Source organism: Vibrio sp. MOR3 (genome assembly GCF_001557775.1).
Lineage (GTDB): Bacteria > Pseudomonadota > Gammaproteobacteria > Enterobacterales > Vibrionaceae > Vibrio > Vibrio jasicida.
Map to the genome: position 1 here is coordinate 57,672 of NZ_LNRD01000015.1, position 42,220 is coordinate 99,891.

Sequence of the window (42,220 nt, forward strand, 5' to 3'; positions counted from 1 at the left end):
TCCTTGTTTGATCATCAAAAGGAAATGCGTATGTCAGGTTTTCCCGCTGCTCACTTTTGTCAGCGATGCAATAAAGAAACACCACACTCTGAAGTGCTGGTCCGCAAGCCAAGTCGTTATGATACGGATAAATCGATTCTTGGAACGTTAAAACTTTGGGCTCATACCTTGCTAAATGGCGGTCACTATTACGATATGGATCGCTATGTCACTTGTAAGGAATGTGGGCACAAGGAGAGAGACAACTGGGGAAAAGAATTTGAATAGGCACAAAAAAACCGAGCATTAACGCTCGGTTTTTCATTTATAACGTGAAATTACGCTAGCAATTCTTGTGCTGTGTTCACTACGTTTTCTACAGTGAAACCAAACATTTCAAACAGCTGGTCAGCCGGCGCAGACTCACCGAAGGTTGTCATACCTATGATGCGGCCGTCGAAACCAACGTACTTGTACCAGAAGTCAGCAATGCCCGCTTCTACCGCGATACGTGCCGTTACGTCTGATGGTAGTACAGATTCACGGTAAGCAGCGTCTTGCTTGTCGAATGCATCTGTTGATGGCATTGAAACAACGCGTACTTTCTTACCTTCAGCCGTTAGTTGCTCAGCAGCTTTCACTACTAGCTCAACTTCAGAACCTGTCGCGATTAGGATTAGCTCAGGCTTACCATCGCTGTCTTTCAGGATGTAAGCACCTTTTGCGATGTTCGCAACTTGCGCAGCATCACGATCTTGTTGCGCTAGGTTTTGACGAGAGAAGATAAGTGCAGTTGGCGCATCTTTACGCTCAATCGCCAGTTTCCATGCTACTGCAGATTCAACTTGGTCACATGGACGCCATGTACTCATGTTTGGAGTCAGACGTAGTGAAGCCATTTGCTCAACCGGTTGGTGAGTTGGGCCATCTTCGCCAAGGCCGATAGAGTCGTGCGTGTAAACTTGGATGTTCTGAACTTTCATCAGAGCAGCCATACGCATAGCGTTACGAGCGTATTCCATAAACATTAGGAATGTTGCGCCGTAAGGAACGAAACCACCGTGTAGAGCGATACCGTTCATGATCGCAGTCATACCGAATTCACGTACACCGTAGTGGATGTAGTTACCAGAGAAGTCGTTCGCTTCTAGAGACTTAGAACCTGACCACATGGTTAGGTTAGAAGGCGCTAGGTCAGCAGAGCCGCCCATGAATTCTGGAAGCATTTGACCAAACGCTTCTAGAGCATTTTGAGATGCTTTACGTGATGCAATGTTCGCTGGATTAGATTGAAGATCCGCAATAATTTGGCTCGCTTTTTCTTCCCACTCTGCAGGAAGTTCGCCGTTTAAACGACGTTTAAGCTCTGCCGCTTCTGCTGGGTAAGCCGCTGCGTATGCTTCAAACTTCGCATTCCAAGCTGCTTCTTTCTCAGAACCTGCTGGTTTTGCATCCCACTCAGCGTATACGTCTGCTGGAATTTCAAATGCTGGGTGTTCCCAACCTAGGAACTCACGTGCTGCTGCGATTTCGTCTGCACCTAGTGGCGCACCGTGACAGTCGTGTGAACCTGATTTGTTTGGAGAACCAAAACCGATGATGGTTTTAGTACAGATCAACGTAGGACGAGGGTCTGCTTTTGCCGCTTCAATAGCAGCATTGATCGCTTCAGAATCGTGACCATCTACAGCAGGGATAACGTGCCAACCGTAAGATTCAAAACGCTTAGGAGTGTCATCAGAGAACCAACCTTCTACGTGACCGTCGATAGAAATGCCGTTGTCATCCCAGAATGCGATCAGTTTGCCAAGGCCTAGTGTACCAGCAAGAGAACAAGCCTCGTGCGAGATACCTTCCATTAGACAGCCATCGCCCATGAACACGTAAGTAAAGTGGTCAACGATGTCGTGACCTTCTTTATTGAACTGTGCCGCTAGCGCTTTCTCAGCCATTGCCATACCAACCGCGTTGGTGATGCCTTGACCTAGAGGACCAGTCGTTGTTTCGATACCTGGTGCGTAGCCGTACTCTGGGTGACCAGGAGTCTTAGAGTGAAGCTGACGGAAGTTTTTAAGATCGTCGATAGACAGCTCGTAACCGCTCAGGTGCAGTAGAGAGTAAATAAGCATAGAGCCGTGGCCGTTAGACAGCACGAAACGGTCGCGGTCTGCCCACTCTGGGTTAGCTGGGTTGTGGTTTAGGTGAGAACGCCAAAGAACTTCAGCGATATCAGCCATACCCATAGGTGCGCCTGGGTGGCCAGAGTTAGCTTGTTGAACACCATCCATGCTAAGAGCGCGGATTGCATTTGCCAGATGTTTACGAGAAGACATGTCTGCTCCTGAGTGCATTAAGCGAATTGATAAAGGAATGTGGGCGCTTTTATCTTACTAAGAAGGGATAAAAGCGCCGCAATATTCTCTCAGAGCCAAATTCTGACTGCAAACGTTTTACTCACCATTTTTGAGGTTTTAACTCAATCTTTTCGCTGATTGTCTGCATTTTTCTATAAATTCATCATCCTTCAAGCAAACGATTGGGTAATAAGTCAGATGAATTGGATTGGAAAAAGAACTTGTAATTCGAACACGGCAATTTAAAATAGACGTCTAGATGTAGAAACACCTACAAACTGTATTGTATTTTTCGTGGCAAGCTTGCGTTAGTTAGCCATGAGTAAACCTTAAGATTGGAGCTATCATGGCTAAGCACCTGTTCACTTCTGAGTCGGTATCAGAAGGTCATCCAGATAAAATCGCAGACCAAATCTCTGACGCAGTTCTTGATGCAATTCTTGAGCAAGACCCAAAAGCGCGTGTTGCTTGTGAGACTTACGTTAAAACCGGCATGGTTATGGTTGGCGGCGAAGTAACAACGTCAGCATGGGTTGATATTGAAGAAATCACTCGTGAAACTGTTCGTGAAATTGGTTACGTTCACTCTGATATGGGCTTCGACGCGAACTCGTGTGCGGTTCTAAACACCATCGGTAAGCAGTCTCCAGACATCAACCAAGGTGTTGATAAAGCAGACCCTAAAGAGCAAGGCGCCGGCGACCAAGGCATCATGTTCGGTTACGCAACAAACGAAACTGAAATCCTAATGCCAGCTCCAATTACTTACTCTCACCTACTTGTTAAGAAGCAAGCTGAAGTTCGTAAGAGCGGTAAACTAGACTTCCTTCGTCCAGATGCGAAATCTCAAGTAACGTTCCAATACGACCAAGGTAAGATTGTTGGTATTGATGCGGTTGTTCTTTCGACTCAGCACTGTGATTCAGTAACAACACCAGACCTACGTGAAGCAGTAATGGAAGAGATCATCAAGCCAGTATTGCCTTCAGAGTGGATCACTAAAGACACTAACTTCTTCATCAACCCAACCGGTCGTTTCGTTATCGGTGGTCCAATGGGTGACTGTGGTCTAACTGGTCGTAAAATCATCGTAGATACTTACGGCGGTGCAGCTCGTCACGGTGGTGGTGCATTCTCAGGTAAAGATCCATCGAAAGTAGACCGCTCAGCAGCTTACGCGGCACGTTACGTAGCGAAAAACATCGTAGCAGCTGGCATGGCTGACCGTTGTGAAATCCAACTTTCATACGCTATCGGTGTTGCTGATCCAACGTCTATCATGGTTGAAACGTTCGGTACTGAGAAAGTATCACACGACATTATCATTGAAGCGGTTCGTCAAAACTTCGACCTACGTCCATACGGCCTACAAGAAATGCTTAACCTGCTTCAACCTATCTACAAGCAGACAGCAGCATACGGTCACTTCGGTCGCGAAGAGTTCCCATGGGAAGCTACAGATAAAGCAGCTATCCTACGCGATTTCGCTGGCATCAAGTAATCGAGCCACACAAGAATCGATAAAGCCCTCGCCTTTGGCGGGGGCTTTTTGTTCCCTCCTCCCTTTTTCTTTCCTATCTCTTTCTTGAACAAAAATTCAGCATTTATTTGTAAATTGCCCTAACTCCGCCAATAGTTAACATAATGTTAAATGCACTTTCCGATGCATATAACGTATAGAGATAAGGTGCGGACTCACGTGATGAAAAAAGTAATGAAAACGTCAGTCAGGCATCCTTTATGGCCTAGGTGCCACCGTGGGAATAAATCAAGGAGGAGTTATGCCTCGTACCGTGAATCCGTCTGACTTCCAAAATAAACGAAAGGAAGTCCCAGATAACGAATATGCCAGAACCATTCCGTGCAATACCGTGAATCTTTCGGCCCCATTCCATTGGCTCTCACTGGGTCTGCACGACTTCGTTCGCATGCCAGTCATTAGTGCCTTTTACGGCATCTGCTTTATGGCCGCCGCTATTGGTATCGTGCTTCTGGTTCAATGGCAAGGCACACACTTAGTGGTGATGCCGAGTCTAATTGTCTACATGCTAATCGGCCCATTCCTAGCACTAGGCTTATATGACGCCAGTTGGGAGAGAGAGCGTGGACACAAACCAAGCTTGTTCCATTCAATGAAAGCCATTGGACGAAATTCGACTTCTCAATGGGCATTCGCTGTAATGCTCGCGGTATGTATGATTTTCTGGATGCGAATTGCCGCTCTGCTTCATGCACTTTATCCGTCCGTTCAAGGCGCGCCACTGACTGACTTCTTGCCTTTCTTAGTGATTGGCTCTCTAGTTGGCTTGGTATTAGCGTGCATCGTGTTCAGTATTTCTGCTTTTTCTATTCCTTTAATGATGGAAAGGCGTGTAGACATGATGACCGCCGTCTTTACCAGCTTTAACGCTGTGAAGTCGAACATTCCTGCGATGATCGTATGGGCAGCCATCATTTGTGGCGGTATCTTAATTGGATTTGCAACGTACGGCATAGGTATGCTCTTCACCATGCCAATCCTCGGTTATGGTACTTGGCATGCTTACCATGCAACGATCAAGAAAAAACACACGCCTTAGAAAACTGATGTTATGATCCTGCCCTCGCAAACGCGGGGGCTTTTTATTAAGTATAATGAGGTAAGTGTGGATATAGAGCTGAGCTACAAAGCCAAACAAGTGATGGCAGGTTGCATCACGAAGGCAGAGCAAGCATTCAAACGTTCTTTTCCGATGCCCGCAGTCACATTTAATGTTCGTGGTAAAGCTGCAGGCAAAGCTTACCTACAATTGAATGAAGTTCGTCTAAATCCAAAGCTTTTTAAAGAAAACCCGCAAGCTTTTCTAAAAGAAGTGATACCACATGAAGTAGCACATCTCATTACGTACCAAGTATACGGTCGTGTTCGCCCTCACGGAAAAGAATGGCAAGGTGTGATGGAAGCCATTTTTAACGTGCCAGCTAAAACAACTCACAGCTTCGATATCGCCTCTGTGCAAGGTAAGACCTTTGAGTACCGCTGCGCTTGCACCGCCTATCCGCTCTCAATTCGACGCCACAATAAAGTCATGCGTAAAGAGGCCGTCTATTCCTGCCAAAAGTGTCGAAAACCATTAAGCTTCACTGGTACTCAACTCTCTTAACTCTCCTCAATAGAAATATTCAGATTCCTAAAACAGAGATTGTCGTTCTCAAACGGCCTCTTTTTGCCCATTATTGTTAACACACTCATCACTAAAGCTAATTTCTGCATGTTAGAATGAATAAAGTCATACTTTATAAAGACTTTAATCATGAAATACCTGTTCTCTTTATTCCTGTTTGCGCTTTCTAATGCCGTAATTGCTGCGCCACCGACCTCTTTCTCTGCGGCAAAACGTGAAGCGGTTAAAATATACAAAGATCATCCAACCAGTTTCTACTGTGGCTGTGATATCAACTGGCAAGGTAAGAAAGGTGTACCGGACCTTGCTTCTTGTGGCTACCAAGTGCGTAAACAAGAAAAACGTGCTTCTCGCATCGAGTGGGAACACGTGGTCCCAGCTTGGCAATTCGGCCACCAGCGTCAGTGCTGGCAAGATGGCGGACGCAAAAACTGCACAAGAAACGACAAAGTCTTCAAATCTATGGAAGCCGATCTCCACAACCTAACGCCAGCTATCGGAGAGGTAAACGGTGACCGCTCTAACTACAATTTCAGTCAGTGGAATGGTATGGACGGTGTCAGCTATGGCCGCTGTGAAATGCAGGTTAACTTCAAGCAACGTAAAGTCATGCCACCAGACCGCGCTCGTGGCTCGATTGCTCGCACCTACCTATACATGAGCAAAGAGTACGGCTTCAAACTGTCTAAGCAACAAACTCAGTTAATGAGTGCGTGGAACAAAACCTACCCTGTCGACAAGTGGGAATGTGAGCGTGACGAGCGCATTTCAAAGGTTCAAGGCAACCATAACCCATTTGTACAAGAGGCTTGTCGAGCACTGTAATTCCCCTCAAAAATACAGCGGCAAACTTGTGCTAATTGAGGCGTAACTATTTACTGCAAATGGAAACGCCTCTTGCCCCTTGTTTTTTCGGTGGAAAGCATCCATGTTAGTGTCTAAACACTCGCGTATGCAGGAAATCGAAACACGATGCGTATCCCTCGAATTTATCATCCAGAAACCATTCAACAACTTGGCGCACTCGCTTTAAGTGAAGATGCAGCAGGCCACATTGGCCGAGTCCTTCGCATGAAAGAGGGACAAGAAGTCCTCCTTTTCGATGGCAGTGGCGCAGAATTTCCAGCCGTGATTAGTGAAGTCACGAAAAAGAATGTGATGGTTGAATTAACCGAGCGTGTAGAAAGCAACATTGAGTCACCTTTAGATCTGCATCTTGGTCAGGTTATTTCTCGCGGCGATAAGATGGAATTCACGATCCAAAAGTCTGTTGAGCTTGGTGTTAATACAATCACACCTCTTATCTCTGAACGTTGTGGCGTAAAGCTAGATCAAAAACGCTTCGAGAAGAAACTCGCTCAATGGCAAAAAATCGCAGTGAGCGCTTGTGAACAATGTGGTCGCAATGTCGTGCCTGAGATCCGTCCAATCATGAGTTTGGAAGAATGGTGTCAAGAAGCGTACGACGGTTTAAAACTGAACCTTCACCCACGAGCGAAGTACTCAATCAATACCCTGCCAACGCCTGTCGAAAAAGTACGGCTATTGATTGGCCCTGAAGGCGGTCTATCTTCAGAAGAAATCGGCATGACACGCGAACATCAATTTGAAGAAACGCTACTCGGTCCTCGCGTACTGCGCACCGAGACTGCGGCTCTTACCGCAATTACAGCCTTACAAGTTCGTTTCGGCGATCTTGGTTAAAACGGAGAAAAACAATGATCAAACTCGGTATTGTTATGGACCCAATCTCGTCCATTAACATCAAGAAAGACTCTAGCTTTGCCATGATGCTTGAAGCGCAGCGCCGCGGTTACGAAATCCACTACATGGAAATGAATGATCTTCATCTAGACCAAGGTAAAGCAATTGCGGATACCAAAGTGGTTGAATTAAAAGAAGATCCAACTGGCTGGTACGAATTCAAATCAGAGCAAACTATCGAGCTTTCTGAGTTAGATGCGGTTCTGATGCGTAAAGATCCTCCATTCGACACTGAGTACATCTACGCGACTTACATCCTTGAACGTGCTGAAGAACAAGGTGCACTAATCGTTAACAAACCACAAAGCCTACGCGACTGTAACGAGAAACTGTTCACGGCTTGGTTCCCTGAACTCACACCAACTACTATCGTGACGCGAAAAGCAGAGAAGATTAAAGCTTTTCGTGAAGAGCATGGTGATGTGATCCTAAAACCACTTGATGGCATGGGTGGTGCATCTATCTTCCGCGTAAAAGAGAACGATCCAAACGTATCTGTGATCATCGAAACGCTGACTAACCACGGCCAAAACTACGCAATGGCGCAAACCTTCGTACCTGACATCAGCAATGGTGACAAGCGTATTCTTGTGGTTGATGGTGAACCAATGCCTTACTGCCTAGCTCGTATCCCTGCAAAAGGCGAAACGCGCGGCAACTTGGCTGCTGGTGGTACCGGTGAAGCTCGTCCACTGAGTGAAACTGACATGAAAATCGCACAAGCCGTCGCACCAACATTGAAAGAGAAAGGTCTTATCTTTGTTGGCCTTGACGTGATTGGCGACAAGCTAACGGAAATCAACGTCACCAGCCCAACGTGTATTCGTGAAATTGAAGCAGCATTTGATATTTCTATCACTGGTAAGCTCATGGATGCGATCGAACGTCGTATCAAAGGCGAATAACTCAAACTGTAGTACAGTTAATAGAGAGCGTTGAACATTAACTTAAGCAAACTCATGCACATATCAGTGCGTGACGTTTGCTTAAGTACCTACTGAAAGGTCGAAATGAGAATGAACCTCACAAACTATTTCTTAGTTGCTATGCCGGGAATGAAAGACCCCTACTTTCAGAATAGTGTTATCTATGTCTGTGAGCACAATGAAGAAGGTGCGATGGGGCTAATGATCAATGCTCCGGTTGATATTACAGTAGGTAGCATGCTCAAGCAGGTCGAAGTACAACCTGTTCACCCGCGCCTGTTTGAAGCGAGTTTGGACAGGCCTGTTTATAATGGCGGCCCTGTTTCTGAAGATCGTGGTTTTATTTTGCATAAACCAAAAGATTATTACGAATCGAGCATTCAAATGACTGACGAGCTGGCTGTCACCACTTCCAAAGACATCCTGTCGGTACTCGGCACAGAGGCAGAACCAAGTGACTATCTTGTTGCGTTAGGTTATTCAGGTTGGAGTGCTGGTCAGTTAGAAACCGAACTGGCTGAAAACTCATGGCTGACGATTGAAGCCACACCAGAGATCATCTTCGATACTCCTATTATCGATCGTTGGAAAAAAGCCGTCGAAAAGCTAGGTATCGATCCGAGCCAGTTATCTTCTGACGCCGGACATGCATAACCCACTTGCGTAATACGTTAAGTTTTCCACCCAATTGAGATTCGAGACACATTATGTCACGCACTGTTATGGCCTTTGATTTTGGCACCAAGAGTATTGGTAGCGCGATTGGCCAAGAAATTACTGGCACCGCTTCACCATTAAAAGCGTTTAAAGCCAATGATGGCATTCCAAACTGGGATGATATCGAAAAACAAATCAAAGAATGGCAACCAGACTTATTGGTTGTTGGCTTACCGACAGACCTGCACGGGAAAGATCTAGAAACCATTACGCCACGAGCGAAAAAGTTCGCCAACCGCCTTCAAGGCCGATATGGCTTACCTGTTGAGTTGCATGACGAACGTCTGTCGACAGCAGAGGCTCGTGCTGATTTATTCAGTATGGGTGGCTACAAAGCGTTATCGAAGGGTAACATCGACTGTCAGTCAGCGGTGGTGATTCTTGAAAGTTGGTTTGAAAACCTTTGGGGTGAGTAGGCATTCAAGCACAAAGAAAAAAGGTTGGCTTCTGCCAACCTTCTTCATTTCTGGAGTAGATTATACCAATCACAGTAAATAAGTGATCAGAAATAGCGTAGGGAAAATGCTTGAGAACAAGGCGCAATTTTTCGATAAGTAGTTATTCTACAATCAAAAATTGCAACGCAGTTATCGAGTATTTTAACAAGCTAGAATGACCAGTTATTTACTACGATTGGTATTAATCCATATCGATCTTAACGTTCGCCAGCGTGCCTGTAGAGAAAGCTTCACCGCGTTGCGTCTTCAACATCAAACGCAGATCGTTAGCTGAATCCGCACTGTGCAATGCATCTTCTTCACTGATCTTGCCTTGCATCACCAATTTATAGAGCGACTGATCAAACGTCAGCATCCCGAACTCATTAGAGCGTGCCATGGTGGTTTTTAACTCATGCAGATCACCGCGACGGATCAGATCAGAAACTCGTGGACTATTTAGCAGAATCTCAAACACGCCATGACGTCCTTGACCGTTTTTATCACGGATCAGCTGTTGACCTACTACGCCTTTTAAGTTCATCGACAGATCAAACAGGAACTGATCTTTCTGATCTTTTGGCACTAGGTGCAAAATACGCTCAAGTGCTTGGTTTGCGTTATTCGCGTGCAATGTAGCCATACACAAGTGACCAGTCTCGGCAAAGGTCATCGCGTATTCCATCGTTTCGCGGCTACGGATCTCACCAATCAAAATCATGTCAGGCGCTTGGCGTAATGAGTTCTTTAACGCTACTTCATAGCTGTCGGTATCCAATCCCACTTCACGCTGAGTCACGATACAACGCTTGTGCTCGTGCACAAATTCGATTGGGTCTTCAACTGTCAGAATGTGACCTGTTTTATTGCTGTTACGGTAACCCGTCATCGCCGCCATAGTGGTCGACTTACCGGAACCTGTAGCACCAACCACCAGCACTAAGCCACGTTTCGCTATCGCAAGATCTTGCAACACTAAAGGCAGCTTAAGCTGTTCAAACGTAGGAATGTTGGTTTCGATACGACGAATCACCGCACCAGGTAATTCTCGCTGAAAGAAAGCACTAACACGGAAGCGGCCACAATCTCGGACAATCGCAAAGTTTGATTCTCGACTTTTACGAAACTCCTGACGTCGCTCTGGATCCATTGCACTATCGAGCAGCATGGCTACGTCATTTTCACTCAACTTATCCCCTTGCGGACGCAGTTCGCCATCCACACGAAATAAGATCGGCGCACCAACCGTGATATAAAGATCCGACGCTTTTAACGCCAGCATGCCTTCGAGAAATTTATTCAAATCCATCTTCCGGGTTCGCTATTACCTATGTGATCGTTACGAGAATTGCTGCGCTTCGATTTCGACTTTCTTGTCGACTTCTTCACGCGATACCATACCTTGAGCCATCAACTGACGGGCATTTTGTTCCATGGTTTGCATGCCATGTGCCGCACCGGTTTGAATGATCGAGTACATCTGCGCCACTTTATCTTCGCGGATCAAGTTACGGATTGCTGGCGTTGCCATCATGATCTCATGACAAGCAATACGGCCTCCACCATTTCGCTTAAGCAGCTTTTGCGCAATAACCGAACGCAACGACTCCGACAGCATCGAACGCACCATGTCTTTGTCACTACCTGGGAATACGTCGATAATACGGTCGATGGTTTTCGCTGCTGAGCTAGTATGCAGCGTACCGAAAACAAGGTGACCCGTTTCAGCAGCCGTCAGCGCCAAACTGATAGTTTCTTTGTCACGCATCTCACCAACTAGAATGACATCCGGGTCTTCACGTAACGCGCTGCGAAGCGCATTTTGGAAGCTATGCGTATCACGGTGTACTTCACGTTGGTTGATCAAACACTTATTGTTGTTGTGAACAAATTCAATAGGATCTTCAATTGTAAGAATATGCTTGTTGTGATTACGGTTAATGTAGTCAACAATGGCAGCCAAGGTTGTCGATTTACCCGAACCTGTTGGACCGGTAACCAGTACTAAACCTTTTTCTGCGTTAGCAATCTTTTTGAAGATCTCTGGCGCTTCTAGCTCTTCCAGTGTTGGAATGCTACTTGGGATGGTACGGAACACCGCCGCACAGCCACGAGATTGGTTGAAGGCGTTGACACGAAAACGGCCAACATTGTGCAATTCAAATGAGAAATCGACTTCGAGTTTTTCTTCGAATTCACTGCGCTGCGCATCGTTCATGATTTCAAAAACCAAACGGTGCACTTCTTGGTGTGTAAACGCTGGAATGCCCAGTTTTCTCACATCACCATCAATACGAACCATTGGTGGTACACCTGCAGAAAGATGTAGATCCGAAGCATTATGTTTTACACTAAAATCCAGTAACTCAGTGATATCCATTTAAAATCCTTAAGTCTAAAGTACAGCTATGAGTAGTATTCAACAAAACATTGAACATATCACCTCTCAAATTCGACACGACGAACAAAAATGTGGCCGTTCTCCAGAGTCAGTGCAACTTTTAGCAGTAAGCAAAACTAAACCTGTCGAGGCGGTTCTCGAAGCCTACCAATCAGGCCAAGTGGCGTTTGGTGAAAACTACGTCCAAGAGGGCGTCAGTAAAGTTCAGCACTTTGCCGAGCATTATCCAGATTATCGAATCGAATGGCACTTCATTGGGCCAATTCAGTCCAATAAATCACGTCCTGTCGCTGAACATTTCGATTGGGTTCACACCATTGATCGCGCTAAGATCGCTCAACGTTTAAATGACCAGCGCCCAAGTGAGCTAAAACCGTTACAAGTGCTGATTCAAGTAAACACCAGTGGTGAAGATTCTAAATCTGGCGTCAACGATGCAGAAATATTCGAGCTGGCTGAGTTGATTTCTCGCCTTCCAAACCTCACGTTAAGAGGGTTGATGTCGATTCCTGCTAACGTGCCAGATTACGAATCACAACTGCGAGCGTTCAAACAATTATCTGAACTTAAGCACAAGCTAGCTCAGCAGTACCCAGATGTCGACACGCTCTCTATGGGCATGAGTGGTGACATGGATGCTGCTATAGAAGCGGGCAGTACTATGGTGCGCATCGGCACCGCTATTTTTGGCGCACGAGACTACGGCAAACAGCAATAAAAGCGCATTGTTGCCAGACACCGTGAACTTGAGTCTGACGGCCTTTCTTTGGGCAGTCAGAGCAAAGTGGTGCGATTATACACCCGTGCGCACAACAAATTGTAAGAATTTATATTTGGAAATCAGACATATGGAACATAAAAAGATTGCCTTTATCGGCGCAGGGAACATGGTGAGAGCCATTGTCTCGGGTCTCGTCGCTAATGGCTACCCTGCTCAAAACATTGTCGCAACCGCGCCATCTGAGACGCGCCGCCAGCCTCTTGAGCAAGACTTTGGTATCCGTACCACCAGCGATAACATCGCAGCTGCAACGGAAGCGGACGTGGTGGTATTGTCTGTGAAGCCACAAATGATGGAGGAAGTGTGTAAACCACTGCAATCTATCGACTTCAGCAACAAACTGGTTATCTCTATCGCAGCAGGTATCAACTGTTCACGTTTGGATGACATGTTAGCGAATAAGCTCAACTTGGTTCGCGTGATGCCAAACACACCATCCCAACTTGGTTTGGGTATGAGTGGTCTATATGCGCCTGAATCTGTATCAGAACAAGACAAAGCCTTCGCAACAGAACTAATGCAAGCATGCGGTAAGGTGTGTTGGGTTGGGCAAGAATCGGGCATCAACAACGTTATTGCAGCAGCAGGCAGTGCACCGGCGTACTTCTTCCTATTTATGGAAGCGATGCAAGCTGAAGCGATTGCTCAAGGCTTCGATAAAGACACCGCACGCATGTTAGTTCAGCAAGCAGCACTTGGCGCTGCAAGCATGGTAGTGGAAAATCCAGAAACTGAACTTTCAACGCTACGCGAGAACGTGACATCAAAAGGTGGCACAACGGCAGAAGCGCTACGTACGTTCAACGAACATCAACTGTCTGATATTGTGGCGAAAGCAATGCAAGCTGCGGTTGCTCGCGCTGAAGAAATGGAAAAACTGTTTTAATTATCTGAACGGCACAACTAGGGCGTGTCGTTCTTTACTTGTTAAGGGTACCTTATGAATTCAATGAGTTTTCTCATCTCAACCCTATTTGACCTGTACATCATGGTCGTCATTTTGCGTATTTGGTTGCAAGCTGCCCGTGCAGATTTCTACAACCCATTCTCGCAGTTTATCGTTAAAGCAACACAGCCAGTTGTGGGGCCATTACGTCGAGTCATCCCTTCTGTCGGTGGTATCGATCTAGCGACAGTGCTTTTTGCTTACGTACTGTGCGTACTTAAGTTCGTTGCATTGATCCTGATTGCATCAAGTGGTTCGGTTTCTTTCAGTGCCGATTTCCTATTCCTAGGTTTGTTATCATTAGTTAAAGCCGCTGGTGGCTTGCTGTTCTGGGTTCTATTGATCCGTGCCATTCTAAGCTGGGTAAGCCAAGGTCGCAGCCCAATCGAGTACGTATTCCATCAATTAACAGAACCAATGCTCGCACCAATTCGCCGTATCCTACCTGCGATGGGTGGTTTTGATTTAAGCGTACTCGTATTGTTTATCGGTCTGCAATTCGCGAACTTCCTAATGGGTGACGTGATTGGTCCAATCTGGTACCAACTATAATGTCAGCCGCCGTTTGGCTCGATGGCGAGGATGTCATTCTCAAACTCTATATTCAACCAAAAGCGAGCCGCGACAAGGTCGTCGGCTTGCATGGTGAAGAGCTTAAAATTGCCATCACCGCGCCGCCTGTCGATGGTAAAGCGAATGCACACCTAACTAAGTTTTTGGCGAAACAATTCAAAGTTGCTAAGGGCTTGGTTCACATAGAAAAAGGTGAACTGGGACGTCATAAGCAAATTCGGATAGAATCTCCAATACAAATACCAAGCGAAATTAAAGCCATCATTTGATGGCTTTTTATTTAGACTAAGCACCTAATTTAAAAGAAAAAAACAAAAAACACTCCCACAAAAAGACCACAACAAAAAAAAGACCGCTGTAAAATAGCGGTCTTTTATCTAAATGGCTCCTATACTCAACATATTGTTTATGCTTGATTAAAACGATACAAAAATAGGAGACTTAATGAATCTGAATTTTTATCAAATAGACCCAGACGTTTGTGACGAGTGGGACACTACATTAAACGAACCATTGCTAGTAATGAGAGATGCAAATTCCACTGACATTCCCTCTTTAGGTGAGTTTTTTGTCCTTCCTGTCGGTTCTTTTCTTTACAAAACAACCAAAATTATTCGACGAGTTGAAGAAAGTCGACCAGATATTTTTACCACAACCGATGTCGATATTATCTTAACGCCAGCACTGATTGATTGAGCGTGACATTTGCCAATTTAATACCGAGCGAGACTCAAGGCTCGCTCACTACAATACAAACACCATAACCCCAGCAGCGCTAACCATTAACGAAAAGACACCAACTAAAATAATATTGTCTTTGTATGTGTGCAGCTCTAACAAACGTCTTTCAGCAATTAGTAAATTAGATTTTGCACTATCCATGTCACTCCAATTCTCTGATAAATCTAATGGTTGAGAATTTAAATACTCACCCAATAGCTTTACGTTCATTTCTAGTTCCGATAAAGAGTCATCAGCCCAGATAGACTTAAAACTAACCTTCACCTCTTCTGCATGCGTTGCTAGATTTGAAGAAAACTCAATCAAATTGTCTTTAGTGATAACTTCCATGTTTAATCCTGCAAAAGCACTTTCTATTGACTATATTCTAGCGCACTAAATACAACTAAATGACTTTTCTTAATTAGCCTTGCTCTCTAACCGAGTAATCCGCTCATCCATCTTTTCCATCATCAGACGCAGCCACTTCACATCAGTTTTAAGCGTAACACCTACGCCAATTCCACTGAATAAAGCACTCACTGCAGCAACGATAATCGTCTGGTACTCAGCCATTAAACTCATCTCGGATTGTTTCCCACAAGCCAAGCAGCATTGGCGCAGCCACACCAATCAGACCACCCATTTGCACACCTTCCGGTGTTACGCTTGCGGTTAATAATTCAGGGTGCCCCGTTGCTAATGCGATACCCGCACCTAGCAAAGCAATCCCTTTTTTTGTTGATGGTTGTTTCAAATCTATTTTCATGATGTTGGCTCCTAACCGTTGATGCGCTTCCAGATATAAGCGCTGATTAAAGCGGTCAGAATCCCAACCACTAACTTTTGCATTACTTCTTGTTTGGTCATGCGAGTGCTACCCCTTCGGCGGCATCACTCAGTGAGTAATAACGCCCCACTTCCATAATCGACATGGTATGAACAAGGCGAGCCATAAAGGCATCGTCATACAGGTTCAAAGGTGCATTTCGATTTACACCCAACTTACCGGATACAAACTGAATGTAGTTATCCGTGTCGTTGTTATCGCTTGCTGGCGCCCATCGGTGAATGATGCCTGACAGCGTATTTAGCCCATACAAGTTCTGATAGTTGCGGATGAGTTTCGCCGCCGCACGAAAGCCATATTTCGAATCAGAAAAGGTTTCAAATGCCTTATCTTTCGAAGGCGTTACCTTCCCCGTCCAAGCGTTGCCACTAATGCGAATGTTGAGCGGGTTGTTATTGCGAATACCGCGATTGAGTTGTGATTTCATAATCTTTTGCCCCTGATACAGAGAGAAAATTAAGATGACAGCAATAATGGTGATGATGAGCTTGCGAGCCATAACACCTCCCTGTTAGTTGGGTACTGGTGAACCCGACTCTGAGCTCGGCTCGCGCGGCACGAACGTCAGGTCTATTGATGACACATCCAAGCCAATAATCACGACATCGCCACTGTGAAGGTATAAATCACTCACAACGCCTTTATTGGTTCTGCCACTGTCAGCGGCGTACACGGGGTCGGCTTGAATTAACAAGTGAGGAAAGACCTTTTGCTTATCTTTGATGGTATCTTTGCCAATCAGCAAAACGCCCGTTTCGTTAACGGTGACACGCTGCCCTAGTTCTGAGGCTTTGCCGTGAACGGTTGTACTCTTTAGCTCAAGCTTTCTTAGGTAGCCGTCATTCTCTTTGATGACGTTGCCCTGCTCATCTGCCAGCACAATGTAAAAACCCAATTCGCCTTGGAAGCCAGATAGGCGAGCCATTGCGGAGATATTGAAGAACACTCTTACTAGCTCCCCGTCACTTTCAAGCTTGGGACGGATGAGGGGCATAATGTCCATATCCCCATCTTCAACATAACTCGGCGCATCGTATTTAATGAAAAAGCCGTCTAGGTCAGCATTCCACCCAGTGTCATTGTTAGGCATGAATCGCCCTTGAATAATCGGCAATGCGCTACCAGAGCCAGATTCACCTGAGTTCATGTGCTTATACAAAAATTCGATTTTATTTCGGCTGCTACCCGTTGGTAGCGGTGGTAGTGCCATGGTTAATACTCCAATAGTTGCGCGGTATCTGGCGCTTTTCCTGATAACTCGAATGCCGCCGTCGTTTCGATGGTGACCGTTTCGCCAGCTGCAAGCTCAAAGCCCTTGATACTCACCAAACCTGTATTGCTCGATGGCGCTTTGATAATCACCCCTTTGCGGTTGGCATTTGCGGGAATAGGCAATGGCAATTCACCACGACGCCCAATAAGGTTGTCGCCAACGTGCACATGGATGGTTTGACCTTCTTCGATAGTGACGTTAGGCAGCTCGCTCACTTTCATGCTTTGCCCTGGTAACAATTCGACCTTTGGCATGGCTTGAATTTCGAGCTTTTGTCCTTCGACTGGAGGGGTAAAATCACCGCTGCCATGTTCAAATGACAGCTCACCTTCACCGCTGAGTAAGATGCGCCCCATTGGCTTGCCATAGCGAAGCACTGAACCACTAGGTAGCGTGAACTCTTCACCCGTCGCATCTAATCGCACCGACAATTTGCCCTGATAGGACTCGATGAATAGCCAGCTCGACTCCACATTGAGCGGCACTTCTTGCTCTTTAATAAGTGTCAGGTTCATTTCTGCACCGCCTTAAACAGGACAAAACCAAGTACGAGCACAATGATTGCCATCAGAATCAACTGCTGTTTGTTTAGCGCGCTTTGTCCGTTGTCTTGTTTGAACTTGGCAAGCTCGGTCAGCTTGTCTAAGTTCTGTGTGTTTTGAGCCGCTTGGTTACCCGCAAGCCCCGCTATCATTTGAAGGTTTTCGCTATTGCTTGAGCTGTACTCTTTGAGTGCGCCATTGGCGAGTGATAACGACTCATCAAGCGCGTCACCTGCAAAGTTAAACGACTTTTCAACGCTGCCGTGGTCGGTGACCGTGGCATTAATCGTTGAGCCTTCGATACCACTTAGCGCAACCCCAAGGTTGTCGCCGCTAATGGCATTCTGGCTACTGGTATTTTTGGTACTGGTTTTATTGCTTGAACTGGATTTACCACCCATGCGCTAAACCTCCCATCGCAATAATTGGTGGTCGCCTTGCGCCATGGTCGATACATTGCCAAGGCGTTTGAGCAAACGTGCCACCAATGGAAAATACGTTTTGGTGGTAATCGCATCTAAGCCGCTGTTTTTCACGTAGGCAGCCAGTTCCCGAGAGGCATTCACTGCCCCTTTTCCCTCGACCGCCCACACAAAGTAATCATTGCCGACCACTTCACCCGCAACCGCTAAACGATAGTCATCACCATGAATGAGGTAGATACTGACAAACCCATCTTCAATGGCTTGCTCCATCACCTCGAAGTCATCAGGGCAAGCGCGAAACGCTTCGCGCAGTTGCTCTTTTATGCCTTCGTCATGCGTTACCACCTGAATCATTTGAGTACCTTTAGGGCAACGATGACCAGTATCGCAATGGCAAGAATGAGCCAAGGACTCACGCCACCACCCATGTTGATACCGCCGATAGATTGCCCTGATTGGTTACTGCTTTTCGCTGCCGATGGTCCAGCCGCACCGCCTTGCAGACCACCGCCACCCGTTAAACTGGTTAATGAACCCAGCATATCAACCCCTTTTAAGCCAGATAATCAGCGCAAGCACCACCACAATGAGCCACGCTGATTTGTTGATTTCCTTGGCAGTCAAAAAGCCAAGGGTTAATCCAACAATTCCCAGATAGACGATTGGCATCACTTGCCCCCTTTGAGCGCAAATGCCAATCCACCGAACACAACCAGCAGCAACACCACCACAATGGCAATGGTCTGCCATTGAACACCGTTACCGCCTGTATTCACTGGCTGTCCGTTTGGTTGCTGATAGTTGTTATTGTTGGCGCGGTTTTCGTCTGGACTGGCTGACTTAGCACGTTCTAGCTCGTTACCCATCTTGATACCGAGCCAGTCATTACCGAAGTCGCCCACGACATCGACCGCACCACCAACAAGCTCGCCCGCACCTTCTAAGATGCTGTCAAACCAACCGCCAGAGCTGGCGGTGGCTTTTGCTTGGTCAGGTAAGGACATTGCTCACCCCCTTAATTCGCTGAGATAGTGCCCACTTGCTCAATCGCTTCAATCAGCACTGGCACACTGCCCGTTTGAGACTTATCAAGCTCGAATTGAAGCTGTTTCATGGCATTGGTAGGCAGACGACCTTCCACGCCAAAGCCAGTACGAACAAAATCAAGGCTGAACCAACCGTTATTTTGCTCCAAGCCAACAATGGCAAGGTCAAAAGCGTTATCGGCTTTGTTGACGTTGATTTCTTCGACGCTGTCGCGAAGAACGCGAACACGGTCAATGGATGCGTCTTTGAAGTGAATACGCTTCAATGACAGCAAAGGTGAGCGCTCAGCAAAATCAAACGGCGTACGACCTGTTGCACTTGCAAACCAAGACAGTGAGTAAATGCGTGGCAAGTAAATACGTTGTGATTGAGCTTGAGTCGTGTGAGAACGTGCGCGGATGCTTGGCGCCGCTGTGCCACCCGCTTTTGATGCAAGCTGGATGTAAACAAACCAGATTTCACCTTGCAGAGTCACTAGCTCACCAGTACGCACACCACCTTTTGTACGCAGCGTTAGATCTGCAAAAGGAATAACGTAACGTCCCGCCTGAGTGAACTGTTTGCGGTGCTCTTGAAGGTCAACCAAGTCTTGACCTGTTAGGTTGTAGACTTCTTTGCCGTTTAGCGTGATGCGTACACGCTCAATATCGGCTGGATTGAGAATGTCAGTTACCAGCTCAATGGATTGGTAAGTTGGACCACTAACCAAGCGTAAGCTTGCTTGATTGCCCCAATTCACCCCTTCTACAGGGTCTAAATCGAGTGGACGAGGGTTAAATGGTGTGTTGAGTAGTTCCATAATTAAAACCACCCTGCATTGCCGTTAAGCTGTTCTTTAACTGGCTTAAGTGCGCCAATGTTGTTGATTGCCGCTAATACCAATAGCGCAACGACAACCGTCATCAGCATAGTTTTATGACTTGCTTTCATTTTCATGTTTTCCCCTGATTCGCATCGTTGGAAAGAGTTAAAAGAGCCATTATCAAATCAGACAACCACACGGCGGTCACTGACTTTAAACCTATAGGTTAAACGAATAACCTATAGGTTTAGATGTGAAGTAAATCACTGTCATTTAGCGATAATTTAAGCTGAGCTTTGCCCCTGTCGCGCAGTTAAACGCCTTGTGTTGAACGTTACCAATGCCATCGCACACCAATAAATATTCTGCGATAGGCTTATTGATTCGCAGTTTGTTTATCTTGGCAGATTTCAATTGAGCAATGGTGTTCACGTCCAGCCCTCGTCTATCTGCTAACCATTGCGCATCTGCCATTGAGTTAACCGCACCAATCCACCAAACGCTTGATTGCTCGGTGACGGTTTTCGGCACTTCTTGCCCTCGTTGAAAAACCGTGTGCACAACCAGCCCATATTGACGACCACCGCGAAGCAGCTCACCCGCTCGCCCTTTAAGCTTGCCATTGGTTTCAACACAAGAAGCCAACTCTTCAATGATGATGTGTAGCTTATCAGCGCGACCATTACCCATTGACCACACCACCGATGAAAAGAACTCCAACTCTCCCGCTGTCGCGCCTTTACTCGGTACGTAAGCCAACTTAAACGGTTTACCACGTCTACGTGCCATCACTAACGCCTTGAGAAAACCGAGACGCGTACTTACCCCAAGGCATCGCTGACCGCGAAATTTCGCCCCTGCATAGTTTCGATACGGGTCAAAAAACACCGCTTGAGCCGATTTGGGAACCAGCCCTAGGTGTTTAACGGCTGAGGTTTTCCCGCCTCCCGTTCCCGCCACATAAATCGTATGCTCAGCATCGTGTGACGAGTTCGAGTTTACAGGGTTAGGCAGTGCCAGAGGTTGAGGCTTTTTCGCCATGCTCCGCCTCCATCTTGCTACGTTGAAGCGCTTCAAGCTGTTTTCGTGATGCGTAGACCAAACCCAAGATAGCAAGAACAAGCGTTGCCTCTTCGATGTAGTCCCCAAACACTGCCATCAGCGTTGAACCATGCTTTTCAAACACTGGAATAGCCGCATCAATACCCGCTTGCTTGCTTTTGGCGTCAAACTCAAATTCAACACCAGAAATAACCGCCGTTGCTTGCTCAGTTAAGGTAAACGCCACTTCCAACAGTCCCGCCACCGCTTCGCTGTTGGTTTCTGTCGTGTCTTGGTTAGTCGCGCTAGGTTCGGTTACGTTAACCGTTTCGCTATCTGCTTGCTCTTGTTGCTCAAGCTGTTGAATGACCGCCCCAAAATCGCCCCAATCATCAGCGGTGTTTGTGTCTTCAAGTAAGACGCTATCAGGCTGCGACATGCTCACCCCCTTCTTTTTGCGGTTTGTTTACCAACTTGCGAAACACCCAAAGCGCAAACCCCAACGCTAAAAGCACCATCATTACGCGCTTAACCGTCTTGTTACCCCACAATGTAAGCGTCTTAGTGTCAGTCTGGTTAACGGTCTCTGTTTCGGTTTCCTCTACCGCTTCACTGACTTGGTTAACGGTTAACTCTTCGGTTTCATCACTTAAAATAACCGTTTCATTTTCGACTTCGATTTCAGGTTCACTAACCTGTACTGGCGCGGCTTCAAGCGGTTTAAGGTCGCTTAATTCCGCGACCATATTTGCGCTAATAAACTCGCTCCCGCGCTTACTGATTGAGCTGTTACCACACTCAGGACAGCGGTAATACAAAATACCGATATTGCGCCCGTTTTTTGGTGTTTCACCAGTTGCAATCAATTTGCCTTCACCGCATTGGTGAACGGTTGAGGCAGATTGGCAAACCGGACAAGACACATAACCGCGAACTGGGTTTTCGACCTTAGCCATGGCTCACCTCTGCCTCTTCAATACCGTTTAGCGCATGTAAATCAGCAGTGATGCGAGCGCGAAGCTTAGCGCGTCCAACACTGTTGATTTGCTCTAGTTGCTCGATTTGCTCAAACAGGTTTACAGGCAAGCCTAAACCTTCTAGGGAAATGTTGCCGCTCATCAGCATTGGCATGGCGGTTTTCATAATCGACTTTGAGTCCATCCCTTTTAAGCTGGCAATCTGCTTTTTCAGTGATGCCGTTAACTGGTCAGCCGCATCCAGCGCGGCAAGGTCACGCTGACAATCATCAATAGATAGTGTTTTCATAATATTCCCCTGTCTCTCGACGTTAGTTGTTAGTTAAAGATGCCCCTGATTCACATCGTTGGCAGAAGTTAATGAGTCGCCTCTGATTCGCATCGTTGACGAACTTGGTAGGAAGCCTCCAAGTAGGCATATTTGTTTGCCATTGCTAGGTTTATTTCATCCTCATCAGGCTCAGGTATCGGCGGCAAACTATCCAAAACGCTTCGCCAGTAAGCTCGACGCTCTAAAAAGCGCTCACGTTCACTTTCGTATTGCTCCCGAGCAGATTCGCGTAAATCACTCAGGTCTATTTCGTGAGATTTCCCGTAAATCTCTCGCCTTAGAATCTCATCATGCTGCCCCATCGCACCGATAAGCTCCATTGACCATCCGCGCGCCCCTGTTGCCCACATAAGAAACTTATCCATTCGAGCCTTGGCGTCCTCACCATCAAAGGTGATAGAGAAAGCATTCTTGGTGGACACATTCATCTCACGAGCTTTCATATCTTGCGCTACATTCTTTGCTGCTCTCTCTAAGCGGATAATGCGCGCTTTCAGCTTGTTCAAATGCTCATCAGGCTTGCTTTGCTGCTCAGCAATACCAACCGCCTTCACCGTTTGTGCTTTTTGCTTATTGATGCGAGCGATTGAGCGCTGCATTGGTTTTTTCCATTGCTCCAGCTTGTAGCCAAGCTCTTTGATGACTGCCGTAATGTTATCGGTGTCAAACGTGGCGAGCGTCTCCCAAGCTGGCGCGCGTGAACAACGTGCAATGTTGTAGCGATTACCTCGAATTAACCCTTGGTCTGCATTCTCACCTTTTGCGGCATAACCAAGCGCTTTGATTAAATAGGTGCTGGCTGCCTTGGGCTGTTTTATCCATTCGATGTGCGCCATCCCTTTACCCCAAAGTCCCTCAAGACGTTTAGCCCAATCACGAAAATAAACAGGCTCCACCGACCATCGCATAATGAGGTGAATATGGGGGTTAGGCTCGCCAATGATTTCATTGGTTTGAGGGTCTTTGCTTGGTGGACACTCAGCAACCCAAACATAATGAAAATCAGCTTTTTCCCTGTCTGGACCAAATGGCGAAGGCTTGGCTTTATAGTGTGGATTTATCTTTTCACCCGCCTCAGTTTCCCAACCGCGCTGGTACATCTTTTTGCACCCATCAAGAAAGCGGGAAACCTCTCGCCCCATAGTGGTCTCTGCCGTTTTTACAATGGTGAAAGGCTTTTTCGGTAGTAAGGTGTATTGCCCATCTTTACCGTGAACAATCGTTCCTTTGTCTCGAATAAATTCGATAGGAGTAAATGGTCTGCCTTCGGCTTCCGCTTGTGCGCCAAATAGTGCAAGTCGCTGCTCTTTAGTAAACGTCAGCGTGATAAACGTTGTGAATCCGTCATGACATTGGGCGACGTACGCTCCCGACTCAAAGATTTTTGACACGCTACGTTTGGTTAACTGTTCGGTGAAGCGCTCACCTGTATTTGCATCCGGTGCCGAACTAGGTGGCGTTTGTGCCACAACTTGCGCTCGATATTGCCCTGACCATTTCCGGTGCTGGATATGCAAGCTTGAAGGGGCTAATTGTTTCTCAAATTCATAGCAAGGCTTACCAACTGACGGTAACACCCTTGCTTTGTTTCGCTCTGTGGTCGAATACAACGCATCAATGTTGTCATGCCCTAAACGGCTATCAAGCTCCGTCTTTTGCCCCGTAGGGTGCTGTAGCGTTCGCAGACGCTTAGTGATTCGGTGTATTTTTTGGCTCTTTTTCTTGTGTCGGACTTTTGCGCCCTTGGACAAGCCTATTGTCTCCGCGCTATCGCGCGCCGCTTCGCGGATGTGTTTCGTGCGGATGAAATGCAGTTGCTGCGCTTCACGGATTTTTTGGTTCTCAATCTCAGCCCATTCGGAAAAATTCGAATGTTGGTAAAATTTGGAACCTAAAAAACCCGCTTGATAGCAGGCTTCGGCTTCTTTGATTTTATCCAGTGGGCGGATGGCTCCACCCACATGTAGCAACTCTTCAATTTTCATTCTGTCACCAGTGACGGGCTATAAATTCTCTAGAGAAACGTACTTACCTGACTTGGTATCTCGCAGGGTGTTAAAGGTTAAATGGCGATGTTCACAACAAGCTTTTGCCAACATGTGAAACTCACTTTCTCTGTCTTGGGGAACCCATAGAGTGACCTTCTTTAAGCCTTGCGCTTTCTTGCTGGCTTCGTACTTAGCGTTTCGACTTGTTTTCATGGCAATTCCGCCAATCGCTTACCTGCCGTTCTAAGCTTGCCCGTAGCACTCTTAAAGCTCTCAATATCTGTGATGACATAGTATTTAGAGTTCATGAAGCCCCGCTCAGTTGAAATACTCTTATCAAGCATGTTGGAGGCGTGGACTAAATCCTTTCCGGCTTGTTTTGTCTGACTGTCCTTGTATTGCTTCTTTGCCTTTTTGTTTTCAAAGTGCAATTCAAACGTAAAGTATTCACAGACAGGACATTGTTTTATTGCAGGAAATACCGTGAACACCTTTTGTGTATAGCTTTTGGTGTGGTCGCAATGGCTACAACGGTAGTCTCTAGTGATAGGTGCAAGTGTCATGATTACCTCTCTAAACGATGTGTTATGAAATCAATTCTTTGTGTTTAATGGCTTGCAAACGTGCCGCACGTTTATATTCAGCTTGCCCCTTTCGACTAAAGCGATAATCCTGACCACTGCGCGGCTTTGGCTTCCCAAAATTAGGGAAATACTTGGCTTTGATGCCTTCTATCGTTTCAATCCCTTTTTCAGTTGGCATACTCACCTCAATAATTTTTGAGACGGCTAAGTTGCCCCGTGCGCTTAAAATGTCTTAAGCGCAACTCTATTGCTCCAAAGTTACGAAGCTCTAGATTTCTATCGCTCAAGCAGCAACGCACTAAAGAGACTATGTGTACTTGGTGTACTTCTTTGACTTGGTATTTGCTGAACACTTCGTAATAACCAAGGAAGCGAGCCGCCCCTTCCATAGTTCGCTCTACGCTATATATTTCGCGAAATGCTTTTTGGGTATCTGACCTATTGCTCATACTTCCCCCTTAAAAAGCTCTAAAAAAGTTATCTTTTGCTCGTTCATCAGCATCAGCCTTGGCGTGCTCCCAAAGCGCAAGCATGTTGATGTAAACCTTCTTTTCTCCTCGCTTTTTCTTTTTAATTGGCAGCCTTCCCTCGTGAACCATATTGCGTACAGATTGAGGAGTAACTCCCCAACGGCGCGCAAATTCATCGACAGGCAAATAGGGCATATCTGGTTGCATCGGTGTATTCATGCTATCTTTCCTTTACATTCAAACGCACTCAAACGCTTTTGTTTCTTATATATACCAATACTGGCACACATATATTCCACTATCAAACCGATAAAGGTGCAAAATGAAGGGTGACATTAGTTTTTCTAATAGGTTGAACCAGATTAAAGGTGAGCTATCTGGTAGAAAATTTGCGGATAAATGTGGTGTATCACACACCGTAATGGGGCGTTACCTCAGTGGAGATACATCCCCGACCTTGGAAGCACTAATAAAAATTTCTCGTGCTAACAATGTGAATATTGATTGGCTAGCAGGGGTAGACAATGTCTCTTTTGAAAATGCTCGCTTTTTGAGCGCTTCTGATTTTGAAACTATTCCCCTTTACTCTGCCGAGGCGAGTGCTGGTTGTGGCAGCTTTCAGCATGACGACTCCATTATTGGCGAGCATTTGATTCTAGTTGAAGACTTAAAGCGCTTAGGAATCAAGAAAGAGGACGCATGCGCTATAAAGGCGAGAGGAGACTCAATGACACCGACCTTAATGGATGGTGATTTATTGGTTGTTGATACTCGTGAGCAAATTGGCGTGTACGATGGCGTCTATGCTATTTCCGTTGACAATCAACTGCTGGTTAAGCGCTTACGTTATGACATTGCGAGTCAGGGCTACCATATCATTAGTGATAACCCTGAACATGATAACTTCCTTCTAACCAAAGATGAGCTGAGCCGCTTGAGAGTTAATGGGCGTATTCGTCAGGTGGTGAAAAACCTATGAGCATCAAAAAACAAGGTGATAGATACCTTGTCGATGTTCGCCCGCAAGGTAGAGATGGGAAGCGGTATAGGCGAAAGTTTGAGACTAAATACGAAGCCAGCCAGTACGAAAAACATATACTTGCTACTGCTCACAACAAGGATTGGCTCGAAAAACCAGCAGACCGCAGAACGCTAAAAGAGTTGATTGATTTATGGTGGAAATATGAAGGGCAAAGTAAAAAAACTGCTACTACATACCACCGTATACTGAAGCAAATCGATGTCGAACTAGACAGCCCTAAAGCCTACCAAATAAACCACAAGATGCTTGCAGACTATCGAGTCCATCATCTGGACAATAACAAAGCCATGACTACGTTTAATCGAAAGATTATGTGTCTGAGTAATGTTTTTACTGTTTTGATGGAAGCTCAGGAATATAGCGGAACCCATCCAGTTAAAGGCTTTAAGTTAAGAAGACCAAGAGCAAGAGAAATGCAATTTCTGTCTCAAAATGAGATGGATATATTGCTTACTTCTTTGTCTGGCGACGCTCTAAAAGTTGCCAAGCTATGCTTAGCCACCGGAGCACGATGGGGAGAGGCTGAGGGATTGAAAGGCAGCCAACTTGTTAATGGTCGCGTCACCTTTGTGGATACAAAAAATGGAAAAAACAGAACAGTTCCAATAGATAAGAAGCTCGAACTGGAAATTCAAACAGGCAACAGCGGAAGGTTATTTTCTGATTGCTACAATGAGTTTTATGCAATCCAAAAACGCTGTGATTTTGGGTTACCCAGAGGTCAAGCATCCCATGTATTGAGGCATACATTCGCAAGTCATTTTATGATGAATGGAGGCAACATACTTGCCCTACAAAAGATACTCGGACACTCCACCATTCAGCAAACTATGACCTATGCGCACCTTGCCCCTGATTACTTGCAGGACGCTGTTAAATTCAACCCCTTAAGAAGCCCACAAAATGACCACAATTAGTATTAATAACCAAACATATGTAAATATAAACAGTATAAAGAAGCCTTTAAAATAAAGGAATTACCTTATTTTAATAGGATTTAAAAGCCTTCATTTGATGGCTTTTTATTTACGATTTTCGTATCAAATTAAATAACGAATATCGATTCGAGGAAGTAATAATGAGCAAATGGATTACCGCCCTATTGATCAGCCTTTTATCTTTACCAAGCATGGCAGGTCAGTTCAAAACCATGAAAGACATCGAAGTTCACTATGTTGCGTTTAACTCTACCTTTCTGACGTCAAAGATCGCTCGTAGCTACGACATCAAACGTAATGGCTATAATGCAGTAGTGAACATCAGCGTATTAGACAGCGCCTCACTAGGTAAACCAGCAGTTGACGCAAAAATCACTGGCCAAGCAAAGAACTTGATTGGCCAAACGCAGAAACTCACCTTCCGAGAAGTAAAAGAAGGTAATGCGATTTACTACTTAGCTGAACTTGGCATTACCAACGAAGAAACTTTTACCTTCGATATTGACGTTAAAGCTGGAAACAAAGGCTCAGGTAAGCTTAAATTCACCCAGAAATTTTATGTCGAAGAGTAATTGGGTTGTGATGATCTAAAAGCTTTTAGAACATCATAACCTTAGGGTTTGTTTACCTTTCGAGCTGATTTTTGCAGCGAATTGTTGGGTATTTATACAAGGCAGAGACTTTGCTATGTAGCTAGCCTACATGAGAAGTCGATAACGCAGTAGAAATGACCAACAAACGCTGCCCAAAGGGTTCGGCTAAAATCGTTTTATGCTTTGTTAAGGAGTATTTGCTTAGAGTGACTAGGCGACACACTCCTTGCCTCACCTAAAACGATTTTATCTCGAACAAAATTTAACCGCGAAAGGTCAACAGACCCTAGCACCAATTTAATCAGGGAGAACACTGCGTTCTCCCTTTATCGCTACAGAAAGAGACGACCATGAAAAAGATAGTGCTAGCAACAGGCAACCAAGGCAAAGTTCGTGAGATGGCAGATCTGCTGTCTGACTTCGGTTTTGAAGTATTAGCGCAAAGTGAATTCAACGTATCTGAAGTAGCAGAAACTGGCACTACTTTCATCGAAAACGCGATCATCAAAGCTCGCCATGCAGCACAAGAAACGGGTCTTCCTGCGATTGCGGACGACTCTGGCTTAGAAGTCGATTTCTTGAAAGGCGCGCCTGGCATTTACTCTGCACGTTATGCAGGTGAAAAAGCCTCTGACCAAGAGAACCTAGAAAAGCTACTTAAAGCAATGGAAGGCGTACCAGAAGCAGAGCGCACCGCTCGTTTCCACTGCGTATTGGTTTTGATGCGTCATGAGAACGATCCAACCCCTATCGTTTGTCACGGTAAGTGGGAAGGTCGCATTCTAACTGAAGCACACGGTGAAAATGGCTTTGGCTACGACCCAATCTTCTTAGTACCTGAAGACAACTGCGCGTCTGCCGAACTTGAGCCAGCACGTAAAAAACAACTGTCTCACCGCGGTAAAGCACTCAAATCGTTGTTTGCTCAACTGTCTGAGCAAGTGTCTCAGTAATCACGAGCGAATTAGACCATGTTAACGCCCCCAGCACTGAGCTTGTATGTACACATCCCATGGTGTGTACAAAAGTGCCCATATTGCGACTTTAACTCTCACGCGCTCAAAGCCGAGATCCCAGAAGAAGAGTACATCAATGCCCTTCTTGAAGACTTGGATACCGACATTGAGAAATACCACCTTAGCGAAGCGCCACGTCCACTGCATTCAATCTTCATTGGTGGTGGTACGCCGAGTTTGATTTCGGCAGAAGGCATCGAGCGTCTACTTAAAGGCATTGAAGCGCGTATTCCGTTCAAGCCTGAAATAGAAATCACCATGGAAGCCAACCCAGGCACTATCGAAGCAGAACGTTTTGCTGGCTACCGCAAGGCTGGTGTAACGCGCATCTCTATCGGCGTGCAAAGCTTTGAGCAACAGAAGCTTGAGCGTTTGGGGCGCATTCACGGTCAAGACGAAGCCGTCAATGCCGCTAAGCTGGCACACCAAATCGGTTTGAATAGCTTTAACCTCGATCTCATGCACGGCTTACCAGATCAAAGCATCGAACAAGCCTTAGCTGATTTGGACAAAGCGATTGAGTTAGCGCCACCGCACCTGTCTTGGTATCAGCTGACCATCGAACCAAACACCATGTTCTACTACAAGCCACCGACTTTGCCAGATGACGATGACTTGTGGGATATCTTCGAACAAGGACATGAGAAGCTTGCAGCGGCAGGTTACGTTCAGTACGAGATTTCTGGTTACAGCAAGCCTAGCTATCAGTGTCAGCACAACCTGAACTACTGGCGCTTTGGTGACTACCTTGGCATTGGCTGTGGCTCACACGGCAAGCTGAGCTTTGCTGATGGCCGCATCGTTCGTACCACTAAGGTCAAACACCCACGTGGCTATTTGATGGCATACCAAAACATGGTGAAGCCATACCTAGATAATGAACAGCTTGTGGCTGATGAAGATCGTCCGTTTGAGTTCTTTATGAACCGTTTCCGCTTAATGGAAGCGTGCCCGAAACAAGACTACATCGATACGACAGGCCTGCCGTTGAGCTCAATTCAAGAGACTATCGATTGGGCGCTTGAGATGAGTTATCTGAGTGAAACAGAGACTCACTGGCAAATTACCGAGAAAGGTAAGCTGTTCCTGAATGACTTGCTTGAAGCCTTTATGGTGGAAGAGGAATAAGAGCAGATTCGAGATTTGGGAACGGACTGTGTCCTAAAGAACGCTTCACTCCGAGAGATTCGCTGAAACGGCTATGGATATATTCGACCAAGCCAATACAGCCTTTGTCTCTGCTATAAATAACAAAGGGTTGGCGCACAAACGCCAACCCTTTCTTTTATTCGTTGTAACACTTCTTTCCCTAAAGCCTCTAAAACGAAGCGATTCCAAAGGACGCGATCCGTTCTCGCTTCTCGTCTCTTTTCCTTAGAAAATCGAACGACCAATACGCTCTGAAAGTAACTCAAGCGCTTTAGTACCTGCCAACGAGTTACCCGAAGCATCAAGCTCCGGAGACCATACCGCAATCGTCATCTCACCTGGGACAATAGCGATGATGCCACCACCGACACCAGATTTACCCGGCATACCAACGCGGTATGCAAATGCACCAGCACCATCGTACAAACCACACGTGGCCAATAGCGCATTCAACTGTTTTGTCTGCACCGCCGAGACCACTGATTTACCCGTTTGTACCGATGTGCCTTTATTCGCTAAGTAGCTAAAGGTCTTTGCCAAATCCACACAACTCATCTTTAAAGCGCAGGCATGGAAGTAGTTTTGCAATACCGGAATAACCTCGTTTTCAAAGTTACCAAATGAGCGCATCAGGTAAGCAATCGCAGCGTTGCGGTCGCCATGCATCATTTCTGAAGCCGCTACAACTTTGTCATACACGATATGAGTATCACCAGATAACTGACGAGCAAATTCCAATAGACGCTGACGCGGCGCTGAGAGACGACTTTGCAGCAAATCAGCAACTACAATAGCACCGGCGTTAATGAATGGATTACGTGGGATGCCCAGCTCCATCTCTAACTGGATCATCGAGTTAAACGCCTGACCAGAAGGCTCTTTACCTACACGAGACCAGATCTCTTCTTGCTTGTACAAGCACATAGCCAGAGTCAGGCTCAACGCTTTTGAGATCGACTGAATCGAAAACGACTCTTCTGCATCGCCCGCTTTAATCACTTCACCTTCATTGGTGTATACCGCAATACCCAGTTTGGTATTGGGTACTTTTGCCAATGCGGGAATGTAATCGGCGACTTTTCCTTGACCAATTAAAGGGCGAACTTCCGCTAGAATGTCTGTCAAAATTTGCGCTGTAGGTTTCATCTTCTACCTTCTTGTCACAAGAACCCAAATAGCTGAGTTCAGAGGTAAAAAAAGCCAACGCGGACGTTGGCTTTTCCATGGAATTTATTCGACTCAAGTCGATTATGGTTTTATTGCCACAATGATGTTGCGGTTGATGGACTGATCAACACGGTGAAGATAACCGATGTAAGGCTCTTCTGAAAGTACCTTCCACCCTTGCTCTTCAAATAATGCCGCCACGTCCTTCCATTTCAGAGTGAACTCATTGAAAGACAGCACGACCGAACCTTGCTTTTTCAGCACCACTTTCCATGCAGGCAGAGCTTCTTGTAGCAGCTCCAGAGGGCTACGGTTCAGTTTGCTGTCTTTTGCGTTTTTGCTACCGTGTTGCACACCGTAAGGCAAATCAGACACCATCACATCAACAGAGTTCTTCTTAACCACTTGATCGGCAATTCGCGTGTCTGCTGAATACAGCTTCATCGTCTGAAGATTACCTTTGTTGTACTCTTCTTTCTCTGACGCGGCTTCAACCACGAAACCATCGGCCACCTTCTTACCACCAGAAGTGCGCTTTTCTTTGCTCACTTTGTGCTTGAAGCGACCGTTCTTCATAAACTTAACGATGAAGGTTTGGATCTCTTGTACCCATTTCTGGTTGATCTCCACACCCACTACATTCAAGCCGTGGATCAAACCTTCAAACAGAGTTGTACCCTTACCACACATTGGATCCATCAGCGTTAATTGAGCACTATCCGTATTGGACGCACTCACGCCTAAGTTCACCATCAAACGCGTAAACTGTTCATTCGTTTTACCGGTGTAACGTAGGATCTGGCTCATGCTCTCAGGGAAAGTATTGAATGCAGGCGCCTGAATCGGACGTAATAAGCCATCTTCACGCACTTCAAATAGCGCATAGTAGATAGATGACGCAGCAATTTTACCGGATTGCTGATCGCTTAACGCGTCTTCACAAGAGAACACGAGCGCAGCAGGTAAGCCGACGTCTTTGTTACCAATTTCAGTCACTTCAACACCTTCAGAAGCCAAAATTGCTTTTAGCTCGGAACATGCAATGGTCATTGCGCTATCAAAGTAAATTCGGTTGTGACCCGGATTCGCTAATATCGCGTAGTGGTACATCTACTGGCTCCTTAGTTATGCAGTGCGCTTGAATTTAATATCCCATACACCGTGACCTAGACGGTGACCACGAGCCTCGAACTTAGTCAGTGGACGCTCTTCAGGGCGAGGGATGAAATCACCGCCTTCTGCAATGTTTTCGAAACCAGGTGCTTGGTTCATGATTTCAATCATGTGTTCAGCGTAGTTTTCCCAGTCAGTCGCCATATGGAAGATACCTTCGTTAGGGATAAGCTTCTGGCGAACCATTTCAGCGAACTCGAGTTGTACGATACGACGCTTGTGGTGACGCTTTTTGTGCCATGGGTCTGGGAAGAACAATTGCAGCGTTGCTAGGCTGCCATTTGGGATCATGTGTTCGAATACTTCTACCGCATCGTGACACATTACGCGTAGGTTCGTGATACCCGCTTCGCGTGCGTCAGCAAGACAAGCACCAACGCCTGGACTATGAACTTCGATACCGATGAAGTTTTTCTCTGGCGCGTTCTTTGCCATTTCAACCAATGAAGCGCCCATACCAAAACCGATCTCAAGCACTACTGGGTTATCGTTACCAAATACTTCTTTCCAATCAAGAAGTTCTGCTTTGTAATCGATACCCATTGTTGGCCAGCATTCGTTCATCGCACTTTCTTGGCCCTTGGTTAGACGACCTTCGCGACGCACGAAACTGCGGATTTTACGGATCATTTTTCCGTCTTCGTTGTATTCGTTAGTGGTTACTTCACTCATTGATTTTGCCTGCACATTGATTAATCAAAGCGGGGATTATCCAAAGAATTCACTTAGGTGCAAGTATTTGTTGAGCTATCGGACTATGGCAGCCCAAAAGCAAACAAACCAGACACAATATCCCCACAGTTTATCTGTTGTACTTACACCACAATCTGTGGTGCAATTTTGCTCCTAACCAATAATAGAATACAGAGCAAGTCGTGACACCTTTCGCAAACGCCATCTTAGAATGGTATGACGCATATGGAAGAAAAGAGCTTCCATGGCAACAAAACAAGACCGCGTATAGTGTCTGGTTGTCTGAAATCATGCTTCAGCAAACTCAGGTCACTACGGTTATTCCTTATTACCAGCGTTTTTTAAAACGCTTTCCGACCGTCGTCGATCTCGCGAATGCTGAGCAAGATGAAGTACTGCACCTTTGGACCGGCTTAGGTTATTACGCACGTGCTCGCAATCTTCATAAAGCGGCTAAAGAAGTCGCCCATAAATATAATGGCGAGTTTCCATTAGATATTGAGCAAATGAACGCACTGCCGGGTATTGGTCGTTCAACCGCAGCCGCAGTACTCTCCTCTGTCTATAAACAGCCACATGCGATATTGGACGGCAACGTAAAACGCACGCTTTCACGCTGCTTTGCTGTTGATGGATGGCCGGGACAAAAGAAAGTTGAAAATCAATTGTGGGAAATCGCAGAAACGCACACGCCACAAACAGACGTCGACAAGTACAATCAAGCCATGATGGATATGGGTGCCATGATGTGTACCCGCAGCAAGCCTAAGTGCACCTTGTGTCCGGTCAACGAACTTTGTATAGCAAAGAAACAAGGTAATGTGCTTGATTATCCGGGTAAGAAGCCGAAAAAAGACAAACCGGTTAAGCAAACACGTTTCGTTATGCTGCATCACAAAAATGGTGATAGTCACGAAGTGTGGCTAGAACAAAGACCGCAGACGGGTATTTGGGGCGGACTCTTTTGTTTCCCACAAACTGAGCATATTGATGTAGAGAGCGATATTGAATTACTACTGGAACAACGTGGTATTCAAACTGACGATATTAGACATCAAGAAACTCTGATTACCTTTCGTCATACATTCAGCCATTATCACCTCGATATCACGCCGATTTTGATTGACCTGTCAAAGCAACCCAATGTGGTGATGGAAGGTAACAAAGGTCTTTGGTATAACTTATCTAAACCTGAAGAAGTCGGTTTGGCTGCGCCAGTAAAACTGCTACTGGAAGCGCTACCCCACGAACTTCGTTAATTAATTGCAAGGAGTCATTATGAGCCGCACTGTTTTTTGTGCTCGACTAAAGAAAGAAGGCGAAGGTCTAGACTTTCAACTTTACCCAGGTGAACTAGGTAAACGCATTTTCGATAACATCTCGAAAGAAGCTTGGGCTCAATGGCAACAGAAACAAACGATGTTGATCAACGAGAAGAAGCTCAACATGATGGATCCAGAGCACCGTAAACAGCTTGAAACAGAAATGGTGAACTTCCTTTTCGAAGGCAAAGAGGTTCACATTGAGGGCTACACGCCACCAAGCGAATAAATCAAACTTGTTTTAAAACAATGACATCACAACCAAACTTGTGATGTCATTTTTGTATTCGAGCCGAAAAAGCTACCTAAATAATTATGAATAAAATTGCCTTTATCGTTACTGCCCTTTTAATGGCAGGTTGCAGCCGTGAGTTTGTCGAAAAAATTTATGACGTTGATTACGAGCCGACGAACCGCTTTGCGAACAACCTAGCTGAGCTGCCAGGACAATTCGAAAAAGACACCGATGCTTTAGATGCGTTGATCAGCAGCTTCTCAGGAAACATCAAAAAGCGCTGGGGCCAACGCGAGGTAAAGGTTGCAGGTAAAAGCAATTACGTAAAATACATCGATAACTACTTAAGTCGTGCCGAGGTCGATTTCCAAAAAGGTGTGATAACCATCGAAACGGTTTCTCCAACAGAGCCACAAAAGCACCTGAAAAACGCCATCATCACGACACTTTTAACCCCAGATGATCCAGCCAATGTCGATCTATTCTCTTCTAAAGAGATCAAATTAGAAGGCCAGCCCTTTCTTTACAATCAGGTCGTTGATCAAGACAAAAAGCCCATTCAATGGTCATGGCGCGCGAATCGCTTTGCCGATTACTTGATTGCTAACCAAGTAAAAACCAAAGACGTTGACTTTAAAAAAGCCTACTACGTTGAAATTCCAATGGTGGAAGACCATTTCTCACAACGCAGTTACCAATATGCAGATATCGTGCGTCGTGCGTCGAAAAAATACGACATCCCTGAAGATCTAATTTACGCCATCATCAAAACCGAAAGTAGCTTTAACCCATATGCAGTAAGCTGGGCCAACGCCTATGGTTTGATGCAAGTAGTTCCAAAAACAGCAGGCCGTGATGTTTTTAAATTGGTGAAGAACCGGTCAGGTCAGCCTAGTCCTGAATATTTGTTTAACCCAGAAAACAATATTGATACCGGAACGGCTTACTTTTACATTCTAAAAAATCGTTATTTGAAAGATGTCCAGCATCCAACATCTTTGGAGTACAGCATGATTTCCGCTTACAACGGCGGAACTGGTGGTGTTTTGAACACTTTCCATCGCACCGATCGCAAACGTGCAATGAAAGATTTAAATTCTTTACAGCCAAATCAAGTTTATTGGGCGTTAACAAAGAAACATCCGAACGCTGAAGCACGCCGATACCTAGAAAAAGTTACAAATTTCAAAAAGGAATTTAACGCAGGGTAAACTTTTTCTCGACAGTTGAATAAAAAGCGTTCGAACAACCACTTTTTTGAAATTATTTAAAAAAAGTGGTTGACGCAAAGCGGGAAAATCCGTTTAATAGCGCTCCGTTGCCCGGATAGCTCAGTCGGTAGAGCAGAGGATTGAAAATCCTCGTGTCGGTGGTTCGATTCCGCCTCCGGGCACCACAATTTCTAAATTGTTGGTGCCTAGCACGAACAGTTAGTAAAAGAATACGGTACGCCGACTTAGCTCAGTAGGTAGAGCAACTGACTTGTAATCAGTAGGTCACCAGTTCGATTCCGGTAGTCGGCACCATTCTTTTGCCTCGATAGCTCAGTCGGTAGAGCAGAGGATTGAAAATCCTCGTGTCGGTGGTTCGATTCCGCCTCGAGGCACCATATTTGGTGCGCTTGCTTAAAGTAAGACACAAACAGAATAGTTCCTCCTTAGCTCAGTTGGTAGAGCGACGGACTGTTAATCCGCAGGTCACTGGTTCAAGTCCAGTAGGAGGAGCCAACTTCTAGAATTTCATGTAAATGAGATTCTAAAAATGAAGAGTCTAACTCTTCTAAAAAGAATAAAGTGTGCCGACTTAGCTCAGTAGGTAGAGCAACTGACTTGTAATCAGTAGGTCACCAGTTCGACTCCGGTAGTCGGCACCATTCTTTTGCCTCGATAGCTCAGTCGGTAGAGCAGAGGATTGAAAATCCTCGTGTCGGTGGTTCGATTCCGCCTCGAGGCACCATATTTGGTGCACTTGCTTACAGTAAGACACAAACAGAATAGTTCCTCCTTAGCTCAGTTGGTAGAGCGACGGACTGTTAATCCGCAGGTCGCTGGTTCGAGCCCAGCAGGAGGAGCCAATTTAGAAAGCCAAGTCTTCGGACTTGGCTTTTTTCTTATCTGCAATATCCAAAACTCTCCCCCTATTTTCTAGTTCCGTCGAAACTTCTCCCTCAACGCCTTCAAGAAACAACCCTATTAACGTCTAGTTCATTTGACATAAAACACTTATTTCACGCTAAAAATTTAATCCAAATCATAGTTTCATCACTCGCAGATAGGCGCGTGTATACAAGTTCAATAATATGAATTTATTATTACGCCCCTTTATAAGCTATGCATTGCATAGTACGAACACGCTTTGTGAGCTAACTATGAAATTAAAAACTCAAGCCTATTTATTATCGGCCATCATACTAATTGCCCTGCTTGCATTAACTGCAACGGGTCTTTGGACACTTCGCGTCGCAAGTAACCTTGATAACAAAGCTCGAGTGACTGAGCTATTCAAGAGTGCTTATAGCATTCTAACTGAAGTAGAGAAAATGGCGGTAGAAGGCAAAATGCCTGAAGATGAGGCTAAAGCACTCGCGACTCGCCTACTTCGCAACAATATCTACAAAGACAACGAATACGTTTATGTTGCTGATGAGAACATGTTATTTGTGGCAGCCCCTTTAGACCCTCAATTGCATGGCACTAGCTTCCATGACTTTCGAGACGGTGATGGCAATAGTGTCGGTCAGCTGATCTTGGACGTGCTAGGTCGTAAGACAGGCCAAATCGTTGAATACACCTGGACACAAAAATTGCCTGACGGCACCATCGAAGAAAAACACTCGATTGCAGAAAAAACACCACATTGGAACTGGGTTGTCGGTACCGGAATTGGATTCAATGAAGTAAATGCACGTTTCTGGTCTACTGCACAATGGCAGCTAACCCTATGTCTTGTTATCGCTGGCGCAATCCTAGGTGGCTTGATCATCTCTATTCGCAAGATGCTTAACCTTCTTGGTGGTGAGCCGAATGACGTTCGTGAGGCGGTTCAGGCCGTCGCTCAGGGTAATATCCAAACCAGCTTTGAATACACAGCCCCTAAAGACAGTATCTATGGTGCGGTGCAAGAGATGAGTCAATCGTTAGCTAAGATGGTCACCAATCTAGACGCGTCAATGCACGCATTACGTTCAGAGCTATCAGCGGTAGAATCGCGCTCTAACTCTATTGCTGATTTGACCATGTCTCAGCAGCAATCGACGGCGATGATCGCAACAGCGATGACAGAAATGGCTTCTTCAGCCAACCATGTTGCAAGTTCGGCAAGTGACACGGCACATAACACCGATGAAGCAGACAAACAAAGCCAACACACGCAATCATTGATCCACAGTACGGTAGATAATATTCAAGGCTTGGCGACCCAGCTCAATACAGCCAGTAAAGCCGTTGCGGATCTTGACCAAGATGTTAACAGTATTGTGAAAGTTCTCGACGTAATCGGCGACATTGCCGAACAAACTAACCTACTGGCGTTGAATGCCGCCATTGAAGCAGCGCGTGCAGGTGAACAAGGTCGTGGTTTTGCCGTCGTAGCAGACGAGGTTCGCAACCTAGCAGGACGCACACAAGACAGCACAAAAGAGATTCAACAGATGATTTCTAACCTTCAGGAAGGTTCGCGTAACGCTATCCATACGATGGAAATTTGTGCCGAAACTAGCGAAAGCACAGTAACCGAGTCTATGAACGCCTCAGAAGCGCTACAACAGATAGTAACTGCATTAGAGTCCATCACGGCCATGAGCCAGCAAATCGCAACAGCAGCCGCTGAGCAGACTCAGGTAAGTGATGATATTGCGCATCGCATTAACCTTATCGAAGAAAGCGGTAGCCAGCTCAACACGGTAGTCACAGAAAGCCAATCAAGCACACAGACATTGGCGTCTTTAGCGAATGAGCTTGAAGGTTGGGTGAACAAGTTCTCAGTAAAGCACTAGTTTAAAGTCAATTGTTCAATAAAAAGCACGTTTTCGGACGTGCTTTTTTGTTTTTATGGTATTTATTTAGCAAGCGAACTCATGCTCCTATCATAATCAAGGCTTAAAATATGGTGCATTCCTGTTAAAAACGCATAAAAACAGCCCACTCCGAGCACAAATTCATCAAACGATATTTTATTTTAATTTTATTGTTGACGTGAAAGCGGAAAAGCCTTTTAATACACCTCGTCGCCCGGATAGCTCAGTCGGTAGAGCAGAGGATTGAAAATCCTCGTGTCGGTGGTTCGATTCCGCCTCCGGGCACCACAATTTAAAATTGTTGGTGTCTTACACGAACAATAAAAAGAATAACGGTACGCCGACTTAGCTCAGTAGGTAGAGCAACTGACTTGTAATCAGTAGGTCACCAGTTCGATTCCGGTAGTCGGCACCATTTATTCTTAAACAAGATAATTCCTCCTTAGCTCAGTTGGTAGAGCGACGGACTGTTAATCCGCAGGTCACTGGTTCAAGTCCAGTAGGAGGAGCCATCTTTCAGTTAGTAAGTCGATTACTTATTAACGAAAATGTGCCGACTTAGCTCAGTAGGTAGAGCAACTGACTTGTAATCAGTAGGTCACCAGTTCGATTCCGGTAGTCGGCACCACTTAATAAAATCTGTTCCTCCTTAGCTCAGTTGGTAGAGCGACGGACTGTTAATCCGCAGGTCACTGGTTCAAGTCCAGTAGGAGGAGCCATATTATAAAAAGCCGCATCACTTGATGCGGCTTTTTTGCATCTGAAGAAAACTCACAGCCCCCTCTTCATCTACCTTTATCTCAATAAACAAAAAGCCAGGTGATATACCCAGCTTCCGTCTTTGTCTCGTGAGAAGGTTAGCTCAAACCTCCAAGGCAGATATACTTCGTCTCTAGGTACTCATCGATACCTTGTTTAGCACCCTCACGACCAATGCCAGATTCTTTGATACCACCAAACGGCGCAACTTCCGTAGAGATAATCCCTTCGTTTATCCCTACCATGCCGTATTCCAAACCTTCACTAAATCGGATAATGCGTTTCAAGCTATCGGTATAGAAGTAGCAAGCTAAACCATACTCGGTGTCATTCGCCATCGAGAGCACTTGTTCATCGTCATCAAAACTAATGACTGGCAAAACCGGACCAAACAACTCTTGTCGCACGATCGCCATACCTTGTTCGACATCATCTAAGATAACAGGCTCCATAAAGCGCCCAGTGAGTTTTTGAGGCTGGTTAAGTATTGTTGCTCCTTCTTGTACTGCCTGATCGACTACCGCCTCTAGACGATGCTTAGAAGCCATAGTGATAACAGGGCCAAGAGTTGTATTTTCCTCAAGACCATTACCGACCGCCAGGCTTGCCACTTTATCAAGAAGCTTAGTTAAGAACGCCTCTTTCACACTCTGATGTACATACAAGCGGTTGGTACACACACAGGTTTGTCCAGCATTACGAAACTTGGAAGCAATTAAGCCATTCGCTGCAGCTTCTAAATCTGCATCCTCAAAAACAATAAAAGGTGCGTTACCACCCAATTCCATAGAAGTGGCTTTAACCGTATCACTTGCTTGTTTCATTAAGATCTTACCGACACGTGTCGAACCAGTGAAAGAGATCTTCTTAATACGAGGATCGGTACTTAATACCAAACCGAACTCAGCCGCCTGTTCAGAAACAACGGTAGACAATAGAGCTTTGGGGATACCAGCCCGATGAGCAAGCTCCACCACAGCCAGAGCAGTCAAAGGCGTTAATTCAGAAGGTTTAATGATCATCCCACATCCCGCAGCCAGAGCAGGAGCCGCTTTTCGAGTGATCATTGCAATAGGGAAGTTCCATGGTGTAATCGCTGTACACACGCCGACAGGTTGTTTGATGGTAGAGAGGCGTCTATCTACCGCTGGGGCTGGAATAACCTCACCATAAGTGCGTTTAGCCTCTTCTGCGAACCATTCAACAAAAGATGCGCCGTATGCGACTTCTCCACGACTTTCAGTAAGGGGTTTACCTTGTTCTAAGGTAATGATGTTCGCGATGTCTTCCGTATGCTCTACAAGCAATTGGAACCACTTTTTTAGGGAAGCGGAACGTGCTTTAGCGCTGAGTTTTGCCCACTCAACTTGAGCCGATTTGCACGCTTCTATTTGCACATCTAACTCATCCAAAGAGCTAGGCTTTAAGCGAATCAGTTCTTGCTCAGTCGCAGGGTTAATAACGGCAATCCCATCTTGAGAAGACAGGCTTTCGAATAAGACTCTTAGCGTTTCACTTTCTATCTGCTGCATCATTAGGTTGTACTCCCATAAGAACCTTTACTAGGTTAATCCTTCTGACAAATAAGAGTAAAGCAAACAAAGTTTTCTTCAGCGTAAATATGAGAAGTGATGACCCAGTAGGGTTAGCCGGTGATACCGATAAGAGAACACCAACAAAGATAGCTATTATTGAAGAAGGTAACCATTTGATGGGTCATAAGATTGGTGTTATTGAATGCCCCATTCCTTGATAGATAAAGCATTAGAGGGCATCTCTAACTTAACCAAATGACAGAGTAGATTTTCAATAAGGGTGGATAGACTAGGGGCGTATATCTGAATAAATAGTCGGGCTTGTAGGCTACAGCCAAAACCTTGCGAGCCTTACTTTCCTATAAACGAAAATCATATTCCCTAAAAGGGTGAAAGCTAGCACGAAGGCTGAATTTCTAGATAAGTGTTGAAGCGGCTGAGCTTGCGCTCAATTGGACTCGCACACGAGCGGGACTCGTTGGTCGCAGACCAAAATAATATCGTAAATACAAAAAGACCCCAGCATTTCTGCTGAGGTCTGGAATAAGTGGCTAGTCGGCGGGGACGCCTAGTTCGGGGTTGCGGGCAACCGGGACTCATTCCCTGAAAGGGAACATTTTTGAGCTTTAAAACGACAAAACCCAGTCCGAAGACTGGGTTTTTAAATAAGTGGCGGAGTGGCTGGGCTTGCACACAAGCGGGACTCGTTGGTCGCAGACCAAAATAATATCGTAAATACAAAAAGACCTCAGCATTTCTGCTGAGGTCTGGAATAAGTGGCGGAGCGGACGGGACTCGAACCCGCGACCCCCGGCGTGACAGGCCGGTATTCTAACCAACTGAACTACCGCTCCGCACTGGTTAGACTCTTGAGTCTAAATAAGAACCTGGCGATGTCCTACTCTCACATGGGGAAACCCCACACTACCATCGGCGCTACTTTGTTTCACTTCTGAGTTCGGAATGGAATCAGGTGGGTCCAAAGCGCTATGGTCGCCAAGCAAAATTCTTTACGTTTTGTTTTAAGCTTTGATTTAAAGCATAAAACAAACAGTAAATGGTGCTGATACCCAGAATCGAACTGGGGACCTCATCCTTACCAAGGATGCGCTCTACCGACTGAGCCATATCAGCACATTATCTGTGTCCGTGAGGACTAAAAAAGCCCGCTTTTTCAAACGGGCTCTCTTAACTTTTGTCTTCACCTTCTTAAAAAGGCAAAAACTAAATTTAAAGCCTGGCGATGTCCTACTCTCACATGGGGAAACCCCACACTACCATCGGCGCTAATTCGTTTCACTTCTGAGTTCGGAATGGAAGTCAGGTGGGTCCAAATCGCTATGGTCGCCAAGCAAATTCTTTAATTCGGAAAGCTGTTTTAAGTTCTATTTATACACATTCAATCGTTCTTGCATTGAGTCCATCAAAACCCCTTGGGTGTTGTATGGTTAAGCCTCACGGGCAATTAGTACAGGTTAGCTCAACGCCTCA

At 45.7% G+C, this 42,220-nt stretch carries 52 protein-coding genes, 14 tRNA genes and 2 rRNA genes; 35 read left to right on the forward strand and 33 right to left on the reverse strand.

All coding sequences use genetic code 11. The features are described from left to right. The first annotated feature begins 30 nt into the window (after window positions 1-30). Window positions 31-267, forward strand: coding sequence for a hypothetical protein (locus tag ATB76_RS22185; RefSeq protein WP_042602349.1), 237 nt, complete (start codon window positions 31-33; stop codon window positions 265-267). 50 nt (window positions 268-317) lie between these two features. On the opposite strand, the gene tkt is transcribed toward ATB76_RS22185, so the two are convergent. Continuing rightward, a complete protein-coding gene (tkt, locus tag ATB76_RS22190; RefSeq protein ID WP_038881148.1) occupies window positions 318-2,312 on the reverse strand; it encodes a transketolase in 1,995 nt (664 codons plus the stop codon). Between the two features lie 367 nt (window positions 2,313-2,679). On the opposite strand from tkt, the gene metK reads away from it, so the two are divergent. The 8 genes from metK (at window position 2,680) to ruvX (ending at window position 9,320) form a co-directional block, all read left to right on the forward strand. Beyond that, window positions 2,680-3,834 carry a methionine adenosyltransferase gene (gene metK, locus ATB76_RS22195; RefSeq protein ID WP_038868143.1) on the forward strand — a complete coding sequence of 385 codons (1,155 nt, stop codon included), beginning with the start codon at window positions 2,680-2,682 and terminating at the stop codon, window positions 3,832-3,834. A 280-nt stretch (window positions 3,835-4,114) separates the two neighbouring features. After that, the gene (locus ATB76_RS22200) at window positions 4,115-4,912 is read left to right on the forward strand and encodes a DUF2189 domain-containing protein (RefSeq protein WP_038868141.1); all 798 of its coding nucleotides are present in this window, start codon (window positions 4,115-4,117) and stop codon (window positions 4,910-4,912) included. Between the two features lie 66 nt (window positions 4,913-4,978). Beyond that, complete coding sequence (locus ATB76_RS22205; RefSeq protein WP_042605405.1) at window positions 4,979-5,476, forward strand: SprT family zinc-dependent metalloprotease; 498 nt, start codon at window positions 4,979-4,981, stop codon at window positions 5,474-5,476. A 150-nt stretch (window positions 5,477-5,626) separates the two neighbouring features. After that, on the forward strand, window positions 5,627-6,322 hold the full coding sequence (gene endA, locus ATB76_RS22210; RefSeq protein ID WP_038868136.1) for a deoxyribonuclease I: 696 nt from the start codon (window positions 5,627-5,629) through the stop codon (window positions 6,320-6,322). A gap of 147 nt (window positions 6,323-6,469) precedes the next feature. Continuing rightward, window positions 6,470-7,201 carry a 16S rRNA (uracil(1498)-N(3))-methyltransferase gene (rsmE, locus tag ATB76_RS22215; RefSeq protein ID WP_038868134.1) on the forward strand — a complete coding sequence of 244 codons (732 nt, stop codon included), beginning with the start codon at window positions 6,470-6,472 and terminating at the stop codon, window positions 7,199-7,201. A 14-nt stretch (window positions 7,202-7,215) separates the two neighbouring features. Further along, window positions 7,216-8,166: a glutathione synthase gene (gshB, locus tag ATB76_RS22220; protein WP_042605403.1), complete on the forward strand. Its 951-nt coding sequence runs from the start codon at window positions 7,216-7,218 to the stop codon at window positions 8,164-8,166. Window positions 8,167-8,277: 111 nt separating this feature from the next. Further along, the gene (locus tag ATB76_RS22225; RefSeq protein WP_038868129.1) at window positions 8,278-8,841 is read left to right on the forward strand and encodes a YqgE/AlgH family protein; all 564 of its coding nucleotides are present in this window, start codon (window positions 8,278-8,280) and stop codon (window positions 8,839-8,841) included. Window positions 8,842-8,894: 53 nt separating this feature from the next. Further along, window positions 8,895-9,320, forward strand: coding sequence for a Holliday junction resolvase RuvX (gene ruvX / locus ATB76_RS22230; RefSeq protein WP_038868128.1), 426 nt, complete (start codon window positions 8,895-8,897; stop codon window positions 9,318-9,320). A gap of 223 nt (window positions 9,321-9,543) precedes the next feature. Here ruvX and ATB76_RS22235 read toward each other — a convergent pair whose 3' ends face one another. Both ATB76_RS22235 and ATB76_RS22240 read right to left on the reverse strand, forming a co-directional pair. Beyond that, entirely contained in the window at window positions 9,544-10,650 is a 1,107-nt protein-coding gene (locus ATB76_RS22235) for a PilT/PilU family type 4a pilus ATPase (RefSeq protein ID WP_038873178.1), read from the reverse strand. Window positions 10,651-10,680: 30 nt separating this feature from the next. After that, the gene (locus ATB76_RS22240; protein WP_038873181.1) at window positions 10,681-11,721 is read right to left on the reverse strand and encodes a type IV pilus twitching motility protein PilT; all 1,041 of its coding nucleotides are present in this window, start codon (window positions 11,719-11,721) and stop codon (window positions 10,681-10,683) included. Window positions 11,722-11,749: 28 nt separating this feature from the next. Between ATB76_RS22240 and ATB76_RS22245 the strand changes: the two genes are divergently transcribed. The 5 genes from ATB76_RS22245 to ATB76_RS22265 all read left to right on the forward strand — a co-directional run bounded on the left by ATB76_RS22245 (window position 11,750) and on the right by ATB76_RS22265 (window position 14,738). Next, window positions 11,750-12,460 (forward strand): YggS family pyridoxal phosphate-dependent enzyme, encoded by a 711-nt coding sequence (locus ATB76_RS22245; protein WP_038873183.1) that lies wholly within the window; start codon window positions 11,750-11,752, stop codon window positions 12,458-12,460. Window positions 12,461-12,590: 130 nt separating this feature from the next. Then, window positions 12,591-13,409: a pyrroline-5-carboxylate reductase gene (gene proC / locus ATB76_RS22250; RefSeq protein ID WP_042602344.1), complete on the forward strand. Its 819-nt coding sequence runs from the start codon at window positions 12,591-12,593 to the stop codon at window positions 13,407-13,409. A gap of 54 nt (window positions 13,410-13,463) precedes the next feature. Continuing rightward, complete coding sequence (locus ATB76_RS22255; RefSeq protein ID WP_038873187.1) at window positions 13,464-14,021, forward strand: YggT family protein; 558 nt, start codon at window positions 13,464-13,466, stop codon at window positions 14,019-14,021. Further along, window positions 14,021-14,311 carry a DUF167 family protein YggU gene (gene yggU / locus ATB76_RS22260; RefSeq protein WP_038873189.1) on the forward strand — a complete coding sequence of 97 codons (291 nt, stop codon included), beginning with the start codon at window positions 14,021-14,023 and terminating at the stop codon, window positions 14,309-14,311. The genes ATB76_RS22255 and yggU overlap by 1 nt, the downstream gene beginning before the upstream one ends. Window positions 14,312-14,486: 175 nt before the next feature. Then, window positions 14,487-14,738, forward strand: coding sequence for a hypothetical protein (locus ATB76_RS22265; RefSeq protein ID WP_005449728.1), 252 nt, complete (start codon window positions 14,487-14,489; stop codon window positions 14,736-14,738). A gap of 48 nt (window positions 14,739-14,786) precedes the next feature. Here ATB76_RS22265 and ATB76_RS22270 read toward each other — a convergent pair whose 3' ends face one another. From ATB76_RS22270 to ATB76_RS22360, 22 genes are all read right to left on the reverse strand, one after another. Beyond that, window positions 14,787-15,113 carry a hypothetical protein gene (locus tag ATB76_RS22270; protein WP_005449725.1) on the reverse strand — a complete coding sequence of 109 codons (327 nt, stop codon included), beginning with the start codon at window positions 15,111-15,113 and terminating at the stop codon, window positions 14,787-14,789. Between the two features lie 69 nt (window positions 15,114-15,182). Continuing rightward, window positions 15,183-15,338 (reverse strand): hypothetical protein, encoded by a 156-nt coding sequence (locus ATB76_RS28495; RefSeq protein WP_005449723.1) that lies wholly within the window; start codon window positions 15,336-15,338, stop codon window positions 15,183-15,185. Then, entirely contained in the window at window positions 15,331-15,531 is a 201-nt protein-coding gene (locus tag ATB76_RS22275) for a hypothetical protein (protein WP_005449722.1), read from the reverse strand. The genes ATB76_RS28495 and ATB76_RS22275 overlap by 8 nt, the downstream gene beginning before the upstream one ends. Before the next feature lie 97 nt (window positions 15,532-15,628). After that, on the reverse strand, window positions 15,629-16,111 hold the full coding sequence (locus ATB76_RS22280) for a hypothetical protein (protein WP_017190983.1): 483 nt from the start codon (window positions 16,109-16,111) through the stop codon (window positions 15,629-15,631). Between the two features lie 12 nt (window positions 16,112-16,123). Next, window positions 16,124-16,822, reverse strand: a complete 699-nt coding sequence (locus tag ATB76_RS22285; RefSeq protein WP_042602342.1) for a hypothetical protein — start codon at window positions 16,820-16,822, stop codon at window positions 16,124-16,126. 2 nt (window positions 16,823-16,824) lie between these two features. Continuing rightward, the gene (locus tag ATB76_RS22290) at window positions 16,825-17,400 is read right to left on the reverse strand and encodes a hypothetical protein (protein WP_042602341.1); all 576 of its coding nucleotides are present in this window, start codon (window positions 17,398-17,400) and stop codon (window positions 16,825-16,827) included. Continuing rightward, window positions 17,397-17,828, reverse strand: a complete 432-nt coding sequence (locus tag ATB76_RS22295) for a hypothetical protein (protein ID WP_025556576.1) — start codon at window positions 17,826-17,828, stop codon at window positions 17,397-17,399. The genes ATB76_RS22290 and ATB76_RS22295 overlap by 4 nt, the downstream gene beginning before the upstream one ends. A gap of 3 nt (window positions 17,829-17,831) precedes the next feature. After that, a complete protein-coding gene (locus ATB76_RS22300; protein ID WP_042602340.1) occupies window positions 17,832-18,206 on the reverse strand; it encodes a hypothetical protein in 375 nt (124 codons plus the stop codon). Beyond that, window positions 18,203-18,394, reverse strand: coding sequence for a hypothetical protein (locus tag ATB76_RS22305; RefSeq protein WP_005449709.1), 192 nt, complete (start codon window positions 18,392-18,394; stop codon window positions 18,203-18,205). Before ATB76_RS22305 ends, ATB76_RS22300 begins: the two co-directional genes overlap by 4 nt. Before the next feature lies 1 nt (window position 18,395). Beyond that, window positions 18,396-18,521 (reverse strand): hypothetical protein, encoded by a 126-nt coding sequence (locus ATB76_RS28845; RefSeq protein ID WP_017190988.1) that lies wholly within the window; start codon window positions 18,519-18,521, stop codon window positions 18,396-18,398. Then, a complete protein-coding gene (locus tag ATB76_RS22310) occupies window positions 18,521-18,856 on the reverse strand; it encodes a hypothetical protein (protein WP_017819655.1) in 336 nt (111 codons plus the stop codon). Before ATB76_RS22310 ends, ATB76_RS28845 begins: the two co-directional genes overlap by 1 nt. Before the next feature lie 11 nt (window positions 18,857-18,867). Then, complete coding sequence (locus tag ATB76_RS22315; protein ID WP_005449706.1) at window positions 18,868-19,698, reverse strand: major capsid protein P2; 831 nt, start codon at window positions 19,696-19,698, stop codon at window positions 18,868-18,870. Between the two features lie 2 nt (window positions 19,699-19,700). Next, window positions 19,701-19,835, reverse strand: coding sequence for a hypothetical protein (locus tag ATB76_RS28850; protein WP_017190990.1), 135 nt, complete (start codon window positions 19,833-19,835; stop codon window positions 19,701-19,703). 139 nt (window positions 19,836-19,974) lie between these two features. Further along, window positions 19,975-20,742, reverse strand: a complete 768-nt coding sequence (locus ATB76_RS22320; protein WP_042602339.1) for a hypothetical protein — start codon at window positions 20,740-20,742, stop codon at window positions 19,975-19,977. Then, window positions 20,708-21,181, reverse strand: coding sequence for a hypothetical protein (locus ATB76_RS22325; RefSeq protein WP_061036127.1), 474 nt, complete (start codon window positions 21,179-21,181; stop codon window positions 20,708-20,710). The genes ATB76_RS22320 and ATB76_RS22325 overlap by 35 nt, the downstream gene beginning before the upstream one ends. Further along, window positions 21,168-21,698 carry a hypothetical protein gene (locus ATB76_RS22330; protein ID WP_061036128.1) on the reverse strand — a complete coding sequence of 177 codons (531 nt, stop codon included), beginning with the start codon at window positions 21,696-21,698 and terminating at the stop codon, window positions 21,168-21,170. Before ATB76_RS22330 ends, ATB76_RS22325 begins: the two co-directional genes overlap by 14 nt. Continuing rightward, entirely contained in the window at window positions 21,691-22,008 is a 318-nt protein-coding gene (locus tag ATB76_RS22335; protein ID WP_017190992.1) for a hypothetical protein, read from the reverse strand. Before ATB76_RS22335 ends, ATB76_RS22330 begins: the two co-directional genes overlap by 8 nt. 68 nt (window positions 22,009-22,076) lie before the next feature. After that, window positions 22,077-24,035 (reverse strand): hypothetical protein, encoded by a 1,959-nt coding sequence (locus ATB76_RS22340; RefSeq protein ID WP_017190993.1) that lies wholly within the window; start codon window positions 24,033-24,035, stop codon window positions 22,077-22,079. Between the two features lie 18 nt (window positions 24,036-24,053). Then, window positions 24,054-24,251, reverse strand: a complete 198-nt coding sequence (locus ATB76_RS22345) for a hypothetical protein (protein WP_017817579.1) — start codon at window positions 24,249-24,251, stop codon at window positions 24,054-24,056. Continuing rightward, on the reverse strand, window positions 24,248-24,601 hold the full coding sequence (locus ATB76_RS22350) for a hypothetical protein (RefSeq protein WP_042602336.1): 354 nt from the start codon (window positions 24,599-24,601) through the stop codon (window positions 24,248-24,250). The genes ATB76_RS22345 and ATB76_RS22350 overlap by 4 nt, the downstream gene beginning before the upstream one ends. 22 nt (window positions 24,602-24,623) lie before the next feature. Continuing rightward, window positions 24,624-24,800, reverse strand: a complete 177-nt coding sequence (locus ATB76_RS28500) for a hypothetical protein (protein ID WP_017817581.1) — start codon at window positions 24,798-24,800, stop codon at window positions 24,624-24,626. 280 nt (window positions 24,801-25,080) lie between these two features. Next, window positions 25,081-25,311 (reverse strand): helix-turn-helix domain-containing protein, encoded by a 231-nt coding sequence (locus tag ATB76_RS22360; RefSeq protein ID WP_005449688.1) that lies wholly within the window; start codon window positions 25,309-25,311, stop codon window positions 25,081-25,083. Between the two features lie 103 nt (window positions 25,312-25,414). Between ATB76_RS22360 and ATB76_RS22365 the strand changes: the two genes are divergently transcribed. The 5 genes from ATB76_RS22365 (at window position 25,415) to hemW (ending at window position 29,809) form a co-directional block, all read left to right on the forward strand. Then, the gene (locus ATB76_RS22365) at window positions 25,415-26,071 is read left to right on the forward strand and encodes a S24 family peptidase (protein ID WP_042602334.1); all 657 of its coding nucleotides are present in this window, start codon (window positions 25,415-25,417) and stop codon (window positions 26,069-26,071) included. Continuing rightward, the gene (locus tag ATB76_RS22370; protein ID WP_042602333.1) at window positions 26,068-27,051 is read left to right on the forward strand and encodes a tyrosine-type recombinase/integrase; all 984 of its coding nucleotides are present in this window, start codon (window positions 26,068-26,070) and stop codon (window positions 27,049-27,051) included. Before ATB76_RS22365 ends, ATB76_RS22370 begins: the two co-directional genes overlap by 4 nt. A gap of 161 nt (window positions 27,052-27,212) precedes the next feature. Continuing rightward, window positions 27,213-27,644, forward strand: coding sequence for a DUF4426 domain-containing protein (locus ATB76_RS22375; RefSeq protein WP_038873192.1), 432 nt, complete (start codon window positions 27,213-27,215; stop codon window positions 27,642-27,644). A 371-nt stretch (window positions 27,645-28,015) separates the two neighbouring features. After that, complete coding sequence (locus tag ATB76_RS22380; protein ID WP_039977626.1) at window positions 28,016-28,618, forward strand: XTP/dITP diphosphatase; 603 nt, start codon at window positions 28,016-28,018, stop codon at window positions 28,616-28,618. Between the two features lie 18 nt (window positions 28,619-28,636). Continuing rightward, a complete protein-coding gene (gene hemW / locus ATB76_RS22385) occupies window positions 28,637-29,809 on the forward strand; it encodes a radical SAM family heme chaperone HemW (RefSeq protein WP_061036129.1) in 1,173 nt (390 codons plus the stop codon). 246 nt (window positions 29,810-30,055) lie between these two features. On the opposite strand, the gene glsB is transcribed toward hemW, so the two are convergent. The 3 genes from glsB to trmB all read right to left on the reverse strand — a co-directional run bounded on the left by glsB (window position 30,056) and on the right by trmB (window position 32,842). Then, entirely contained in the window at window positions 30,056-30,976 is a 921-nt protein-coding gene (gene glsB, locus ATB76_RS22390) for a glutaminase B (protein WP_061036130.1), read from the reverse strand. Between the two features lie 102 nt (window positions 30,977-31,078). Continuing rightward, window positions 31,079-32,107 (reverse strand): DNA methylase, encoded by a 1,029-nt coding sequence (locus tag ATB76_RS22395; RefSeq protein ID WP_039977623.1) that lies wholly within the window; start codon window positions 32,105-32,107, stop codon window positions 31,079-31,081. A 15-nt stretch (window positions 32,108-32,122) separates the two neighbouring features. After that, a complete protein-coding gene (gene trmB / locus ATB76_RS22400) occupies window positions 32,123-32,842 on the reverse strand; it encodes a tRNA (guanosine(46)-N7)-methyltransferase TrmB (protein WP_038880400.1) in 720 nt (239 codons plus the stop codon). 203 nt (window positions 32,843-33,045) lie between these two features. Here trmB and mutY point away from each other — a divergent pair, with 203 nt between their 5' ends. From mutY to ATB76_RS22480, 16 genes are all read left to right on the forward strand, one after another. After that, window positions 33,046-34,122 (forward strand): A/G-specific adenine glycosylase, encoded by a 1,077-nt coding sequence (gene mutY, locus ATB76_RS22405; RefSeq protein ID WP_038880402.1) that lies wholly within the window; start codon window positions 33,046-33,048, stop codon window positions 34,120-34,122. 19 nt (window positions 34,123-34,141) lie between these two features. Further along, window positions 34,142-34,414, forward strand: a complete 273-nt coding sequence (locus ATB76_RS22410; RefSeq protein ID WP_005436530.1) for an oxidative damage protection protein — start codon at window positions 34,142-34,144, stop codon at window positions 34,412-34,414. 86 nt (window positions 34,415-34,500) lie between these two features. Then, entirely contained in the window at window positions 34,501-35,631 is a 1,131-nt protein-coding gene (gene mltC / locus ATB76_RS22415; RefSeq protein ID WP_042606431.1) for a membrane-bound lytic murein transglycosylase MltC, read from the forward strand. Window positions 35,632-35,740: 109 nt separating this feature from the next. Continuing rightward, window positions 35,741-35,816: transfer RNA gene (locus ATB76_RS22420), tRNA-Phe, on the forward strand. A gap of 54 nt (window positions 35,817-35,870) precedes the next feature. Further along, window positions 35,871-35,946, forward strand: a tRNA-Thr gene (locus ATB76_RS22425). A gap of 7 nt (window positions 35,947-35,953) precedes the next feature. Beyond that, window positions 35,954-36,029 (forward strand) — tRNA-Phe (locus ATB76_RS22430). Window positions 36,030-36,071: 42 nt separating this feature from the next. Next, window positions 36,072-36,147: transfer RNA gene (locus ATB76_RS22435), tRNA-Asn, on the forward strand. A gap of 70 nt (window positions 36,148-36,217) precedes the next feature. Then, a tRNA-Thr gene (locus tag ATB76_RS22440) sits at window positions 36,218-36,293 on the forward strand. A gap of 7 nt (window positions 36,294-36,300) precedes the next feature. Next, window positions 36,301-36,376, forward strand: a tRNA-Phe gene (locus tag ATB76_RS22445). Window positions 36,377-36,418: 42 nt separating this feature from the next. Then, window positions 36,419-36,494 (forward strand) — tRNA-Asn (locus ATB76_RS22450). A 294-nt stretch (window positions 36,495-36,788) separates the two neighbouring features. Then, the gene (locus tag ATB76_RS22455) at window positions 36,789-38,414 is read left to right on the forward strand and encodes a methyl-accepting chemotaxis protein (RefSeq protein ID WP_038870628.1); all 1,626 of its coding nucleotides are present in this window, start codon (window positions 36,789-36,791) and stop codon (window positions 38,412-38,414) included. A gap of 233 nt (window positions 38,415-38,647) precedes the next feature. After that, window positions 38,648-38,723, forward strand: a tRNA-Phe gene (locus ATB76_RS22460). Between the two features lie 51 nt (window positions 38,724-38,774). Next, a tRNA-Thr gene (locus ATB76_RS22465) sits at window positions 38,775-38,850 on the forward strand. 21 nt (window positions 38,851-38,871) lie between these two features. Continuing rightward, window positions 38,872-38,947, forward strand: a tRNA-Asn gene (locus ATB76_RS22470). A gap of 40 nt (window positions 38,948-38,987) precedes the next feature. Next, window positions 38,988-39,063, forward strand: a tRNA-Thr gene (locus tag ATB76_RS22475). Between the two features lie 15 nt (window positions 39,064-39,078). Beyond that, window positions 39,079-39,154 (forward strand) — tRNA-Asn (locus ATB76_RS22480). 138 nt (window positions 39,155-39,292) lie between these two features. Here ATB76_RS22480 and ATB76_RS22485 read toward each other — a convergent pair. The 5 genes from ATB76_RS22485 to rrf (ATB76_RS22505) all read right to left on the reverse strand — a co-directional run bounded on the left by ATB76_RS22485 (window position 39,293) and on the right by rrf (ATB76_RS22505) (window position 42,081). After that, window positions 39,293-40,729 carry an NAD-dependent succinate-semialdehyde dehydrogenase gene (locus ATB76_RS22485; RefSeq protein WP_081094947.1) on the reverse strand — a complete coding sequence of 479 codons (1,437 nt, stop codon included), beginning with the start codon at window positions 40,727-40,729 and terminating at the stop codon, window positions 39,293-39,295. Window positions 40,730-41,506: 777 nt separating this feature from the next. Beyond that, window positions 41,507-41,583 (reverse strand) — tRNA-Asp (locus ATB76_RS22490). Window positions 41,584-41,614: 31 nt separating this feature from the next. Beyond that, window positions 41,615-41,730 (reverse strand): 5S ribosomal RNA (gene rrf, locus ATB76_RS22495). Between the two features lie 57 nt (window positions 41,731-41,787). Beyond that, window positions 41,788-41,863, reverse strand: a tRNA-Thr gene (locus ATB76_RS22500). 101 nt (window positions 41,864-41,964) lie between these two features. Next, a 5S ribosomal RNA gene (rrf, locus tag ATB76_RS22505) occupies window positions 41,965-42,081 on the reverse strand. Between the last annotated feature and the right edge of the window lie 139 nt (window positions 42,082-42,220).

Bases quoted from the DNA above. Each gene is read 5' to 3' on its own strand.
- ATB76_RS22185 (WP_042602349.1), top strand. From the start codon at position 31: ATGTCAGGTTTTCCCGCTGCTCACTTTTGTCAGCGATGCAATAAAGAA.
- tkt (WP_038881148.1), bottom strand. From the start codon at position 2,312: ATGTCTTCTCGTAAACATCTGGCAAATGCAATCCGCGCTCTTAGCATG.
- metK (WP_038868143.1), top strand. From the start codon at position 2,680: ATGGCTAAGCACCTGTTCACTTCTGAGTCGGTATCAGAAGGTCATCCA.
- ATB76_RS22200 (WP_038868141.1), top strand. From the start codon at position 4,115: ATGCCTCGTACCGTGAATCCGTCTGACTTCCAAAATAAACGAAAGGAA.
- endA (WP_038868136.1), top strand. From the start codon at position 5,627: ATGAAATACCTGTTCTCTTTATTCCTGTTTGCGCTTTCTAATGCCGTA.
- rsmE (WP_038868134.1), top strand. From the start codon at position 6,470: ATGCGTATCCCTCGAATTTATCATCCAGAAACCATTCAACAACTTGGC.
- gshB (WP_042605403.1), top strand. From the start codon at position 7,216: ATGATCAAACTCGGTATTGTTATGGACCCAATCTCGTCCATTAACATC.
- ATB76_RS22225 (WP_038868129.1), top strand. From the start codon at position 8,278: ATGAACCTCACAAACTATTTCTTAGTTGCTATGCCGGGAATGAAAGAC.
- ruvX (WP_038868128.1), top strand. From the start codon at position 8,895: ATGTCACGCACTGTTATGGCCTTTGATTTTGGCACCAAGAGTATTGGT.
- ATB76_RS22235 (WP_038873178.1), bottom strand. From the start codon at position 10,650: ATGGATTTGAATAAATTTCTCGAAGGCATGCTGGCGTTAAAAGCGTCG.
- ATB76_RS22240 (WP_038873181.1), bottom strand. From the start codon at position 11,721: ATGGATATCACTGAGTTACTGGATTTTAGTGTAAAACATAATGCTTCG.
- ATB76_RS22245 (WP_038873183.1), top strand. From the start codon at position 11,750: ATGAGTAGTATTCAACAAAACATTGAACATATCACCTCTCAAATTCGA.
- proC (WP_042602344.1), top strand. From the start codon at position 12,591: ATGGAACATAAAAAGATTGCCTTTATCGGCGCAGGGAACATGGTGAGA.
- ATB76_RS22255 (WP_038873187.1), top strand. From the start codon at position 13,464: ATGAATTCAATGAGTTTTCTCATCTCAACCCTATTTGACCTGTACATC.
- yggU (WP_038873189.1), top strand. From the start codon at position 14,021: ATGTCAGCCGCCGTTTGGCTCGATGGCGAGGATGTCATTCTCAAACTC.
- ATB76_RS22265 (WP_005449728.1), top strand. From the start codon at position 14,487: ATGAATCTGAATTTTTATCAAATAGACCCAGACGTTTGTGACGAGTGG.
- ATB76_RS22270 (WP_005449725.1), bottom strand. From the start codon at position 15,113: ATGGAAGTTATCACTAAAGACAATTTGATTGAGTTTTCTTCAAATCTA.
- ATB76_RS28495 (WP_005449723.1), bottom strand. From the start codon at position 15,338: ATGGCTGAGTACCAGACGATTATCGTTGCTGCAGTGAGTGCTTTATTC.
- ATB76_RS22275 (WP_005449722.1), bottom strand. From the start codon at position 15,531: ATGAAAATAGATTTGAAACAACCATCAACAAAAAAAGGGATTGCTTTG.
- ATB76_RS22280 (WP_017190983.1), bottom strand. From the start codon at position 16,111: ATGGCTCGCAAGCTCATCATCACCATTATTGCTGTCATCTTAATTTTC.
- ATB76_RS22285 (WP_042602342.1), bottom strand. From the start codon at position 16,822: ATGGCACTACCACCGCTACCAACGGGTAGCAGCCGAAATAAAATCGAA.
- ATB76_RS22290 (WP_042602341.1), bottom strand. From the start codon at position 17,400: ATGAACCTGACACTTATTAAAGAGCAAGAAGTGCCGCTCAATGTGGAG.
- ATB76_RS22295 (WP_025556576.1), bottom strand. From the start codon at position 17,828: ATGGGTGGTAAATCCAGTTCAAGCAATAAAACCAGTACCAAAAATACC.
- ATB76_RS22300 (WP_042602340.1), bottom strand. From the start codon at position 18,206: ATGATTCAGGTGGTAACGCATGACGAAGGCATAAAAGAGCAACTGCGC.
- ATB76_RS22305 (WP_005449709.1), bottom strand. From the start codon at position 18,394: ATGCTGGGTTCATTAACCAGTTTAACGGGTGGCGGTGGTCTGCAAGGC.
- ATB76_RS28845 (WP_017190988.1), bottom strand. From the start codon at position 18,521: ATGCCAATCGTCTATCTGGGAATTGTTGGATTAACCCTTGGCTTTTTG.
- ATB76_RS22310 (WP_017819655.1), bottom strand. From the start codon at position 18,856: ATGTCCTTACCTGACCAAGCAAAAGCCACCGCCAGCTCTGGCGGTTGG.
- ATB76_RS22315 (WP_005449706.1), bottom strand. From the start codon at position 19,698: ATGGAACTACTCAACACACCATTTAACCCTCGTCCACTCGATTTAGAC.
- ATB76_RS28850 (WP_017190990.1), bottom strand. From the start codon at position 19,835: ATGAAAATGAAAGCAAGTCATAAAACTATGCTGATGACGGTTGTCGTT.
- ATB76_RS22320 (WP_042602339.1), bottom strand. From the start codon at position 20,742: ATGGCGAAAAAGCCTCAACCTCTGGCACTGCCTAACCCTGTAAACTCG.
- ATB76_RS22325 (WP_061036127.1), bottom strand. From the start codon at position 21,181: ATGTCGCAGCCTGATAGCGTCTTACTTGAAGACACAAACACCGCTGAT.
- ATB76_RS22330 (WP_061036128.1), bottom strand. From the start codon at position 21,698: ATGGCTAAGGTCGAAAACCCAGTTCGCGGTTATGTGTCTTGTCCGGTT.
- ATB76_RS22335 (WP_017190992.1), bottom strand. From the start codon at position 22,008: ATGAAAACACTATCTATTGATGATTGTCAGCGTGACCTTGCCGCGCTG.
- ATB76_RS22340 (WP_017190993.1), bottom strand. From the start codon at position 24,035: ATGAAAATTGAAGAGTTGCTACATGTGGGTGGAGCCATCCGCCCACTG.
- ATB76_RS22345 (WP_017817579.1), bottom strand. From the start codon at position 24,251: ATGAAAACAAGTCGAAACGCTAAGTACGAAGCCAGCAAGAAAGCGCAA.
- ATB76_RS22350 (WP_042602336.1), bottom strand. From the start codon at position 24,601: ATGACACTTGCACCTATCACTAGAGACTACCGTTGTAGCCATTGCGAC.
- ATB76_RS28500 (WP_017817581.1), bottom strand. From the start codon at position 24,800: ATGCCAACTGAAAAAGGGATTGAAACGATAGAAGGCATCAAAGCCAAG.
- ATB76_RS22360 (WP_005449688.1), bottom strand. From the start codon at position 25,311: ATGAATACACCGATGCAACCAGATATGCCCTATTTGCCTGTCGATGAA.
- ATB76_RS22365 (WP_042602334.1), top strand. From the start codon at position 25,415: ATGAAGGGTGACATTAGTTTTTCTAATAGGTTGAACCAGATTAAAGGT.
- ATB76_RS22370 (WP_042602333.1), top strand. From the start codon at position 26,068: ATGAGCATCAAAAAACAAGGTGATAGATACCTTGTCGATGTTCGCCCG.
- ATB76_RS22375 (WP_038873192.1), top strand. From the start codon at position 27,213: ATGAGCAAATGGATTACCGCCCTATTGATCAGCCTTTTATCTTTACCA.
- ATB76_RS22380 (WP_039977626.1), top strand. From the start codon at position 28,016: ATGAAAAAGATAGTGCTAGCAACAGGCAACCAAGGCAAAGTTCGTGAG.
- hemW (WP_061036129.1), top strand. From the start codon at position 28,637: ATGTTAACGCCCCCAGCACTGAGCTTGTATGTACACATCCCATGGTGT.
- glsB (WP_061036130.1), bottom strand. From the start codon at position 30,976: ATGAAACCTACAGCGCAAATTTTGACAGACATTCTAGCGGAAGTTCGC.
- ATB76_RS22395 (WP_039977623.1), bottom strand. From the start codon at position 32,107: ATGTACCACTACGCGATATTAGCGAATCCGGGTCACAACCGAATTTAC.
- trmB (WP_038880400.1), bottom strand. From the start codon at position 32,842: ATGAGTGAAGTAACCACTAACGAATACAACGAAGACGGAAAAATGATC.
- ATB76_RS22410 (WP_005436530.1), top strand. From the start codon at position 34,142: ATGAGCCGCACTGTTTTTTGTGCTCGACTAAAGAAAGAAGGCGAAGGT.
- mltC (WP_042606431.1), top strand. From the start codon at position 34,501: ATGAATAAAATTGCCTTTATCGTTACTGCCCTTTTAATGGCAGGTTGC.
- ATB76_RS22455 (WP_038870628.1), top strand. From the start codon at position 36,789: ATGAAATTAAAAACTCAAGCCTATTTATTATCGGCCATCATACTAATT.
- ATB76_RS22485 (WP_081094947.1), bottom strand. From the start codon at position 40,729: ATGATGCAGCAGATAGAAAGTGAAACGCTAAGAGTCTTATTCGAAAGC.